The organism is Terriglobia bacterium (assembly GCA_020073085.1).
Classification (GTDB): domain Bacteria; phylum Acidobacteriota; class Terriglobia; order JAIQFV01; family JAIQFV01; genus JAIQFV01.
Window position 1 is genome coordinate 1 of the sequence record JAIQFV010000005.1, and the last position, 57,671, is coordinate 57,671.

Here is a 57,671-nt window from a genome sequence, read left to right on the forward strand (position 1 = left end):
AGAAGTTGACTGAAAATGCTGCAAAATGTGTTCACGGTTGAGCCTCCGAATGTGAATTTGCAATCTTCCGGACTGCGAATCCATCATACGTGATGGCTCAACCCCTTTCATTTTAAAAAGCTAATTTGGACAAGAGTGCGATGGAATATAAGATTGGTTAAGTTGTTCACGAGCGGCCTTAAGTTGATCGGCTTCGACCTTTGCCAGCGCCGCGTTCCTCTTATCGACCATTTCCTTCAAAGATGCGGTGTCGTTCTTGAGTTTCTCTACTTTTTCACCAAGAGCATCTGTACGGCCCGATAAACCATTAATCGCTTCCTTGCTTTCTTTGGTAGCCGCCACTGCCTGCTGTTTAACTTGAGCGTCATATCGAGACATAGCCCAGTCACCAAAACGATTGCATCCAAGATACAGAGAAAGCGCTATAAGAACTAAAACAACAAACCTTGTGTGAATCGAAAGTTTCTTAATAAAACCGCATCTTGTAACCGTGATGAAGGCAACAAACCAAGCGCCCATAAGTGAAACATAAACAATTATCCCAACCACCCCGGTTGCCACTAGCGGCACCCACAAAAAAGTAACGAGCAATGCAAATGCTGGCGCGGAGATGAGCCTATATGCAAGTTGCAGAGCCCTCCCCGCAACATCCAACGTTTTGGGGTATTTTGATTCGATCTTGGAATGTAAGTCTTTGTCTGCCTTGAGAAGCCAATCCGCAAGGCGATTACGCCAAATAGCCATAGGGCACACCTTTCCCGAAAGCTGGGAAAGATTCTATCCACGTCTATGCCTTGCGTAAAGTACATAATCGTGGGGAAGGTTTCAGGAACAGGTGTCGGGTGTCAGGTGCCGGGTGCCAGGTCGTAGGGAATAGGGGATAGGGGAAGGAAACCAGAAGCCGGAGGCCAGAAGCCGGAAACCAGAGGCCGGAAACCAGAAGCCGGAGGCCAGAAGCCGGAGACCAGAAGCCGGAGACCAGAAGCCGGAAACCAGAAGCCGGAGGCCAGAGGTCGGAAACCAGAAGCCGGAGGCCAGAAGCCGGAGGCCAGAAGCCGGAAACCAGAGGCCGGAAACCAGAAGCCGGAGGCCAGAAGCCGGAGACCAGAAGCCGGAGACCAGAAGCCGGAGACCAGAAGCCGGAGGCCAGAAGTCGGAAGTCAGACCTGAAAAAAGGGGAATTGTAGGCTTTAAACTTTGAACCTTGAACTTGGAACTTTGAACTGGTTCTCTTGGACTTTGGACCTTGGACTTTGGACTATGTTTTTAAACTTTGAACCTTGAACTTGGAACTTTGAACTGGTTCTCTTGGACTTTGGACTTTGGACCTTGGGCTTTGGACCTTGGACTGTGTTTTTAAACTTTGAACCTTGAACATGGAACTTTGAACTGGTTCTTTTGGACTTTGAACTGGTTCTTTTGGACTTTGGACTTTGGACTTTGGACTTTGGACCTTGGACCTTGGACTTTGGACCTTGGACTATGTTTTTAAACTTTGAACCTTGAACTTGGAACTTGGAACTGGGTTTTTCAGACCGTTTGGTGTGAACTCCGCGTGATCGAGATGCTCCCGTTAGTGGTGCGCAACTCAATCACAGGGCCGCCCTTTCCGAGTTTACCTTCCAGGGAATGTTTTCCCAGGACGCCCTGGGTGGTAATGGGAAAATCGGTACGGACAGAGCCATTGGTGGTATGAGCGGAGAGGTTGGCGTCGACATCGTCGGGCAGTGAAAGCTGCACCGACCCGTTGGTGGTGGACAGCCGGATGCCATCCCCCGCGTAACGCGTAAACGTGGCGGTAATCTTGCCGTTGGTGGTGGAGCCGCGCAGCGACCCGCCGATGTTTTCGGCCTTGATACTCCCGTTGGTGGTCCCCAACCGGATCTGCCCTTCGACGTCGCCGGCTTCGACATGGCCGTTGGTGCTTCTAAGATCCAACCCGATCTTCCGCGGGACGCGCAGGGTGTATTGAACTCCACCTCCAAACCCCATCCGATGCGGGTAGCGCGTCTCGATCCTCAAGTTATTTCCCGAGGTGTCGAAGACCACTTCCAGCCGGTTCAAGTTCTCTTCGGCATCGCGGTTGTCATACCCGTGCGCTGTTTTTATCGCAACAACCTCCACCTTGTCCTGGTCCCAGCCCTCCGCCGTGATTGAACCATTGGTGTTCTCGACCGTGATGCTGCCGCCCGATTTGATGTCAAACGTTTTTGAGATCTCCTGCCGCTTTTCAAACGCCCCCATTTCCGAGCAAGCGGACAAGGTCAGGCCTGCAACAAGCACCAGAGTCGCAAGGCAAAGATTCCGGCAGCGCATAAGCTTCCCCTTTCGGAACATTTTTCGGCTTTCATTCATTGGATCCGGGAGGATTCATTGACTCTCTTGATTGAACCTCCAACACGTAGACGGTCCGGCATGAATCATTCTAACCATAAGGACTTACGTGCGGGAGAGAAAAAAGTTCCCTTTTTCGAGTAACAAAGGATTGCCGCTGTCATCCGGGTTAGGTTGGGCGACGAGACGGGTCCCCCGACGCGGCAAATTTCTTCGCCCTCCCGAAGGTTGTAGCGCTATGATAGGGAAGGAGTCGGGCGATGATTCGTAAGCATTCGGGAGACACCTGGACATTTCATTCACGGGGAAGGCAATGAAAAGCGCCAACATCCAACTCGGCAGGATTTACGGCATTCAGATCGGAGTTGACTACTCGTGGTTCGTCGTTTTTGTCCTCATTACCATGTCCCTGTCGACCCAATATGCAACCCTGCATCCGAAGTGGTCCCCGACGACCCATGTTCTGGTCGGCATTGTCACCAGTCTCCTCTTTTTTGTCACCGTGCTGTTGCACGAGATGGGGCACAGTGTGGTGGCGATTCAGAAAGGGATTCCGGTCCGTTCCATCACACTGTTCATCTTCGGCGGGGTGGCGCAGATTGCCCGGGAGCCCAAGCGGGCGTTGGACGAATTCTGGATCGCGATTGCCGGCCCGGCGGTCAGTTTTGTTATTGCGGTGGCCTGTATGCTGGGCAGCGTCGCCCTCAAGCCGGTCAGCGAAGTGGCGACCGCCGTGCTGACCTGGCTCGGACAGATCAACCTCGTGCTGGCCGTTTTCAATTTGATTCCGGGATTTCCTCTCGACGGGGGTCGGATCCTCCGCGCCATCCTGTGGGGATGGAAAGGGGATTTCAAGTCGGCCACCCGGACGGCCTCCAGCGTCGGTCAATTTGTGGCCTATTCGTTTATCTTTGCCGGCGTCATCACCGCATTGCGGGGAAACTTTTTTAATGGGCTGTGGATAGGGTTTATCGGGTGGTTTCTTCTCAACGCGGCCCAGACCAGTTATCGGCATGCGGCGCTCAAGCAGTCGCTGGCCGGTTTGACGGTCAATGATGTGATGTCCACGGATTGTCCGGTGGTTTCCGGGAGCATCCCGCTGAGTGACTTTGTTCACAATGAAGTGCTGAGAACCGGCCAGCGATGCTTTTTGGTGACCCAGTTTGACAAGTTGGTGGGGATTATTACATTGCATGAAGTGAAGCAAATTGCTCAGTCGGAATGGAACTCTACCCCGGTGGCCTCGGCCATGCAGCCCCTCGACCATCTTTATATGGTCCATCCTTCAGACCCGCTGGTCGGGATCCTGGAGAAAATGACCACGGAGGGGTTCAATCAATTACCTGTGGTTGAAGAGGGGAAATTGGTGGGGATCCTCGGTCGTGACAGATTGCTGCAGTTGATTCAAACCCGCCTGGAATTGGGATGACCCCGGCCCTACGGCGCGCTGGATTCTCCCGCCGCTTTTCCATGGAGCACGTCTCGATAGCCCTCCATCAACCGCCTGGTCAGGGGACCGACCTTGCCTGTTCCGACCGGAATGTGATCAATTTCGACGACCGGCAGTACCTCCATCGTGGTGCTGGTCAGGAAAACCTCGGATGCGGCCTTGAGCTCGGAGACGGCGAGGTCCCGTTCCGCAGTCTTCACCAGACTTTTTCGGGCCAGCAAAAGAACCGCATCTCGAGTGATTCCCTTGAGGATCCGGTGATCCGCCCGCGGAGTGACGAGCTCATCGTTGAGGGCCACAAAAACATTGGTCGAAGTCCCTTCGGTCACCCAACTCTCCCGCACGAAGATGGCGTCTTCCACATGGGCTCGCCGCGCTTTTTCCCTGGCCAGCACATTGGGCAGGAGACCGGTCAGCTTGATATCGCACCGCGCCCACCTCTCGTCTTTCACGGTGATGGCTTTAATGCCGTTGGTCTGGACCGCCTCCTCGACCGGATGGAGTCGCCGTAAGACCATGATGACCGTCGGGGTGATATCCGGGGGGATGGCGTGAGAACGGGGTGCCGCCCCTCGCGTGATTTGAACATAAAGAGTTGCATCCCGTTCATGGCTTTCAGCCAGCATCCGCTCAGCGATCCTCCTGAAATCTGAATCACTCATCGACACTTCGATCTCCACGGAGTGCAAACTCCGCCTCATTCGGTCCAGGTGCTCCTGAAACCCATAAAAACGGCCTTCGACCGCCCGAACCACTTCGTAGATCCCATCGCAGAACTGGAAGCCACGGTCCTCGATCGAGACCTTCGCAGAGCCGTATTCGACAAATTGCCCATTTATCCAGACAAGTGGTTGATTCATGAGGTCAGGGTTGACCCTCCTTTCCACCTCGATCCGGGCTGACCCGATTTGTGCCGTTGGGAACGACCCTTCCCGCCAATGTGCCGCGAACGGGTAGCGAGCAGACTAACGCCAGTGACGCCGTTGTGGCAAGGAATGCTTTTCGAAGGGCACCTCTAAAGGGTCTTGACAACCTCTAGGGTATCCCTTGACGAAACCAACTAGTTGTGGTAGAGTTTTGCGACTTTTACTCCTTATCAGTCTGAACGTAATTATATTGTCAAGCTTGAAGAACAAGCTGCAATCGGTAGTCTATTTCCCGGGCGGCTGAATTCTTACCCTGGGGTTAAGTTAAAGGAATTTATCGTAGGCCGAAGGATACATCACAACAGGAGGAAAACTAATGTTTACAGTAGCTTACGTCTCAGTTTCCGGCTTCATCAACCTCGCAGTGGGTACCTTCCGACCGAGAAGGACTTAGCCTCTCTTCACGAGTTTGGAGGTGCGCCATGAAAATTAGAATCCACACCTCACAGCCAAAGAGGCTCAAGTCGATGGGAGTCAATCTCCTTCTTCCCGCTTGCGCCGTTCGACCTCGTCCTTTCTGGACGAAAAAGTTCCCTTCCCTCACCGCTCTTCTTACCCTTGCACTGGTTGCCACTCTGGCCTTGCCCCAGGTCTGTGTTGCACCGTTGCGCCTGGCCACAGCGCTTGTGGCAGGATCGCCCCAGGCCGCTCGGGCAGTCAACCTGGAGGTGCAGGTACATCGCATCTTCGAGCGTTTTCACATGCAGGTCGACGCTGCCTTGATCCATGAGATGGCCCTCGTGGGGACCTCGAACGATGTCGATCCACGCTTGATTGCCGCTGTCGTTGTCGCCGAATCAAGCGGAGACCCACTCGCCATTTCGAATCAGAATTCAATCGGGCTGATGCAGATCAATGCCAAGGTCTGGGCGAGAAAACTCAATTTTACCCGGAACAATCCCTTTGACCCTGCCACCAACCTTCGGATGGGGGTTGCGATCCTTCGAACATGTTTGGACGAATACCGGGGCCTGGATTCTGCCCTTGCTGCTTACGTGGGAGACCCTGAGTACACCAAAGAGGACACGGCGGCTTATGTTGACCGCGTCATTCGGATCTTTGAGAAGGCTTCGGGTGCCGCAGTCACCCGCAGTCCCGGCATGAGAGTGACCTCGAGGAAGGAAGCACTGCAGACAGCAGGAGGGGATCAGGTACAGCCGGGTGGTTTATAACCATTACAAAATGGAGTTGCGGTGGTGGACGAGAGCCCTTCTCGTCCACTCATCTTGTATGAAGGGGATGATGACGGAGTGGTCTAAGAGGTTGAGTTCGACCCGGTAAGGCCTCCGGCGCGATTGGAAACGAATCGTGGTCCCGCAAAGTGGAGGCCATCCTCAGTCCCGCCACAACGCGATCCCACCCCACAGGCCGGCCTCATTGCTTACTACTTTTGTGTTGGGGGGGAGCTTGACCGAAATGTGTTTTGAATTCCCGCCGCCGAGATAGAGTTTATCGTAGTTGAAAATCAACTGAAGTTCCTGGACGGCTTTCACGAGCCGTTTATTCCATTTCTTCTTTCCCGCCTTTTCAAGCGCTGCGTGGCTGAGCTTCTCCTCGTAAGTTTTCCCCTTGAGAAAGGGATGGTGTCCGAGTTCGAGATTAGGGACGAGCACTCCATCCACAAACAGGGCCGAACCGACACCGGTTCCGAGGGTGATGACCATCTCCACCCCGCGGCCCGTGATCACGCCGAAACCCTGGACGTCGGCATCATTGGAGATTCGAACCGGTCGGCGCAGCTTTTGGCGGAGTGTTTGTGCCAGATTGAAGTTCTTCCAGCGCGGCCCAAGGTTCGGAGCGGTAAACACAACCCCCTCCTTCACGACCCCCGGGAATCCCACCGACACACGGTTGAATTTCCCCTGCTTCTTAGCCAGTTTCTGGATTTCGGCCACCACGGCGGCCGGTGTGGCCGGCTGGGGGGTGGGGACCCGCGCACGTGAAGTCAGGCTCTTCCCTGCTTCATTCAGAACCTCTGCCTTAATACCGGTCCCGCCGACGTCGACCACCAGGGTTCGAAGCGGCTTCACGGCCGTCTTGGCGTGAGCGTCCTGGATTGGGACAAGGGGAGTTTCATCCGGAGCTGAGAGGGCCGCCGGGTTTTCGGGTTGTTCTTCAGCGGGGTCAACCGGACCGGCACTGAGGTCACCGGAGGGTGTCAGCACCACGGCAGCGTGATCTGCCTCGGGATCATTTTCCATCAGAATATACTCCTTCGGGTCGGACCAGCCGACGCGCGCACTCTTGTCAGTAGGAGAGAAGTTTCTTGATTCCGGCTCGCATGTCGTCAAGGGAAGGGAGGACCGCCGCCTCAAGATTAGGGGCAGCCGGTGCAAAGCAGTCCTTCGCTCCGAGTCGGATCACAGGTGCATCCAGGTGCTCGAAACAGTTCTCGGCAATTCGAGCAACCACCTCGGCGCCAAATCCCATCGTGAGCGTGTCTTCATGTCCCACAAGGACCCGGTTGGTTTTCCGGACACTGGAAAAGACGAGTTCATCATCCATCGGGACGATGGAGCGAAGATCGATCACTTCAACTGAGATGTTCTGTTCTTCCAGTTCTTTGGCGGCCTCGAGGGCCAGGTACACGGTTGATCCCCAGGTGACGATTGTGAGATCCTTCCCCTCCCGACGAATCCGGCCTTTCCCAAAAGGGATCAGGTAGTCCGCGTTGGGCTCCAGGGTCTTCGCTTGAACACGGCGGTAGAGGCCCTTGTGTTCGAGGAAGATCACGGGATCCTCAGACCGGGCCGCCGTCTTGATAAGCCCCTTGGCGTCCTCGGCACAGCTGGGGTAAACCACATACCATCCCGGCGTATGGGAATACAGGGTTTCGACGCAGGTCGAATGCCAGGGACCTCCCTTGATGTATCCGCCACAGGCGACGCGGATGACCACCGGACATTGCCATTCGTTATTGCTGCGCCAGCGAACCGTCGAAATCTCATTCCGGATTTGCATGAATGCCGGCCAGGAATAGTCGGCGAATTGAATCTCCACGATGGGTTTATAGCCATTCAAGGCCATCCCGCCTGCCACCCCGATGATGGAGGCTTCGGCCAGAGGGGCGTTTTCCACCCGTCCGGGAAAGGCGGTCGTCAAGCCACGCGTGACGCCAAACACGCCGCCCTTGGGATCGGCGATATCTTCTCCCCACATGACGATCTTGGGGTTTCGGGTCAACTCTTCGTGCAACCCCGTGTTGATTGCCGTCACCATATTCACCGGCTCGTCACTCACATAAACGGGAATTGTCTCTTCGGTCACAACAGGCTGGTCGCTGAAGATGTGTGCCATCACCCGGGACGGGTCCGGCAGGGGGGACTGGTCGGCGGCGTCGGCCTCCGCATTCACTTGTTGCTGGATTTCCGCGCGGATCGCGGTGAGTTCCTCCTCCGTCAGAATCTTATTTTTGAGGAGGTACTTTTCGGTCTGCAAAATCGGATCGCGTTCGACGAGCTGATCCAGTTCCTCGGCGCTACGGTACTTCTTCTGATCGTCCGAGGAGGAGTGAGGATCCATGCGGATGACCTGGGCTTCAATCAGCGCCGGCCCCCGGCCGGCTCGGATGCGCTCAATAACGGGCGGGACCGTCTGGTACATCGGCTCGAACCACGTGCCATCCAGATCGAACGTGGGCATTCCAAATCCCCGGGCGACGCGATGAATCTCAGAAATCGTTTGAGTGTCCTGTGGGACACTGATGGCATACCCATTGTTCTGGATCACAAACAGGACCGGGAGTCGCTCTCTCGCCGCCCAGTTCAACGCCTCGAAAAATTCGCCTTCACTGGTGGCGCCTTCCCCCGAGGAGACGTAGACGATGGCGTCTGAACCGTCCATGTGCAACGCCCTCGCCAGCCCGACGGCAGGCAAATATTGAGTTCCCGTGCAGGCGGTCTGAGAAACCAGGTGGAGGTCGCGAGAGGAAAAATGCTCCGGCATATTTCGTCCTTCGGAGCTCGGATCTCCCGCGCGTCCAAGCATTCCCAGGAAGATGTCCTTGATGGGCATCCCCAGACCGACTGCCACCGCCTTCTCCCGGTAGTAAGTGAAAAACCAGTCATGCCGGGGTTTGAGCAGCATCGTCATCCCGATCTGAACCTTTTCATGCCCTCGCGTGGACGCATGAAAGGAGACCTTGCCCTGCCGCACAAAGATCTTCACGCGCTCCTCAATGTAGTTGACGGTGATCATCTTGCGATACAGTTCGAGGACCAAGGGTCGGGGGACGATTTCCGTGCTTTTCTCGATGACTTCCATTCGACGACTCCTCCCCATCAGGAAGAAAAGATCGCGATTGGCAATTTTTTCCTCCCGTGTCTGCCCGGGATTCCGCTTTCACTTAAAGCGTCGTTTGAAACAAATCCCTTTGAGTCTTCGTTACATTCCGTAATTTCGCACAAAAAATCGTTTCTGTCGAGAGGGGGCTCGGCTCGCCCGAACCTGGCAACCATGAGAGACACTTCGAGGAGCAAAGATAAGTTGAATCTGAATTCCGAGGTTAAGGGCGGCAACTAAACGTTCGGCTCTTCGATTCAAATTGATTGGGATAGAATGTGGGAACCGAATCTTCCTCCGACATTGATCATCGCCTTCAACCTCGGAATTCGGGTTGAATCGAGGAATAGAGGGGCTACAATCCCCAAGGACGCTGCATAGATAAAGTGAGAGCGGCTGAATTCAGTCGCTGATGGAATTATTTCGAGGTTTTGTATCGGTGATAAATTTAAAGATGGGCTGCGTTCGGAATGGGAGGAAGAACGAGCCCATCTATTGAATTAAATTCCCCCAAAAGAAAAAGGTGAGAATAAGTTTTCAAAGAGGTGTTACCAGTGCCTCCTGTATATCACTAACCGGGAAAGAATGCAAGGGGGTGATTTGAACTGTTTTTATACCCCCCCCGGATCACCGTTTTTTTAACCATTTCCGGGAGGGTGTGTTATCTTGACTGGAAGACATACGGGACAAGGGGTTTTGGCCAGGCAGGGGCGGGCCGGGAGCTCGTCCATGGGCTTTGGGGAGGTAGTTCGGCCGCAGACAGCACCATGAAACAATGCAGAGGGCAGGGAATGCTGGAAGAATACACCGAAAGGTCCATGTTTTCATGAAAATGAGGCGAATGGGACGAACCGGGCTGATGGTCTCAGAGGTGTGCCTTGGAACCATGACGTTTGGCGCGCAATGTGACGAGAAGACCTCCTTTGCGATTATGGACAAGGCTCGGGATTGGGGGATTAATTTCATTGACACGGCCGATATGTACCCTCTGCCCCCCACCCTCGAAACGGCGGGGCGCACCGAGGAGATCGTTGGAAAATGGCTCAAAGGCAAGCGCCCTCAATTCGTGGTCGCCACCAAATGCCGGTTTGCCATGGGGCCGGGGCCTAACGACGTGGGGCTATCCCGTAAGCATATCTTCAATGCCATCGATGCCAGCCTGAGGCGGCTTCAATGTGATTACATCGATCTTTACCAGGTTCATGCGCCGGACCCCATGACCTCGATTGAAGAAACGCTCCGCGCTTTGGATGATCTAGTCCGCTCGGGGAAAGTCCGATACATTGGCTGTTCGAATTTCAGCGCGTGGGAACTGGCGAAGGCGCTCTGGACCAGCGAGCGGTTGAATCTGGCGCGCTTCGAATGCTTTCAACCGCGTTACAATTTGCTCTTTCGTGAGATTGAGGCCGAACTGCTGCCGATCTGCCGGGAGGAGCGACTGGGGGTGATTCCTTACAATCCCCTGGGGGGCGGGTTCCTCAGTGGAAAATACAAGAAGGGCCAGTCCCCGGTTGAGGGGACTCGTTTCACGCTGGGAAAGTCCGGCGAGATCTACCGCGAACGGTACTGGCACGACGCCCAGTTTGACTCGGTCAGCAGGCTTCAGGATTTTCTGGAGAAGAAGAACAAGCCGTTGATTCATGCGGCCCTGGCGTGGGTGCTCGCTCAGGTGGGGATTACTTCAGCCATTGTCGGTGCCACTCGCCCCGAACAACTCGACCAGTCACTCCCCGGCGTCGACCTCGACCTGGACGCCGAAGATCTCGCCGCCTGTGATGCGGTGTGGTATCAGTTGCCCCGTGTCCGTCCCGGAGCGGGGTCTGTGAAACTGACTCGATGAAACCCCGGATTCTTTGAAAGGAGCCTCCATGCGATTCAGGGCCCGTTGGATCGTTTTGATTCTGTTTGTCCTCATTCTCTTCGTCATCCCCTTTTTTGAAACCGCTGTTCGTTTGGTTACGGATTGGTGGTGGTACCAGGAACTCGGGTACGGCATTGTCTTCGAACGAGAGCTGGCCACAAGTTTGATGTTAGGGGTGGCCTTCGGCGTCATTTTCTTCTTAAGCGTCTATTTGAATGTCTGGCTGGCGCGACATCACGCGGTGGGAGAAATCGATTTGGACAACCCGATCTGGAGGAACTTCCCTTACTATGAGGCACTGAAGACGCTCCTGACCCGATTCTTGTTTGTGGTCCTGGTTTTGCTCGCAGTCTTCTTTGGAGTGTGGGGAGCGAGTGAGTGGCAGGAATACTTGAGTTTCTCCAACGCAACGAGTTTCTCCATCCCCGACCCCCTCTTTCATCGGGACATTGGATTCTATGTTTTTCGCCTGCCCTTTTACCAATTCCTTCAGGCCTTTGCCATGGCCACGCTGGTCATTGCGTTCATCGTGTCCGCCCTGATCCATCTGATCCAGGGAGAGCTTTCCGTGGTGCGCCGCGGCGTGCGCTTGGAGCAGCGGATGCGTGCGCATTTGCTCTCCCTGCTCGCTCTCATCAGCATTTTGTTCGCTGTGAGTTACCAGTTCGATGCGTGGGGCCTGCTTTATTCGGCGCGCGGCGTGGTGTTCGGGGCCAGCTACACCGATGTGCATGCCGATCTTCCCCTGATCCGTTTTCTGACAGGGGCTTCGGTGTTGACCTCCCTGCTGGCGGCCTTCCAGATCGCACGGCGGGGTTACAAGTTCCTTTTGACAGGGGTGGGGCTCATTGTAGTGGGGATGCTTGGCCTGGCCTTCTATCCTGAACTGGTGCAGAAATTCGATGTCGTGCCAAACGAGATTAACAAGGAACGGCCCTACATACAGAATGTCATTCAATACACCCGTCAGGCTTACGACATTCAAAACGTGGATGAACGCGAGTTTCCTGCCGAGGATAATCTGACGGCCAAAGATCTGAAGAAAAACGATCTCACCATCAAGAATATCCGCTTGTGGGACCATCAGCCCCTGTTGGCTACCTATGCGCAATTGCAGGAAATCCGCACTTACTACGACTTTGTGGATGTCGATAACGACCGGTACACCGTCAACGGGGAATACCGGCAGGTCATGCTCAGCCCCCGGGAACTGGCCTCTGAGAATCTCCCGAGCCGGAATTGGATCAACGAACACCTCACCTACACCCATGGGTACGGACTGTGCCTGGGTCCGGTCAATGTGGTCTCCGGCGAGGGACAGCCGGAGTTCTTTATTAAGAACATTCCTCCTGTTTCAAATATCAACATGACCGTGACCCGGCCCGAAATCTATTACGGGGAACTCTCCGGCAGTTATTGTTTCGTCAACACCACTTCTCCGGAGTTCGATTACCCGTCCGGCGAAGAGAACACGTATACGAAATATGAAGGCAAGGGCGGGATTCAAATGAACGGAATCCTGAAAAAGATACTCTTTGCCCTCCGGTTCAAGGAAATCAAGTTCCTGCTGGCCAACGACATCACCCGGGACAGCCGCCTGATGTTTTACCGTCGAGTGGTCGAGCGGGTCGAAAAGGTGATTCCCATGGCCCGTGTGGACCGCAATCCTTACATGGTGATTGATAACGGGAGGTTGTACTGGATCATCGACGCCTACACTACAACGGCACAATATCCTTATTCGGAGCCCCGGCCGGAGGTGGGAAACTATATCCGCAACTCGATCAAGGCGGTGGTCGACGCCTACAACGGCGACGTCGAACTTTATGTCAGCACACCGGACGACCCTCTGATTCAGACGCAGATGAAAATCTTTCCGGGGGTATTTCATCCCCTCAACATGATGCCCCCCTCCCTGCAGGCTCACATCCGGGTTCCCGAATATATCTTCTCCGTCCAGGCTTCGCTCTATGCGACCTACCACATGACCGATCCGCAGGTGTTTTTTAACAAGGAGGATTTGTGGAAGATCCCGCGGCGTGTCGTCGGAGGGCAGGACCAACCCATGGAGCCCTACTACACCATCATGAAACTGGCGCTACCCCGGGAGGTGAGCCAGGCGGGCACTTTCCGCGGAGAGGAGGAATTCATCCTCATGGTCCCGTTCACGCCCTCCAAGAAGGACAACATGATCGCCTGGATGGCCGCGAGGTGTGACGCGCCCAATTATGGAAAGCTAGTGGTATACAATTTCCCTAAGCAAAAACTGGTCTATGGCCCCCAGCAGATCGAGGTGCGCATCGATCAGGAAACAGAAATCTCAAAACAACTCACCCTGTGGAACCAGGGTGGCTCCACCGTCATCCGCGGGAGCCTCCTCGTCATCCCGATCGAGAAATCCCTGCTTTATATCCAGCCGCTTTATCTTTCCGCGGCACAGGGGGGGAAGATTCCCGAACTGAAACGGGTCATCGTGGCCTACGGGAACACGATTGCCATGGAAGAAAATCTGGAACTGGCCCTCGGCCGGATTTTCGGCGGCGCGCCTAAAGCGGAAGTGGCAGCGGCCGGCGCCGTGACGCCCCCTCCCGCAGCCCCGGCGCCCTCGTCCTTCAATCTGGATGCGGCCATCAAGGATGCCGCCGACGCTTACGAGCATGCACAACAGGCGTTGCGCAATGGCGATTGGACGGCCTATGGGCAGGAGATGAAGAAGCTGGAGTCAGCCTTGAAACGACTGAGCGAGAAGAAATAGTGGAACCTGCGCCTCAGTGTCCCTGCGGTTTACTGAATGTTTATTTGTGCAAGAAGACTGATCAAGGCACCATGGTTCGCTAAGTGAATTGCCTATGGATTCGCTCCAGAAGAGACTGGCTGAGGCATCTGAGCTGATAAAGTCCTCCAAGTGGCTGGTGGCCTTTACCGGCGCGGGGATCTCCACCGAGAGCGGATTGGCCGACTTCCGAAGCCCCGGCGGCGTGTGGGATCGGCATCGGGTCGTCACGTTCCAGGAGTTTTTGAGGGATCATGAGGCCCGCGTTGCATACTGGACGATGAAAAGGGAGTTTTACAATGAATTTCGGAACGCAAAGCCCAATAAAGCGCATCTCGCGTTGGCGGAACTGGAAAGAACAGGGAAGCTGAAGGCCGTCATCACCCAAAACATCGATGGGCTTCACCAGGCCGCGGGCAGTGCGCCCGGGATTGTGATCGAGCTTCATGGAACCAACCGGAAGGCCCACTGCCTCGATTGCGGCACCGAATGGCCCTTCGAGGAAGTCCAGGTCAGACTGGAGGCCGGCGACCTCGATCCGAAATGCAAGCTGTGTGACGGGCTCATCAAGCCTTCCACGATTTCCTTCGGTCAGGCCATGCCTCAGGCGGAATTGACGCGGGCCTATGAGTGTGCGTCAAAGTGCGATCGGCTGCTCATGATCGGCTCCTCTTTACAGGTGGCCCCTGCCTCTTCAATCCCTCCGTTGGCCCATGAATCGGGTGCAAAACTCATCTTCATCAACCGCACGAAAACCCCGTGGGACCAGATTGCCGCAGTCACCTTTCAAGAAAGTGCGGGGGAGGTGATGGACGCCCTGGTGGCGCGCTTCCGGGGGGACTCGCCGGGAGGAGGTCCGGCTCGTAACTGCGTCCGGTCGTAGGAAGACATTCAATTTCGGATTGCAGATTTCGGAATGCGGATTGCGCCCCGCAGGAGGCGCGGGGTTTGCGCTACGCTTCGAGATTGCGGAATGGAAGTGCGCCCCCGCGTCCTCAAGTGTGGGCGTCAGTGGGCCCCCCGCGGCGCATGGCCCCACCCGAGCGAGATGGGGCTTTCGGGTCCTTGAATGCGGGACGCGCAAGAGATCCTTATTGATGGGTGTAACTTCGAGATTCCAGCCGTTGGACCACAATCTCTCTCCCTGAAGGTGACACAACGATGTCCACTCGCGCTGCCTCGCGAGTCGGTTCAGCCACCAGCTCTAAAGCCCAGTTCAAAGTGATTAATGTGCCGGCAAAACTGTAAGGACCATCAGGGAGCACAAAGCGAAATTCGCGGCGTCCCTCCGGCTCCGGGTTTTCGAAACGAATGTTCTCCACAATCCCGGTATCGGAAGTCCCTCTTCCCTTGGTGTACCAGAAGAGACGAAGCTCGAACGTCTTCAGGGACTGGTCAAGGTACCAGGAGACCGTTCCCGCCACCTCCTCACCCGGCAGAAACCGGGTCTTGTTATCTCGCGGTTGAATTGTGAGTGTGTTCACTGGGAGGACCTCCCGGGGGAATTCATGGGCAGGACCGCGATGGGAAACTCTTCGTCAAGATCCGGCCAGCGTTCGATGTCTCCCCGCACACACAGCAACCAGACAATCTTATTATGGGCGCTTTCAAAGGAGGGGACCGTGTCTGGCGGGACCGTGATCCGGGCGGTTCCATGGGTCATGTATCCCGGGGTCTGCGTGTCGATGGCATCGATTCGGGCAAAGGCCTCCTTGTCGGTGTGGGTGGATTTGCCGCTTGGATAGGTAGCTTCCTCTCTGCCCTCGAGGTAAATGCAAAACCGCCGGATCCGGTCAGCTCGTCCGGTCACTTCCCATTCCAACTGGGCCGATCCTCCCAGCGGGATTGCGCCGGGGCTGACTGTAAGTTTCGGCCGGGGATTGAAAAGTGCCAGGAAGAAATAACCCACGCCCACGATCGTTCCCAGTCCCACGAGCACAAATGGAATCATGAAGAGCGTCAGAGACCAATCGGGTGATCCCCCACGCCATGTCTTCCATGCCTGGAAGATGAAAACCGAAATGATACCGTTCCAGAAAGCTGAGAAGAGAATGATCCCCAGCAGTTTTGCGATGGGCGATGCCTGGGGTTTGAGCGTCAAGGGTTCGGAAGAGGACGCCGGGCTGAGAGGACTGGATGCGGACGGGGTCTGAATTCGAACCTGTACAGAGCGAGACAGCCAGGGCGTCTGAGGCGAGGCAGCGTTCCTCCTGTGCATACGGCGAACCGCGCAGGTTAAGCCCACTCCGCCAATCACCAGGAAAACCAGCGGTATGAGTCCAAAATATAATTCTGAAGTAAACCCGCGCTCCAGAACGGCACTGCGAGGGTCGTCGGGGTCGACGAAACAGATGGCTTGCTGTCCCGGTCGATAGGATCGGACAATCTCCCACTTCTTCTCGAAGCCGCCGCTCGAGCCCTGGAAGAATTGGTAGCGGGTTGAAACATACTGGCGCCCCTCAACCCCGTAGGCGTACCGGATGTCCACACTGTACGTGGTGCCGCCTTTGCTGCCGCGATGGCTTGCGACCCGACTCGATATCACCACGCACGGTGTTTCAATCCAACTCTTCGCTTTCACGACGTGGAGGATGGGGCCAATCAGGAGGACATAAGCGATCCCGCCCCCCACGAGAAGAAACATCCCGAACACGAAAATCTGGATTGAAGTTCCGGGATCTCGAAGGGCCTTCTCGGAAATGGATGTTTTCGGCGATTCGATGTTAGCCATGCGTCAATCCTCAGTAGTCCCTCCATTCCGTTATTTGTGCTCTCCGGCCATTTTATCCTAATCCGGAACAGCCGGGACCTAAACCGGATTTTATTAGGAATCCAGGAACCCGGGGAATCGGTCGTCGATGGAAGGCCCGCCGCGGCGGGATCATCCCATTCTCTACCGATGAAAGGTTTTTAACTTCCTGTATTCCTGGCCTCCTAATGATAATTTCTTTTGCTCTTGTCGGCACAAATTCTATTGATAATTTTCTAATCCTGACGTTTGTGAGATTGCCAGTCAGTAGGGATTCCTTAGAAACTTGAACCTGCATTCGGAATTCTTAATGAAGGCGAAGAGGGCAGGCGGCAGGCACCTCAGGGCATATCTGGTATCCGCCTCCACTTGACAGTTTGACAAGTAGATATCATTATGATATATATCTGATATCATTTCGAGGAGGAGCTATGATTCAGGAAAAAGAGTATCGCGGGGTAACGGGATGGTTGATGCTTGCCATCCTTCTTTTGCTGCTCGGGTTCTTGATCTACGGGCTGATCGGTGAAGTGCCCAGGGGAGAAGTGGCCCTCATCCTGGCCTACACGGCCGGTTTGATCGTCGACGTCGTGCTTTTAGCCGGCCTCTTCATTGTCAACCCGAACGAGGGGAAGGTCCTTCAACTCTTCGGGAGCTACAAGGGGACCGAAAAGATCCCGGGCCTTCGATGGGCCAACCCTTTTTACAGCAAGAGGCGGATCTCGCTGCGGGTCCGGAATTTTGAAAGCGGGCACCTCAAGGTTAACGACATCGAGGGCAACCCGATTGAAATTGCCGCGGTGGTGGTGTGGAAGGTTGTGGACTCGGCTGAAGCCTGCTTCGTGGTGGACAACTACGAGAATTATGTCCAGGTGCAGAGTGAGTCGGCGTTGCGGAATCTCGCGACAGCATACGCCTATGATTCCCACGACGAGAAACTGATGTCGCTCCGCGGGCAGACCAACGCCATTGCCGAACATTTGAAGCAGGAAATCCAGGACCGCCTGACGAAGGCCGGGGTGGAAGTCATCGAGGCGCGGATCAGCCATCTGGCCTATGCGCCGGAGATTGCCGCGGCCATGTTACAGCGCCAGCAGGCGGGCGCCATCATTGCCGCCCGTCAGCGCATTGTCGAAGGCGCCGTCAGCATGGTGGAGATGGCCCTGGATATGCTGGCCAAGCAGAAGATCGTGGAACTGGATGAAGAGCGCAAGGCCGCGATGGTCAGCAATTTGCTGGTGGTGTTGTGCAGCGAGCGCGGCACCCAGCCCGTCGTGAACACCGGATCGCTCTACCATTAATCACCGTGGCCGAACGCAAATCATTTCTCTTGCGCATGGACCCGGCGGTGATGGCGGCTCTTGAGCGCTGGGCCGGCGACGAACTGCGCAGCCTCAACGGGCAGATTGAATACCTGTTGAGGCGGGCGCTTCAAAAGGGCGGCCGCCTGCCCGCTCCGGATGGACGACCCAAACGCCGTGAAGAGGGAAGACGCGGATGAGCCGTAAGACTTGAACACCCTGACGGCAGCCAGGATGATGTGAATGGCCGCCCCCGAGGATTGTACAATCTATCCAATTTGAGTATTGCTGATCTGTATTAAATCGTATATAATCGGCGATCTGATCGGTATCGAGGGCGCAGTCCTCTTTGGGAGGGGTCATGGAGCTACTTAAACTTCAAGAGGCGGCCCAGCTCTTGAGCGTCAGCTATCCCACCCTGAAGCAATGGATTTATCGACACAAGCTCAAGTCCGTCCGGACGCCCGGCGGTCATCACCGTATTCCCCGGACCGAGATCGACCGGATCACGGGGAGCCGGCCGAGCTCGAAATCCGGGGGTCGCCGGCCGACGGGATTAAACGCCATCAGCGGGCGCAATAAGCTCCTGGGAACGGTCACCGACGTGGTGTTCGACGGACTGCTCGCGCAGGTCACCATCAACGTGGGGGGACAGCAAATCACCTCCATCATTACTCGAAATGCCTGTAGAGATCTGGGGCTGAAAAAGGGCGTCCGCGCGATTGCACTCATCAAAGCCACCGAAGTCATGGTAATCCGGGCTTGAATTCATCCGTGTTCGTCACCCATCCCACTGGACCATGAAAAGTACCGGCATCAAGCGGGCGGCTTCGCTCAGTCTACTGGTGATCTTGATCGTCGCGTTTTTCTGGGTGCGGGCCACACGTCAATTCAAGCCGGGTCATCAACGAAACGCCTCCTCCCTCAGCGTCTTTGCGGCGGCGTCGCTCAATGAAGCCTTCACCCAGCTCGCTGAAGTGTTCGAGGGTCAGAATCCCGGCCTGCGTGTTGAATTGAATTTTGCAGGATCGCAGCAACTCGCCTTGCAGATCGAGCAGGGCGCCCGGGGCGATGTTTTCGCGTCCGCAGACGAACGGTGGATGGAAACCATTCGCCGCCAGGGCTTGCTGGCATCGAGCCCGCAGGTTTTTGCGCACAACACGCTCATTGTAATCATCCCCCGGTCAAATCCGGCCCGCATCGTAAATCTTCAGGACCTGGCCCGGCCCGGTGTCAAGCTGGTCCTCGCCGCTGAATCCGTTCCGGCAGGACGTTACAGCCGGGAAGTCTTGAACAGGCTTTCTTCCCCGACCGGGTTCGGCCCTGGATATGCGCCGTCCGTGTTGAAGAACCTGGTCTCGAGTGAGGAGAATGTGAAAGAGGTTCTTGGCAAGATCCAACTGGGCGAAGCCGATGCCGGGATGGTGTACTCCTCTGACGTCACTCCCGTCAATGCTGAATGGGTCCGCACGCTGGAGATTCCCAAGGGCGCCAACGTCCAGGCCAGCTACCCGATCGCCCCTCTCAAATCCGCTTCAAACCCGCGGGCGGCCGGGAAGTTTATGGAACTGGTTTTCTCTCCGCTGGGACAGTCCATACTGCGCGAGCATCACTTGATGCCGACTAGCGAACCATTGAGGAGGACCCCATGAGTCATACGTCCGATGCTTTCGCTCTTTTCCGGCCCGGGCGCAAGGGGATGGGGATTTGGAGAGTTGCGGCAGTGCTTGCCTTGGTCCTCCTCCTCGTCCTGCTCGGACTTCCTCTCCTAAGTCTTCTCTTGCAGGTGCCTCCAGGCGAACTCTTGGCTCGCATGGGCGCGCCGGTTGTGATGACGGCATTGCGGCTCAGCCTGATTACCTCGGTCATCTCGGCGTTTGCCGTCGTTGCGCTGGGGCTTCCTGTGGCCCTATTGCTCGCCGCGAGAAAATTTCCCGGCAAACGCGTTCTGGAGGTAGTCATCAACCTGCCCATGGTTTTGCCGCCGACCGTCGCCGGATTAGGGCTCTTGCTCGCCTTCGGCCGCTCCGGTCTCGTTGGGCGGGTGCTGGCCTTCGCAGGGATAAGTATTCCATTCACTACGGTGGCGGTGGTTCTAGCTCAGACCTTTGTTGCGGCGCCGTTCTTCATAAACACAGCCCGCGCGGGATTTGAGTCCATCGAACCCAGATATCTGCAGGCCGCGGCGACCTTACGGGCGTCGCCGGTGTACGCATTCTTTCACGTGGTCCTCCCCTTAAGTTTTCATTCGCTGGTGGCTGGGGCAGCCATGAGCTGGGCGCGGGCCCTGGGGGAATTCGGGGCGACCATCACTTTTGCGGGCAACATGCCGGGACGGACGCAGACCATGCCGCTCGCGGTCTATATCGCCCTTCAAACCGATGTGCAATCCGCCGTGGCGCTTTCTGTTATCCTACTGGCCGTTTCATTTGGACTCCTCTTCGTCCTCCGGACCATGGTTGTCAATCCGGGCAAGTGAGGAAGCAGTGCTGGTCGCCGAATTTTCAAAACAGCTGATCCCGTTCCAGGTCGAGGTTTCGCTCACGGCTGAACCCGGAAGCACCTTTGTATTGGTGGGGGAAAGCGGGGCGGGGAAGACCACGATCCTGAATGTCCTGGCGGGACTCGTTCAGCCGGACCGAGGTCGAATTAGACTGGAAGATCTCGACCTTTTTCACAGTGAGCGCGGGATTGCCATGCCGGCGAACGAGCGGCCCATCGGGTACGTGTTTCAAGATTATGTTTTGTTTCCTCACCTGTCTGTTTTTGAAAACGTGGCATTCGGGCTTCGGGCGCAGGGACGGGGCGAATCCCAAGTTCGCCGCGAGACCCGAGGGATCCTTGAACAGTTGGGCATTGATGACCTCGCCGCCAGAAAGCCGCGCGAGCTATCGGGCGGGCAGAGGCAGCGGACTGCGCTGGCTCGGTCGCTGGTGTTAAAGCCGCGCCTCCTGCTGCTGGACGAGCCGCTCTCCGCCATCGATCTCCAAACCCGGCGTGAGGTGAGGACCGAACTTCGCCGTATCCTTGCCAATCTTCCTTGCGTCACTTTATTCGTGACGCACAGCCCGTTTGAAGCCATGGTGTTCGGGAATCAAGTGGGGGTGGTGGACCATGGTAAACTTATCCAGGTGGGGGACCGCGATGAACTGCTCCGACGGCCACGCTCCCGCTACGTGGCGGAGATCATGGGGGTGAACCTTTTCAAGGGCCGGGTCAGCTCGCGAGACGCGACGGGTTTGGCTGAAGTTCAAACCCCCAATGGCGTTGTCCACACCCTCAGCGAGGTCCTCAGCGACGAGATCTTTATCACCGTCGATCCTCGGGAAATCACCTTGCACCCCCTCCCGCCTTCCGGCACGGCGCAGAATGTCTTTAACGGACCCATTCTCGAGATGGTCCCGGAGCCGCCGCAGGGCGAGCGTGTACGGATTGTGCTCGGCACCCAACCTCCCCTGGTCGCCGAAATTACCGCTCACTCGGTACACACCCTTGGCCTCCGGGAAGGCTTGAGCGTCTTCGCCAGTTTTAAGGCCACCGCGGCAAAATGCTACAATTGAGCGGGCTGTTTAGCTCACACTTCACCCGTTTTGGAGTGCGGTCTGCCCTGCGGACCGCTTTGTGGAGTGGCAGAACGGGAGCGGTGGCCAGGGATACGGATTGGATTTTAGAAAGCGGTCCGCGGGGCGGACCGCACTCCAAATGAGGGATCTGTGAAGGGGAAAACAGCGGATTTGCCAAGGAAAAAGAATGTGACCCAAGGCTCGAGGGCGGAAATGAGTGTTGCCCTGCGCCGGTTTCTATATGCGACGGCGGCGATTACCGGCGCGGCCGTTCTTATTATTGAGATCCTGGGAGCCAAGATCCTGGCGCCCTATGTGGGCACGTCCCACTTTGTATGGACGGCTCAGATTGCGGTTACCCTGGTGGCACTGTCGACGGGATACTACCTTGGCGGCTGGCTGGTGGATCGCTCAACCAAACTGGGGTACCTCTATAGCTGCATCTTAGCGGCTGCGGTCTATCTCTGCCTGGTGGTGGTCATCTGTGGACCGGTGGCCTACTGGTGTCTTCAATTCAAGCTGGCATTGGGGGCCCTGCTGACCTCTGCCCTGCTCTTCCTGATCCCGCTTACTTTGCTGGGAATGACTTGCCCGTTCCTTGTGCGCATTCTCGCGCAATCGCTCACCGGCGTGGGAGGGCAGGTCGGCCGCCTGTCTGCCATCAGCACCCTGGGCAGCGTGGCGGGGACCCTTTTGATCGGTTACTTGTTGATCCCGTTTTTTCCCAATTCCGTCACCTTGTTGGCGACCGCAGGGGTATTAATCGGTGTCGCCTTAGGATATTTTCTCATTTGGGGGAGACAGGAACGGATGGGAGGGCCGGTAGCCATTGCCGTTTTGATGGGAGTGACCCTCGGGGCCATTGGCATTCTCAGAGAAAATGCAAGCCACCTCCCGGGCGTGGTCGAAATCTATCGGGCCAATTCCAATTTTGGCATCCTGCAGGTTTTTGAGCAGACAGAAACCAAGGGACGAATCTATCTCAACGATTACATGTACCAGGATGGCTACGATCCGGTCCATCAAAGGAGCCTGTTTGCGTTCACCTACATGCTTTACGGTTTGGCGCGGGCCTACAACGCCCAGGTCAAGGATGTCTTGTGCATCGGCATGGGCGTTGGGATCGTGCCGATGAAATTTGCCCGCGAGGGTGTCCGGGTGGACGTCGTGGAAATCAACCCGGCCGTCGTTCCGATGTCAGTCCGGTTCTTTGACCTCGAGCCAGACAAATTCCACCTGGTCATTGCCGATGGCCGATACTTTCTGAATCGTACAACGCACCTTTATGACGCCGTCATCCTCGATGCATTTCTGGGGGATTCCTCTCCTTCTCATCTTATGACCCAGGAAGCCTTCAAAGCGGTCCGTCGCCACCTCAAACCCGGCGGCACCCTCGTGATGAATGCCTTTCACGAAGTCGGGACCGGTCAGGACTTTCAGACGGCGTCGCTCGAAAAAACCATGAAATCCGTGTTTTCCCAGGTCCGAATTCACGGAGGAGAAGGCGGGAATGTCTACTTTGTCGCTGCCGACCGGATGGAGCTTGCGTTTGCGCATCCAATGAACCTGGACGATGTGCATCCCGACGCCTTGGAGTCCGTCAAGACCGATATCAATCACACCCTCCAAACCAATTCTGCTCATGGTCGCATTCTGACCGACGACTACAATCCCGTGGAATATTTTGATGCGGTCAACCGGGAGTTAATTCGTAAGAGATATGTTCTGTCGGTGAGACCTTAAGGATTGCACCACAGGGACGCCACGGCGCTAAGAATACGGGATCGCATTCGATGCAGATGGGACGGACACCAATTGCAAAGGGTATCCAAGGTCCAAGTGAGTAAGGTGTCTGTCCCTATTCATTATTTCAAGGCGTCGGCACCCGGTTTGGCGCATTGACTGTCCTGATCACTGCTCCCTCCCGAAACACCAATGGCACCAACTATTTTGCCGTCCATGATGAGCAGGAGCCCTCCTTCAACGGGTACCGCGCCCTCCAAGCCCAGGATGCGGAGCCCGGCGCCTCCTGCAACCAACGCGTCTTGAAACGCTTTGGTCGGGCGCTTGAACAGGGCCGCTGACCGCGCCTTGCTCAAGGCCACGTTGACGCTGCCGTTCTGAGTTCCATCCATTTTTTCGAAATAGACCAGGTTGCCGGCGGGATCAACGATTGCAGCCGCCATGGCCCAGTTGTTCTTGCGTGCTTCAGCCAACGCCGCCGCCGCCGCTTTCTTGGCGTTCTCCAGGCTGAGCGGCGTGCCATAGGGAATCGATAGTTGTGCCAGTACGGCGAAAGCAGATACCGCGAACATCAGCGTGAGCATGAGCTTATAGACAAGCTGAGGTGACATGGGAACTCCTCCCCTGGTCTTCAGACCTGGTTGGGACTTCGGTTTGGCGGCCAGCCCTTTGAATTACTCCATGTTCAGGCCATCCGGGCTGGATTCGATCCCGGGACTTTGCTTCATTCTCAACGTGGGCTACAGGATGAGAATACAAGAAATCGGTCGGCTTAGATCTATTTTAAGTTCTCGTTAAACCATGCGATCGTTCGCTTCATGATATCGAGGCGATGCTTGGGCTGGGCGATCTCATGGCCCTCGTTTTTGAATACCACTAACTGGGTCTTGACCCCCAGGGTTCTCAGAGCATGCCAAAACTCGAAAGACTGGGGTGTGGGACACTCGACATCGCCATCCCCCACCAGCACCAGCGTTGGCGTCTTGACATTCTTAATGAAAGTAATGGGAGCGCTGCGAGCATAGATGGCGGGGTCGTCATAAACCGACGCGCCAAAGAATGGAATCATCCATTGATCGATTCCATTTTCTCCATAGTAGCTTTGCCAGTTCATAATCCCCGCTCCCGCCACGGCGGCGCGGAATCGGTTCGTCTGGGTGACGCCCCACATGGTCATGTACCCGCCATAGCTCCAGCCCCCAATCCCGACCCGTTCGGGATCGATGGGGAGAGTTTTTGAAACCTCCTCCGCTCCGGCCAAAATATCCCGGAAGTCCCCATACCCAAAATCCTTCACATTGGCGCCTGTAAAATCCTCCCCGGCACCATAACTCCCGCGCGGATTGGGAAACAGCACGAAATACCCTTCACTGGAGAGGGCCGTGAAATCAAAAAAGGTGTCAGGCCAAGCCAGCCGGTGCATGTTCGATGGTCCCCCATGGACATACACCACGAGAGGATACTTTCGCTGAGGGTCGTAATCCCGCGGATAGAGCAACCAGCCTTGGACGGTCATTCCATCGCTGGTCCAGTGAGTACTCTTGGCTTCCCCCCACATCGGTTTCAGGGAGTCATTGACGTGGGTGATCTGCTTCCAGGCTCCGACTTCGCCTGCCCAGACCTCGGGAGGATGCTGGAGGGAACTGCGAATCACTGCTGATGCCTTCCCATTGCGGGCCAACGACGCACTCGTCCACCAATCGGAGGATGTGATCGTTTCGGCCCCTCGCCACAGCGTTGTGATCTGGTGTGTCGAAACGTCGACGCTCGCAATGCCGGTTTCTCCATCGACGTTTTCTTCATACAGGACCTGCTTGGAAGAGGGAAGCCAATGGAGGGAGCTGGCTGATGCCTTCATTCCGGGCGTGAGATTGACTAGACTACCCCCTTCCGCCGGAATCACGAAAACATCGCCTCCCGTTATACCCTGATCGCTCATCAATCCCCCGATAAAGGCGATGGCCTTTCCGTCCGGTGACCACCGTGGTACCGCAACCTGCAAAGGGGGCTTGAGAATTGACTTTGTCTCCCCGTTGGCCGCGGCGATCGTATAGACTTGCGCTATCCACCAGTTATTGTCTCCATCGCCATGAGCAGCCGCCGTGACGAAGTTCTTTCCGTCCGGTGACCAATCGTATTCATACACGTACAGGTCAGGAGGCGAAATTTGCCGGAACCGGGCGGAGCCGACTTCCACTGTCGCAATGCGTTGCTCGAAGATCTGATCCTCAATCACCCCTGAAACGGGTGGCTTGGCTTCTAACGGACCAGCCGACCGCGGCAGGTTTTCAGTAAAGAGGACGGCTATGGCCTTTCCGTCAGGCGACCAATGGGGGTCAACAAGCAGTCCTTTCACATGAGTCAATTGCCGAGCGGCTCCCCCTTCAGTCGGAACAACGTAGAGCTGAAATTGCCCCTTTCGTTCTTGATCTGATAGAAAGGCCAGCCGGTGGCCATCCGGCGACCAAGCCAGATCGTGTTCGCTATGAGGCATCGCGGGGTTTCCAGCTGTGATACGCCGTGGGGCCTCAGGTGAACTGAGGGCAGAAACATATATCGCCGTGTTCTCCGAAGGTTCGTGGTCTTTTCCGTGAAGTTTCTCGACCCATCCGAGGTACGCTCCATCAGGTGAAATCACAACTTCCTTGAAGGTCCTGACCTTGAACAAGGAATCCATTAGCCCGTCAATGGAAGACGCTTGGGGGTGGCGGGTTTGCGAAAGGACAGGCATCCCCAGGAACACGAACACCAAACAAGACAAGATCCCCCGAATTCTAAGTCCTCTTAACATATATACTCTCCCTCGAAATGTCCTGCGCGATGCTCTTGAGCGATTGATTGGAGCGACTGCAGAGTACAGATAAGATTCATGATTCCGGGCCACTGAGAAGCCTTGGTAAGGGCCATCCAACTTGAATCCCAAAATTCAACTGGAAGACAAATCGAGTTGAACACGGTCTCGATTCAAGGAGATGCGCCATGAATCCTTGAGTCTCGCTGTCAGATTTTTGAGCCCTTGACTAACACGGATTTATGGCGCGACCGGCACTCGACTCCTACACCCTGTGGTTGGGTAGGTTCATACCGGCCAATTGTTTAACGAAGGCTCCGAGTATACCTCGCGAAAAAAGGGGAGGCAAGCTTCGTGAGGAGAATTATTCGAAAAGTGCTTCATTTATTCTTCCATAAATCAGGCAGAAGAATGCCCAAGCGCGGTAATTGAGATGAAGCGTGAAGTTTATGTGGCGAGGGCAAGTCCTAATCTTGATAGGGGGGACGCGAAGAAAGTTCGGTCATTTCAGACGATTCGTACAATTCCCTGTCACCTTGTATTATTATGAATCACTCTGCCATCCTGGGTATTTTCGGCGTGGCGTGCTAATCAATTCAAAATCAATTATATAGATAATCTTATTCATGCTGGCCAACAACGTGCTCAGTCATAGGTGTCTCGGGTCTATGAAATGCAAGAGAAGCAGGAATAGAGCGGGAACGAAAACGGATTCATACAGTGAAAGTCTCCGGGCCTAAATGATTAGAGCGGATCGGTAATTCCGAAGGGCAAAAACGGAGGTAGTCATGAACATCAGCGAGATTTCCGAAGAAACGATCGAAAGATTCCTGCTCGAAGAGCTATCCGAAACAGAGAATGAGCAGGTTATGTGGCGCACGATTTCCAACCGGGACTTTCTGGAACGACTAAGCGCCAAAGAAGACGATATGATTAAGAGCTATCTGGTCGGAGATCTCACAGCCCAGGAAGAAGTCCGATTCGAAAAGATTTACCTTTACCATCCCCGTCGCCGGGAGCGGCTCGAGTTCCTTCAGACAGAGTTGAGAGCCTATGAAGCAGGCATGGAAAAAGAGCTGGCGGCTGAACAGCCCGCGCGCGATGTAGAGATGGTTCTGGTTCCAGTAAAACCCAAAAGAAAGATTCAACTGAAAACGAAAAGGTTGAATTAAGGATTCATTCAAAGAGGTCTGTCAACTCCTGATATGGGCAAACTCGGGCACGGTCGCAAGACGGTGCCCATTTTTTTGAACTTCAAGGAGTGATATGGTCTTCTGAGTATCGGAAGGCGATACTCTCCGCTCCCCCGAATGACCTCTGCTTCCTATTTTCCATTTGAAGACTTGTCTATAATGGGCCGGGTTCGAACGTCCGATGTCCCATGGTCTTATCTTCCCTCCAATTCCATGCCTTTTATGGGTACGTCCCAATGGGCCTCGAGGATCGCAAACCGCCTTTGCTCCTCCCGGGTATAGGTATCCTGGTCCGGGAACAGCTGCCTTTTCAATGCGTCTTCGTCAAACGGCTCATTGGCCATCGCAGCATTCTTGAAAACGATGGTTACGCGGTAATCCCAGCGCCCGTCCTCAGTGGCGTGATAACGCGGTTGGTCCATGGAGACTTTGAGTAGCCGTCCCATGACCACTTGCTTCATAAGGACCGGGTAGTGGTTCTTCTTGAAGAGCTGAAGAAATTCGTCTGCATATCCCCACTTGGCCTTGTAATAATACTCGACGACGAACGGTCTGTCAGCGCTCGAAGAGGGGGTTTGGGCCAGAGCGACCAGCGCGCTTATCCCCATCAGAAAGACTGTAATCACGACTCGCACCATATCGATTCCTCCTCACCCTTCAGGCAGAAAATGAAGGTTGTGCCCGAGTTTTTCGGAACAAGATTACCGTGAGAAGGAATTGAGGCCAAGCGGAAAAACGAGTGATCGAAATCCTGAGGGAATGCCTTCAACGCGATTGAGGGGTGAGCATTGTCCATCAAACAAGATAAATTCCAACAGACATCGACAGATGCCAATGCTTCCAGCATGGCCGGCGCTTTCTTTTCTTCATCGGGGCGTGGATCGCCTTGACAAACCCGTGAAGACGGCGTAGATTCTCGTTTTCCGAACATGGTTTTCATGTCATTGAACATGCCCACCGCGCCGTTCGTGAATACTCCTGTTGTCGGGGAGCGTGGGTGCAAGTGTATGTGCGCCGTTCACTGGAGCGGTTGGGGAGGTGCGGTAACGTAATAAATCGCAGCCTACTCAAGGAGATTTCAAGGCCGCTCCGGATGAGCGGCCTTTTTTTATGGAGAATAATGATGACCAAACTCAAACGGCCCATTGCCATCTATCACGAACATCCCGATTGGTTTCGACCCCTTTTTGAGGAATTCGACCGCCGGGGAACTCCGTATATCCGGATAGACGCTCGCCAGCACCAGTTCGACGTTGCTTCGCGGGACGGCGAGTACTCATTGTTTTTCAATCGGATGAGTCCTTCGGCCTACACCCGGGGGAACGGTCACGGGATTTTTTACACCCTCAATTTCCTCGCTCACCTCGAACGGTTAGGGGTCAGGGTGGTGAACGGCTACAGGGCCTTTACCGTGGAGACCTCTAAGGCGCAACAACTTTCCCTGCTCGAATCGCTGGGTCTTACTTATCCGCGAGCGCGGGTGATCAATCATCCAGCCGAAGCGGCGCAAGCTGCCGAGGGCCTGCGTTTCCCGGTGGTGGTGAAGCCCAACCTGGGCGGAAGCGGTGCCGGCATTGTCCGTTTTGACCGCTTCGAGGACCTCTCCCGCGCGGCGGTGGAAGGTCGGCTGGCATTGGGACTCGATCAGACCGCCCTGGTGCAGGAATATATTCCAGCGCGAGGAGGGTTCATTACCCGGGTTGAGGTTCTGGGGGGGAAGTATCTCTATGCCATTAAGGTTTACTTCACCGGTGACAGTTTCAACCTCTGCCCCGCCGACATCTGCCAGACGACGGAGGGGGTGGAACTCGCGCGCTCCGCGTGTCCGGTGGATGCCCCCAAGAACAAGATGAAGGTGGAAGCGGTCACGCCGCCGCGGGAGGTGATCGAAGCCGTGGAGCGGATCATGCAAACCGCCGGGATAGAGGTGGGGGGCGTCGAATATATCGTCGACGACCGCGACGGGAAGCTGCTCTATTACGACATCAACGCCCTGTCAAACTTCGTTGCCGATGGACCGCACGTTGTTGGATTCAATCCATACGCGCGCCTGGCCGACTTCTTGGAAACGGAGGCCCGCTGATGCGTTACGGATATTGGCTTCCAGTGTTTGGCGGTTGGCTGCGGAACGTCGAGGACGAGGGGATGGAACCGACGTGGGAGTACAACAGCCGGCTGGCGAGGCGCAGCGAGGAGATCGGGTTCGACCTCACCTTGATCGCTGAACTGAATCTGAATGATATTAAGGGGATTCACGCTCCTGCCCTCGACGCCTGGTCGACGGCGGCCGCGCTGGCCGCGGTGACCCGGAGGCTGGAATTGATGGTCGCGGTCCGCCCCACTTTCCATCTGCCCGCGCTGCTGGCCAAGCAGGCGGCAAACATCGACCGCATCAGCGGCGGCCGCCTTTCACTCAATGTGGTCTCTTCATGGTGGGCGGATGAAGCGAGACAGTACGGGGTTCACTTTGAGCAGCATGATGATCGCTATGCGCGAACCGCGGAGTGGCTTCAAGTGTTGAACGGCGTATGGAGCCGTGACCATTTTTCATTCACGGGCAAATACTATCGGGTCGAGGACACGGTGTTGCAGCCCAAGCCCGTTTCACGCCCACGCCCCACCCTCTATGCGGGCGGCGAGTCTGAAGCCGCAAAGGAGCTGATCGCCGGGGAGTGCGATGCCTACGTCATGCACGGGGATCCCCCGGAGCGGATCGCACACAAGATCGCCGACCTTTCGTCGCGCCGCATGCGAATGAATTTGCCTCGTATGAAGTTCGGGGTGGCCGCCTATGCCATCGTGCGGGATACGGAAGAGGAAGCGCGGCAGGAACTGCGTCGGATCACTGACGTGAAGCAGAGTGCTGCCGGGTATGGGAACTACCAAGAGTGGCTGGCAGGGACCCAACTGGAGCAGAAGGTTTCTTTGGAGGATTATTCGGTGTCGAACCGGGGCCTGCGGTCGGGTTTGGTGGGGACGGCCGAGCAAGTCCGGATGAGAATCGCGGAGTTCGAGGCAGCGGGCGTGGATCTGTTGCTGCTGCAATTCAGCCCGCAACTGGAAGAGATGGAACGCTTCGCCGAGACCGTCATTTCTCGTGGAAGTTCCTTAAGCCATGAGAGGGCGACCCTTGATAACACATGGCAGGCAAGCATGGGGAGCTAATACGGGAAATAGCATGCCAAATGGACAGGGGATCAGGAAGGCAAGTCGCCCTCCAGGACCATCTCTGGATCTCAAGCGGGGGCAACCGAGCTAAAGACTGAACAATCCGCTAATGCTTTTCTGTTGCTTCAGCCATCAGCCCTTCCAGCCACACGTCTTGATCCATGATGCGAGTTTTCCATCTCGGCCGCAGTCGGTCGAGCAAAAAGGCCTGCGCCATGCCCGAGTAATAAAAACGGATATCTCCTTGCCGGGCGGACTGCATCCGCATGTTCATGAGTTCTTTCGACCATTGACCGGGAAAAGTCTTGTACTTCTGAAAATCGGGATCGACAGACAATTCCGGCAGCGGTACGTAATCCCGGTTCAAAGACGCCTCGCGCCAGACCGCCAATTCGATGTACTTGGCAAGGCCCTCCAACCACTCCATGTGGCGCTCATAGTTCATCATCGAGACGTCCAACCCGTGCCGCTGGCGCCTTTCGCGTCGCGCGGCCAGGAACTCTCGGGCCAGGCTGGCCTCTTCCTCGTCCGAACTTGCATTCACCGCCCGGGCCAAGAGCGTCAGCTCCAATTTCCATGATTTCTGCAACTCGGAATTCTCCCACGGATAGTTCGTCTCAACCCGATACGCCTTCCTCGCCTCGGCAAAACGGTCCGGAGCCATCCCTGCCTGGAAGGCGTGAAAGGATTCGTGCAGCAGGATCGCAATATGGAAGTCAGAGCTATTGAGGTTGAACAGTCGCATGGGCAGACGGTAAGGAAACACCGGCTTCAGGAATCCCGGGATGTGATCCCGCAAGTTGTTCGCAAAGGATATCTGCATCCACTCCTTGGTGGGCAGGCTCGCTGCCCAGCGATTGCCGATCGGTACGGCAAAGGCCACGCTCTCCGGATTGTGAATTCGATAATAGGGATTTCCCAGGAAAGTGTCCCCGGAAACCTGTTCCCAGCCGGGAGGTGGATTGGGATCACCCACGAGGAAACCATATTGCTCGTTGCGGGAGAGAAAGGGGATCTCCGCCCGGCCCCAATCCGGCCAGAGAGATTCGCCGACAGTCTGTTTCAGGTGGAGCGCCTCCGCAAGAAATGACTTCTCCTGTGGGTCGAGGCGATCAATGAACCTGGAGTGAGCAGGAAGCCCCCGATTGCTCAGGAACGACACGCCCGCGGCAGCGAGAATCAGGATGAACAGAATGAGTATGCCAGTCCTTAGTATCCGTCGGATCTTGCCCAAGATGTCCCTCCCTGCGGTATCCATGAAAGGCCACAAAGGATTACTGACTACCTCTGAGCCAGTGCCGACATAAACCCCCCGGATCCCAGCAAGGATTGGCCTCCATCACAAACGTACACGGCCCCGGTGATGTAAGCGGCAGCGTCGGAGCACAGAAACAAGGCCAGATCGGCAATTTCGTCTTTGGTTCCAAAGCGCTGAAGGGGGATCGTTCGACTGAGCTTCTGTTTGATTTCTTCCGTGGGACTCAACCGGCGCATCCCTTCGGTATCGGCAATGGGTCCCGGGGCGATCGAGTTGACGCGCACCCCCGCTTTTCCCCACTCAATCGCCAGCGTCCGGGTCAGCATGTCCACTCCCGCCTTGGCGGCGCAGACATGCGATTGCATGGCAACAGGAATGAACGCATGGGTGGCGGAAATGCTGACGATCGAGGCGCCGGGTTTCCTCAAATGCTCATACGCGGCGCGGCAGGTGTTGAATGTTCCAAGCAGGTCGATGTCAATCACCGATTTGAAGCCGTTGGAAGACATGCCGAGGGACAGGGCAGGAAAATTCCCCGCCGCGCCACAGAGCAGGATATCAATTTCGCCAAAGTCGTCACGGGCTTTTTTCAGCGCGGATTCGAGGGCCGGGTAATCGCGCACGTCGGCGGCATACCCCGACGCGATTCCTCCCTGGGCTTTAATGGAGGCAGAAGCCTGATCGAGTTTGTCCCGGGTACGTCCCAGCAGGGCGACCTTGGCGCCGTGTTCCGCAAATCGTTCCGCAATGCGGAGGTTGATGCCGCTGCCTCCGCCGGTTACAAATGCCACCTTGCCTTTCAGTAGATGATCTCGAAAAGTACTGGCCATGGGGAGTGCTCCTGAGGGGCTTGAGATTTGATTCGGCAGAAGGCGGTTCGACAAGGGGCTATGCTAACATGATTAATACTCAAGAAAGGGTGGAATTACACCGGGGAGACGCAGAGGGGTTACCTACGCATTGTCGCGGTCGGTCCGATGGCTGAGACCGTCGTGTCCTAAGGCGTGGCAATGCCAGGCGGCTAATTCTGAATTTCTCTGCGGACTCCGCGCCTCCGCGTTGAGATCATTTGCTCTCTTCTTTTCGGTCTACGACCGTGATCCGGACCTCGCTGCCATTGGTCCGGATCTCGGGTACGTACATCGCGTACCCGAGCGTCGGCAAGGCATGGAATTTTCCCGGCGCCTCTGCCCGCAAATCGTACCGGATCTCCCAGATCCCCTGGGGCAGCTTGTCAATGAACAGTGCTACCTTGCGATCGCGCAGCTCCTGATACACCCAGCGCGACCGGCCGGTATAAGAAGATTCAGATTGAAGAGATGAACCCTCTCCGACTTTGGACTTTGGACCTTGGACTTTGGACTGTTCTTCTAGGGCGCCGGCCTTCAACTCCTTCGCATATATCGGCTCCCCACTTCGAACTTGAACGGCCTCCAGACCCGCGGGCTTGAGGTCTTCAAAGACAAGATACTCATAGTTGTTCTTCGCTTCAATGGTTAGGACGGTCTGCACCCGATCGCCGCTGGTGACCGATTCCCCGTCATTGAGGGGTTGCCGGTCGTACACATAGCCTTTCAAGAGCGTGGGATGTCCCACCAGTTTGTAATATTGGCGGCGAACAAAGATTTCGTTGCCGGCGGCGGGAATGGGCTCTTCGAGGCTGAAATAGCGGGTCTGAACGGAAAAATAGAGGGGGCTGTTTCCGCTCTTCCGCTTGATGCGAATTTCGTTGGCCCCGTCGACAAGGTCCTTTGCATCCACCGGGAATTGAGACGGGGCGGTCAGGGCGTCGTCCGGGGTGATTTGTTTGGTGGCGATCATGTGACCGTTAACGGAAAGCTCGTATTCGACTTCGGGATGCAGCTCCCCGCTGGATCTCAAATAATCGGTGAGTGAAAGAATCGTGATGGCGGTGTCGCGTGTGCTATTCCACTGCGCGCCCCTGCGATTCTTGATCAGCCAGTTGGTCACCGGCTCCACGAGCTTGTTCTGCGGATCGATGGCCAGCAGCGCTCGCAAGGCGAAAGAGGTGGCTTCGACGCCCCCGTCGGACCACCGCCAGTAAATCCCATCCTCTCCCCAATGGGCCGTGGGGATGACGCCTTTTTCAGAGTCCTGGCCGCCTTTTTGGATGATGGAAAGATCCGGCCGGGTATCAATCTTGACGCCATTCTCAAGGTTGCGGATTAACGTTTTAGCTTGATCTGTGTAACCCAGATGGTTGGCGCTCAGGGCCAACAACGACCGGGTGTAGGCGTTGAGCGGGTCGCGGTTCTTCCAGAGATTGTCGAAGGCCTTGGAAACCGGAGAGGCGATCTTGGAGAGTTTCATGGAATGATAGTAGGTCGATACCGCATGCAGCATCCACGCCTGGAGATCATAGTTGTTTTCCTGCTCGACGAGGGTTTTCTGCAAATAGTCGACGCCACGATCCAGCACCTCCGGTTTTAACTTAATGCCGGCGTCGCGGGCGAGGGTCAGGCCCCACACGATATAGGCGGTCATAAATGGATCGGTGTCGCCGTCCTTCCACCAACCCCAGCCGCCATCCGAGTGCTGAAAATCATAGAGACGCTTCAAGCTTTGCTGGGTGACGTCATCCAGAAGCTGGAGGTCATTCGAGCCGCGGGGGTGAGTCTGTGCGGCAAATTCCTGCTCGACCCCTCCGAACACTTTACCCATGACCAATTCAGGCCGCAGTCCCAGATCCTTCAAGGTCTTTGCCACGACCACGGCGGGAAGGAACCGGCTCATGGTTTGTTCCGTACAGCCGTACGGATAGTCGATGAGGTAGGGAAGGGCATCGAGCATGGTAACCGCCATGCTGGGGGCCACCTGAACGGTCATCACTGTGGATTCCGGTTTGCGGTCTTTGGGTACGTCGAGCTTGACGGTGATCTCATCCCCGCGCATCTTGCCGGACTTCGCAATGAATTTCTCAATGCCGTGCTCATAAATAGGGAAGGATTTTTCCATTGCATCGGCATAAGCCCCGCCGCGTCCCGTGACTTTGAGCTTGGCTTCACCGGGCTTTTGGACGGACACAATCCAGTCGGCCCTCGCCTCGCCGTTGGCAGGAATTTGAACCGGTGCCTGCTCACCCTTGACGGGAGAACCCTTGACGACGATGCCTGTCACGACAAGGCCCTGGGCATCGAGAGATGGGGTGACCGTCATAGGTTTATCGGTATTGTTATTCATCACAGCAGAGATGGTGACCTGATCACCCACAAGGAAGAACCGAGGTGCCTGCAAGCGCACAATCAAGGGCTGCTGCGTTCTAGTCGTCGACGAGGCAATGCCGAACTGGTTCGCCTCGCTCTCGACGCGCGCAGTGGCCTTCCAGGCGGTTAAGGAATCAGGGAACTTCACTTTGACGGTCGCCTTGCCATCTTTGTCGGTCACCACGTCGGGTTGCCAAAAGACCGTGGCCCGGAAATCAGTCCGGACTTGGACGGCGGGTTCCACTCCGGGCGTACCAGGCGGGGGAGGCGGTGGGGGTGGTGGCGCAGCAGAAGGTGTTTTTAGAGCCCCTTCAGCCAATTGGACAAGGTTTGTAACTTTAGAAGCAGCCCCCATGGATTCGAAGACCATGACTTTGTCTCCGGCCTGCATCCTTCCATTCTTCGAAACCAACCCGCCAATGACTCCGCCAAGCCTCCCACCGCCAACGCCGCCTCCCATCCCGGTACCGAATTCAGCTTTAAATTTGTCGAGTCTATCCTCCGCCAGCTGGCGCTCATCCACCAGTTCTTTGTCGGGGCCTTCGACCAGCTTCGTAAAGCTTTTTTGGTTAAACGTGCTTTCATTTTGAATACGGTTGTATCGTTTGGTCCCGTAGAAGAACTGGCGCGGATCTCCCGCATAATCCTGTTGAATGTAGTAAACCGATTCATCGACCAGCCCCAACCCCACCTCGGCAGCGATGGGTTTCCCATCAAAAGTCCGGGTGGTGACGACGAGGGTGCCTTCCTCGCGCGGCTGGTACTGCTCGCGATCGGCCTTCACGTCGACGGTGAGAAACTGTTGCACCGGCGGGATGACGATCTGTTTGGTGTCGAGAGAAATTTCTCCTTCATTCACCATCGTGGCGCTGAGGAAGATATTCGGCACGTGCCTTTCTTCGATGGGGATTTCGAGAAGTTTTGCCGTCCCGGTCACATGGACCAACTGGTAGCTGTACAGATCATCTCCTTCAATACTGAAAAGAACATAGCGGTTATTGGTGGGCACATTCAACAGAATGGGCGCCCTCTGTCCAACCTGAAAGGTATCTTTATCTGCAATGATCTCGACCCCGCCGTGGCGATAGCCGAGCTCCGTGGTCGAGTCCTTGCACACCCACACCGTGGTTTGGGCCTTAATCGGAGACCCGTCTTTATCCCTGCTGCTCCAGGCGATCTGATAGTAGCCGTCGCGGGCTGGCGTAAACGTGAGTTCCGCCTTGCCCTCCGCATCTGTCTTAACAGTCTGTTTCAGGATGTCCTCATGCTGGTAGCCGCGAAACTTCAGCCGCCACGACCTGCCGCCCGAGCCGGGCGGGGGAGGGAAGAAAGGCCACTTCCGGCGCTGAATAGTCAACTCGTCCCCTTTGACTTCCTTTCCCGTGGGATCAATCCAGATTTCGTACCAGTAATCCCTCGTAACTTTCACCGTGCCTTCGACCTCGACTGGCTGCTCATTAGCGTCGAGGGCCTTCACATCGACGGTGACTTTGTCCTGCGGGCGATAGAGGTTGTGTTGGGCATGGGGATACACGTAGTACCGCTGCCGGGTAACGCGGACCGTGCCGCTACCTTCGATTTCGCGGCGGGAGGCGTCGGTGACGCGCGCTTCGATGAAATATTCATAATCCTGCTGGTCCCCGCGCGGTGTGTCAAAGGTGAGTGAGGCCTTGCCAGAGGCATCGGTCTTGATGGTCTCGCGCTTGATCACCTGACCTTGCCGGCCTCCATAGTACTGGGATCGTCCGGTCATATCCTCGTAATACCAGGGAAAATCGTGGGGGGGATTCCACCCGTGGTAAAACAGGTTCTGGTGGACGAGCACTTCAACCGAGGCATCGCTGACCGGGCCGCCGAAGTAATAATCCGCCTGGATGTTGACTTCGACCGACTCACCGATACGGAATGATTTCTTCTTCCCGTTCTCTTCCGGTGTTTGGACGCTGACCTTGAATTCCGGGAGCTTATATTCCTCCAGCCGGAACAGGTTGGCCGATCCGACCTGGTGCCTTCGCCCTTCGTCCCAGAAGGTCACACGGTAAACGCCCAAAGGCATGGCCTCGGTCAGCTCCAGCGATCCCCAGGCGCTCCCGAAGGTATTGAGGGTGATTTTGCCTTCCTTCACCTTGGCCCCGCGGGCGTCAGTGATCTGGAATTCAAGGGTTTGGTTGGCGGGCGTCGAATAGACAGAGCCGTTGTAACGGCGTGCGATGAGTTTCCAATGAGCATCTTCTTTGGGACGGTATGCAGGGCGGTCGGTAAACACATAGACCCGCCAGGGTTGGTCCTGCCGCCCGTAAGAATAGGAATTGCCCAGGCTGAAGGCCTGCCGGTCACTGATGATGGCGCTGACGAAGAGTTGGAGATTGTCGTGATTCCTCGTCATATCAAAGACCGCAATCCCATCGGCATTCGTTGGTTTAGCGAATTTCTTGCTGATCCACATGCGGTTTTGATAATCGTACGAGTTTTCCCACAGGGTCACGTTGGCTTCCGCGATGGGAGCGCCGTCGAGTGCGCTGCAGAAATAGACGAGCGCTTGCTTGCCGGTCGTCTTCAACACCAGGGAAGTGTCCGTGACTAGAATCAAGTCGCGGACACTCATCGCCCCTCCTGCCGCCTTAAGAATGTAAGCTCCCACTGGGAGTTTGGTTTCCAGACGGACCAGCTCAGAGCCAGGTCGATAGTCTCCCTTGTCCCGGGTCTCTTTGGACCATGATTTCAGGGGCTGATGCGCGTCCAGGTTGATCGACTCAATCCATCCTCGGACCCACTGGCCGCTGACCATCTCAACATCGCGCGTAAGATCCACTTTATAAAGTTTGAATTCAATCGTTTTGACATTGCGCCAGTTCAGGTTGAACTGGATCTCTGAGCCGGGAAGGAAGAAATTTGAAACAAAAACGCCAACACTTGGGTTCGTGATACTTTTAATCTGCTGCGTCGCTGGCTCGAAGTAACGCGATTCGCCCTTCTGGTATTCACTGACGAGCCGCCGGTACAATTCCAATGCTCGGACATAGTCTGGTTCGTTTCTTTCCTGGCCCTCTTCATCTACTGCGACGCGGCCGTTGTTTTCGAGCCACTGGGCGTATTGAAACAGCGCATCGTCATACCAATCGTTGGATCTTCCTGCTTGAATAGCCCCCTCAAATTCTTCAGGAATCCGGCGCCGCTGATTCGTGTCGGCGGCCTGCGAGCGAAGCGTCATGGCCAGCAGATAGTGCGCCTGAGCCTTGTCATCCGCGGTCTTGGCGATCTTGAGGGCATTTTCCAGGACATCAAGGGGCACGTTTAGACCGTAATTGCCATACGAATAGTAACGGCCGACTAAGGAGGGCCGTGTCATTTTCCAGACCAATTTCAGATAGCGATTTCGCGCGGTCTCAATGTCCGCGGAGCCTGCCCACCAGTCCAACGCCTGCTGATAGTGCGGCCAGGCCTGTCCCCAGTCGGATAGGTTAGGTCGAGTCCACCAGAAATCCCCCAGGGATTCCTGCACTTCGGCCCACACCAAGTCCCGATCCTCGGGGCGTTGAATGTCGCGCACGAGCACTTCAAGTTGATGACGTGCTTGATCGAGCTTGGTCGTGTCGGCGGTTTGGGTGGCCGCCTGCGAGCGCCATAGCGTGTCCGCCAGGCGGAAGTCGACCCATCGCTTCTGGGACGAAGAGAGATATGACGCACTCGCCTGAACATAGCGCTCATAGGCCCGCGCGTATGAGCCCTCAGCGTATGAGGATTCGGCGTCACTTTTCAGCTTTTCGTAGTCGGGGGTCTGAGCGTAGAGCGAAATCAGGCCAAGAGTCAGCGCAAACAGCAGAACGAATGTCGTGAAGGGTTTCATCGCGGCCTCGCAAGTGGCAGAAAAGGGGAGTTCTTAAATCAGAATTCACGGACCTTATGGGTACAGAACATGGGCCCCGGTGCCTCTGCCCGGTCTACCGATTTTTGGAAAGACGGGTAATTCTTTCTAAATACCGTCAACACTGCCTACTGTCTCTTTAGATGCATTTGCGCCCCAAAAGTTCCCGAACAAAATAAAAGGGCTAGAGTAAGCCCTTCTCTCGCTCGAGATCACCTCAAACTTTTTGATGTTGGACCCTTTTGAGCTCCTCCATGAAGGAGTTGATCTCGCGCTGGCGGTCAAACTTCTGTTTGCTTTGGGATGACAAATACCGTTGGCCCTTAATATTGGAGTTTTGAAGACTGTCAGCAGAAGCACGAAGCTGCCTTGAGATTGATTCCGACAACGATGTGAGATCTGAGATTTCAGTTTTGAGATGGGTGAAGGCTGCAAGGCGGTCCATTAAGCAGAGCATAGACCGGACCTCGCCAGCGGAGCCGCGGGCAACATAAAGAAATGTTAAAAGCTCCTGAGTCGTCCCTCGCTCGAATCCTTCTGCAATGTTATTCGAAACGGACAGGGCCGCTCGCTCAATTTGGCTCCTCAAGTCTCCATACGGCTTCTGGTGATCGACTTCAAATATCAGGAAAGCCTTCTTGGCCAAATTAATTGCCGATTCCCACACGGGTAGGCCTTCAAACCGCTTGTATTTCATGATGATTCCTTGGAGTCCTTCTGCGGGGGAGGAGTTGGACTTCTGTTGTTCCTTCGCTTGCGATTTGATTATCGAACATGAATTGCTAATTGCCAAACAAATGTCTCTTGAACCAAGCCACCGTCCGTTGAATGACCTCGTTCTCCCAAGTAATCGAGGTATAGGTATGGTTGGCGCCTCCAATAATGACCTTTTCTTTGACAGCTGCCCCTGCCGAACTGAGAAATTCCTCCGCATCGGAGAGAGGAACCACCTCGTCCTTTCCAGGCTGAAGGATGAGGGTGGGTCCTTTGAAGGCGGTGAGGGCGGCGAGAGGATTGACCTTGAGCATATCTTCAAGGAACCGGGTTGATACCTCGCGGGCGTCATACTCCAAGTTGCCCTGCGCGCTGGGGATCGCTTTCCCTGATCTCACAATCGCCCTGCGAAGGCGTTCCGTGTGAGCCACCGCGCTCCACAAGACCAACGCCCGGGCCTGCACCGGGCTGGCTATGCTTGCGGCGACGGTCCCTCCGAGCGAGAGGCCGGCCAGCCCGATGCGGTCAGTGGCGATCCCTTTTTGCGCTCGAAGGAACGTCACTGCGTCCTCGGCATCAGCGATCTCGCCCTGCAAGGTCATGTCTCTGAATGTTCCTTCGGATTCTCCCGACCCGTAAAAGTCAAACCGCAGGGCAGCCATGCCTGCCTGTTGGAGGGCCCGGGCGCACTTGACAAAGATCCAGTGAGACTCGATACGGTCTCCCGTGAATCCATGAAAGAACACGACACCGGGAACAGGTCCGATGCTCTTCACATCGGGCCAATGAATCATTCCGCGTAACCACTTTCCATCGCGATTCTTGAATTGCACCACGGTTTCCATGGGAGGGCGGTTCCTTTCGCTCTGTTTCATATCGGCCTTCGGTTTATTGGGTGTGGCGGTCTTGTGCAGCTGAGCATGAACGGGGTGCGCTATCATCCAGGCAAACAGAAGGAATAAAGAAGAAGGCCCTTTTATCCGCATTTGACTTCTCCACTCAGGCATCGGTCGTCGGATTTCTTTAGCGGCAGCATCATACGGGTTCGAGGCAGGTTTGAGCCGGACCAGGAATTGCGAAAGACCACAGGTCGGCGAATCGCCTCGGGCTTTTTCCGATCCGTTATTAAACTATTGTGCCTGCCCGCTTTTCCGAAGAGGAGGCAGGGTATCCTTTCCCGTTATCAGGCGCGCAGCCCGATTCTGCGTGAAATAATTCCAGGCCCACTGTACGAAGACGAGGAGCCGGTTCTCGAATTCCACAATATACATGAGGTGAACGAAGAGCCAGGTCAGCCACGCAAAGTATCCGGAAAAACGGACGCGGCCAAAATCGGCGACGGCTGCTGCCCGGCCAATCGTGGCCAAACTGCCCTTGTCCCTGTAAACAAAGGGGGGCATCGTCTTGCCTTGGAGTCGGCGCGCGATCACCTTGGCCACGTAACGCCCCTGCTGCATCGCAACGGGTGCAACCCCGGGCAACGGTTTTCCGGTTTGATGACTGAAGTTGGCGAGGTCCCCGATGACAAAGATTTCCGGATGACCTTTTATGGTGAGGTCGGGTTCGACCACCACCCGACCCACCCTGTCAAGTGAGGCACTCGTGGCTGATGCGATCTTGCGGCCCAGGGGGGATGCGGCGACGCCTGCGGCCCAGAGGACAGTGCGTGTGGGGATCTTTCTTTCCTCGTTGCCGCACCGAATCTGGACCGAATCCTCATCAATTCCTGTGACGACGGCGTTGGTTTGAACCGTCACGCCCAAACCCGCCAGGGAGCGCACGGCATCCGAGGACAGACCGGCCGGATAAGTGGGCAGGATGCGGTCATTCCCCTCGAGCAGGAGGATCCGCGCATCAGCGGGATTAATGGATCGGAATTCATGCTTGAGTGTATCGTTGGCGATTTCTCCCAGGGCGCCCGCCAGTTCGACGCCGGTGGGCCCACCCCCCACGACGACAAACGTCAGGCGGGACCGGATTTTTTCCGGATCTGACTCTCGCTCGGCTTCTTCAAACGCCAACAGGATGCGTTTCCGGATCTCTGTGGCGTCCTCGATCGTCTTCAAGGCCGGCGCGACAGCCTCCCATTGCGGGTTGCCGAAGTAATGATGTTGGGCGCCGGTTGCAACAACGAGGGTGTCGTAAGGAACATCTCCCTTGCGAAGCAGGACGCGATGCCCGGCGGCATCGACGTCGATCACTTCATCCAGTAACACACGCACATTTCTCTGACGCTTGAGGATGCCGCGCAACGGTGTCGCAATGTTCGCAGGGGACAGTCCTCCGGTCGCCACTTGATACAGGAGCGGTTGAAACAGGTGGAAGTTGCGCCGGTCAATCAACGTGACTTGCACGGATGCGCGCTTCAGCGATTGCGCGGCAAGGAGGCCGCCAAACCCACCCCCGATGAGGACAACGTGATGTAGATTCTCCATCGGACTTCATCCTAGTCCCAGAACCCCGAGCGTGTATGGACGGGTGGGGGAGAAGAGTCTCCCCCCCCGCCTTGAATTGGGCATGCCCAACTCTAACATGAAGGCTGGAGATTATCGAAGCGGATCGGCGGATGCAATGAGTGTCAGAGGGACAAAACGGGGAAGAAACATCTTAAAATTCAAAGAGCGGTCCAAGGGACAGAACAGCCCTGGACCGCTCTCGAAGGATTCTCAGTTGCCCGGTACGATCCCTGTTATTAATTCAGCACGATCCGGATACCGGGAGAATCCAACTTTCCGTCGTTCAGAATAAAATCCGCGATGTTGATCATCGTCAACAGCTTCATCTTCTTGTCGCTGATTTGATCGGCACGGGAGATCGCCTCATCAATGTTCAGCTTGGAAAGGCTGGTGATGAGCTGTTGAATCAATTGATTGGACCGGCGAAACTCCGGGGACAGCCGGCTCGCGAAGGGCTGCGTCGAGGGGGAGTTTGACTCTTGTTCGATGACTTTATCCACCAAAGGGAAGGCTTCGGTCAAGAGGGCCTTGGCGCGATCCCGGTCAAAATTGAAATAGCCATCCGCCAAATAGCCGTACAAGGAGGCGCGGTCGTACGGGTCGGTAATCTTTTCAGCGGCGGTGTATGCATCCCCAAGCAAGCTCTTTCCTTTTTCGGGATCGGTTTTGTAGATCACTCCGGCAACCCGGGCCAGGGCTTTGGCGCGATCAGTCGGAGATTCCAGCTGAGTGATCGTATTCATCGCTGCCTGAGGATTATTTTGGGCTATTTGGACAGCCTTCTCGGTCTGCATCTGGGACTGAAGCTGTGATGCGATCCGATTGGCGTCCACGGGGGCCTGCCCGGAATTCCCGCCGACTCGTACAACCGTCACTCTCTGGTCGGAGGTCGAAGCCGGGGCTCCAGCACTGGGATTCTTGTCTCCCGTCGAGGGGGTTCCAGCCAGGACCGTCTTTTGAACCTGCCCGCCCTCTTCCCCCTGGGCCAGCGCGTTGCCGACAGCGTCGCCAGGCGGGTCCGCATCGTTGCCGATCGGGAAAATTCCATTGGGGTTCTTGGAGATTTGCGCCCGGTATTTCGAATACTGTTCTTCCAGGGCCTTCGCCCGCTCGGGGTCCAGGCGTCGCATCATCGCGACCGCTTGAACGGCAGCATACTCACGGATACTACTAATGCTCGTCTTGCCCTGTTCATTGACGCTGGTAAAGGTAAAAGAGACCGTGTCTTCCTGCTGTTTCTTCTCGAGACCGTCAATGGCCTGGATGATGAGATCGAGGGCCTTGGCCGACAGGCTTCGATTCAGGTCAAACAGCCGTCCCGTCAAGTCGACAAAGCTCTGCACCTGGAGAAGATCCTGGCCGGGTTTTTCAAATTGATGGATGGCTTCCAGGAACAACTGCTCCGATCGGTCGGGGCGGGATTTCCTCAGAGCGGTGGCGACGGGCGCCAGAAAGCCGGGTTCGAAATTTCCTTCCGTCACCTGCTGCTCCACAATTTCGAAAGCCCGGTCAGGGGATTTGCTGGCCATCTGGGCAGCCACGAAGCTTAAGGCGTTGTTTCGCAGGTTCATCATGGGCCGGGGCTGATCACCGGTCGGATAGACGCGGTCCATTCGCAAGGCCATCTGAAGTGCCTTTTCGAGATCGAGAGAGGACACCATCGACACAATCTGGAATTGCCGGGTGAGTTTCCTCCGCACCGCATCCTCCGTCTGAACTTCAAGCGTGGAATCAAACGCCTGTTGGAAGACGTAGAGGGCACGGTCCTTGCTGATCTTGCGCATGGATTGAGCGATGCGAGTCAAAGCCTCCCCCTTGGTCTCCGGGTCAGCTCCGAGGGCCTCCTGATAGGTTCTGTTCAAAAGCTCCTCCGCCCTTTTCTTGGCTGCTTCCGCGGATTCGGTCTTTGCGGTTGAAGGACGGGTTCCTCCCTTGCCGGCGGTTGTCGTGGGAGAGCTTTGCGAGGCCGCCTCTCCTTTTCCTTGGACTAGTGGCGGTGTCTTCTTTTGTTGCTGCTGTGGTTCAGTCTTCTCCGAAGGGCTCTGAGAGAAGGACATGGCAGGGAAGCACATCAGGGCGGCGACGCCGCTCGAAATCACTGATGTCATTAAAAGTCTTCTTAGGGACGGCATAGGATCCTCTCCTTAACGTAGGTATGCTGCCGATTGGACGCAAGAAGAGAGGAGAAAGTCTTGGAAATCTTTAATTACCTCTGGATCTCCTTCCACTCCGGGATTCTTCCCGGGGTCCAGGGAGCCCCTGCGGCTTCCATCGCCTTTTCCAATTTGGCCACGTCCAATTCGATCAGCGTCCGCAGCTTCGCCAGTTCCGCGGCAAACTCTTCGCCCGCGATGTGATAACCATCGATCTGCGTCTGGGTGGGCCGCGAAGTGGACATTCGCTGGTCGCCCACAATCCCGCTGACGCGCTCGGAAATTGACGGGGGAACGTTTTCATTCCGAGCCGCGAGGATCGTGTCGCCCCGCAAGGACCGCAGAATCAACTCGAGCCGCGAGTCGATGGAATTGGCGTCCTCAATCATGGACTTTGTGTCGGCGGGGGTATTCTGCAATGCGCGCTTGATCGCGGTGAGACGCGATTTCAGATTGTTGGAGGCTTCAATCGACCCCGAAACGGCGCGCTGGAGGTTTGCCACCTTCCTCTGAAACTCAACCAGAGCAGCTCGATCCGCGGGAATCATCGCCTCCGTTCCTGGAACAATCACTTTGAAACTCTGAGGGCCGGCCAAAGTTGAGAAAACGCCATTGACCCGTTGGGCCAATGAGACCTGGTATTCACCGGGCATCACCAGAGGTCCTGCGGGGCCTCCGCCGAAGAGTTCCTCCTCAGCGCTGGGCCTCTGCTCTCGCGGCGGCGTGGGCGCGGGATAGCGCAAGTCCCAGGTCACGCGGTGGAATCCGGCGGTAACGGGTCCCGTAAGGGTACGAACTGCCTTTCCGGAGGCGTCCATCACCGTCAGAATGACACGCGGAGGCTCCTCAAGCTCTTCGGCTCGAAGCTCGTCCGGTGAAGGGTAGGGGACGGTTGAACCCTTCTTCATTGCTGACTTTTCGGCCGCCTGGCGCTTCTCCTTTGTGGATTTCAGAGAGTCCTTCAAGTAATAAGTAAGCGTGGCTCCGAAAAGCGGGTTGTCGGCCGTGTAGAAGGATTCGCCTTGAAATGATTTTCCCCGGCCGCCGAGAGGCTGTGAGGGGATGTACATCAAGGTCTCCTTTACTGGGAACAAGGATGCATTCTGTTTTACCGTTTCCAGCTTGAGCCCGCGCAGGGGGGTGAGGTCATCAAGAATGTAGAAGCCCCGGCCGAAGGTCGCCACCACCAGGTCGCCCTCCCGTTTTTGGATCACCAGGTCGCGGACCGCAATGACGGGCAACCCTCCTTTCAACTGAATCCATTTCTGTCCTCCATCGATGGTGAAGAACAGGCCGAACTCAGTGCCCGCGAATAAGAGGTTGGGATTCGCCGTATCCTCCGCAATGGCCAGCACAGGTCCATTCGCGGGCAGATTGCCGCTGATGGAAGTCCAACTTTTCCCGGTGTCAGTGCTCTTCAGGACATACGGGGCAAAGTCATTGTTCTTGTGATTCTCAAACGCGGCGTAAACGGTATTCACGTCGTGTTGTGAGGCCAGCAGGCGGCTGACGTAGGTCATGTCCGGAACACCGGGGAATTTCTCGATCTTTCTCCAATTGGAGCCTCCGTCCTCGGAGACCTGAACCAGACCGTCGTCAGTGCCGACATAAAGCAGACCTTCCTTCTTGGGTGACTCTGCGAGGGCAACAATGTTGCCGTAGAAGGACGTGGAAGCGTTCTTCGCGACCGCATCCGGCCCCCACACCTTCCCCATTACCGGCAACTTGTTTCGATCGATCTGACGGGTCAGGTCCGGACTCACGGCCTTCCAGGTATCCCCGCGGTCGTCACTGCGGAAGAGCTTGTTCGCGGCAAAATAAACACGGGTATGGGAGTGGGGGCTGACAATCAGGGGGGAATCCCAGTTCCATCTCAGCGAGGGCTCCCCCTTCCCGGGTTGTGGTTGAATCCCCATCCGCTCCCCGGTGCGTTTATTGAAGCGGGCCAGACCGCCATATTGCGACTCGGCATAGATGGTGTTGGGGTCCTCGGGATCGACCTGGGAGCGGAAGCCGTCACCTCCCTGCGTGACGAACCAATCGGCATTGGTAATGCCCGACGCGCTGAAGGTGCGGGAGGGTCCGCCCAACGAGTAATTGTCCTGCGTTCCGCCATAGACATTGTAGAATGGGGTGGCATTGTCCACCGCGACGTCATAAAACTGGGTGATGGGGAGATTGTTCTTGAACGCCCACGTGGCGCCGCGGTCAAAGCTTTCGTAGATCCCGCCATCGCAACCCACCAGGTAGTAATCGGTATCATCCGGATCAATCCACATCACGTGGCTGTCGACGTGTTTCGCCCGCTCTCCCAGTCGCCGGAGGGTTTTTCCGCCGTCATCAGAAACCATGATGAAGACGTTCATCAGGTAGATGCGATCCGTGTTCTCCGGGTCCACGTAAATCTGGCTGTAATACATGGCGGTGCTGTCGTAATCATTCCGTTTTTCCCAGGTTGCGCCTTGGTCCTCGGACCGGTAAATACCACCCTTCTTGTTGGCGGCTTCGATGATGGCGTAGAGGACATCCGGATGGGTTCGTGAAAGGGCGAGTCCAATGCGACCCATTTCTTCGGTCGGCAATCCGGATTTCAATTTAGTCCAGTTGGCCCCTGCGTCCGCGGATCGGTAGATGGCACTCTCGGGCCCCCCGTCAATCATTGTGAACACATGGCGCCGGCGCTGGTAGGCCGCCGCGAAGAGGATGTCCGGATTTCTTGGATCCATGACGATGTCAGTGACGCCGGTATTCTCGCTGATGGAGAGGATGTTTTTCCAGGTCTTGCCGCCGTCGATAGTCTTGAAGAGTCCCCGGTCGCCTCCCGGGCCCCACAGGGGTCCCTGGGCGGCCACGTACACGGTATCCGTATTGCGCGGATCGATGACGATGCGCCCGATGTGCTCGGATTTCTTCAACCCCACATTTTTCCAACTTCGCCCGCCATCCTCGGAACGATAAACACCATCCCCGTATCCCACGCTCCGCTGGCTGTTGCTTTCTCCAGTGCCTACCCACACCATGGAAGGGTTTTTCGGGTCGAGCACAACAGTGCCGATGGAATAGGAGCCCTGGCCATCGAAGACCGGGGTCCACGTCGTTCCCGCATTCACGGTCTTCCAGACTCCCCCGGAAGCGGAGGCGACAAAGTAATGGGAGCGATTGCTCCCGTCGACCGCAAAATCAACCACCCGGCCCGACGTTGTCGCCGGACCAATCGACCGGAGCTTTAAACCACTGAAGGTTGTCGCCGAGAACGGATCAGACGGCTTGCCCTCCTCGGACGCGCCCGGCTCGGTGACAGGTTTCTCTTGCTGAGCAAAAGCCACGAGGCTTGTGACAAGAACCATAAGACCCAGGATGAGCAGCAAACGATGTGACATTCTCACGTTCCTATCCTCCTTGATTTGGGACGTTGCATTCCAGGGATCGAATCAATGAACATACGCATCTCACCAACAGCGCGCCGGAAGATGGCAGGGGTTCCCCAACGGAACCCGGGAACCACGATGGATCAGAAGAACGGAATGGGCGTGACGGTCCTTGCGATTGAGGCTCCCTCTTCGCCGGGCGGAACCCGTCGCCGGTGGAACAGCGAGGAGGACGCTCTTTTTGCTTTAGGATCTGGCCCGGGGCTGCAGTCATTTGCAAAATCAGAGAATTAGTCGATAATGCTCAACCGGAAGTGGATTGGGTCTGGTGATCCGCCTGGTCTTCAAAACCAGTGGGACGCTGTCTTACAGCAGGGTTCGGTGGGTTCGATTCCCACACACTTCCGCCATTTAGAGCAAATTCCAAATTCCAGAATCCAAATTCCAAATAAAAACCAAGGTTCAAATTCCAAACAATCTACGAGCCCTCCTTTGGTTCGAAGGATCATTTTGCCCTTCGGAGAGGGGTGTGCTTGGACGAGAATGGATAAAGAGACCCAGGAGCTCAGCAAGCAAGGTGCAAGGTTCATTCAGATCTTGATGAACAGGCGCAAAAAGTGATACGTGGTGGCAGCGATCAGAGCCGAGGCTGGGATAGTCAGCAGCCATGCCCAGACGATTCGCGTAGCGACACCCCACCGTACGGCCGAGAGTCTCTGTGTCGCGCCCACACCCATGATGGCCCCCGTGATGGTATGCGTTGTGGAGACGGGGATCCCGAGGTAGGAGTTTCCGAACAAAGTCAGGGCAGCGGCGGTTTCCGCACAGAACCCGCCGACGGGTTTCAGCTTGGTGATCTTGGAACCCATCGTCTTCACAATGCGCCATCCTCCGGAGAGCGTTCCCAGGGCAATCGCGGCATGGCAAGCGAGAATCATCCACAGGGTGACGTGAACATCGCTCGGGGCATTTCCGATGGACCGCTGGTACGTGAACACAAGGATGGCGATGATGCCCATGGTCTTTTGCGCGTCGTTCCCTCCATGCCCAAGACTGTAAAGCCCCGCCGAGACCAACTGCAATTTTCGAAAATACTTGTCAACGCGGCCGGGGATGGACCGGTGCAAGATCCACGCCATGCCGACCATCAACAGGAATCCCACCACTAAACCAATCACGGGGGAGATGAACATCGAAACGATGGTCTTGGTCCATCCGTGATAGATGATGGCTCTAAAGCCGACCTGCGAGATCGCGGCGCCCGCATATCCCCCGATCAAGGCATGGGAGGAACTGGTGGGCAGGCCGTAATACCAGGTGATGATGTCCCAGGCGATGGCCCCCACCAATCCGGCCAACAGCACGTACTCATTGACCGCATCGGGAACAATGAGCCCCTTCCCGATGGTTTTCGCGACATTCAGAGGAAAGAAAAAGGCGGCAATGAAATTGAAGAAGGCGGCCCACAACACCGCCAGCCCGGGGGTCAAAACGCGCGTGGACACCACGGTCGCGATGGAATTGGCGGCATCATGAAAGCCGTTGAAGAAGTCGAAGATGAGCGCGACGACAATGATCCCGATGACGAGCAGGAGCATGGGGTTAAGCATTCTTTACGACCACGCCTTCGATGACATTGGCGACATCCTCGCAGCGGTCGATGGCCCCTTCCAGGACTTCGTAGATCTCCTTCCACTTGATGATATAAATGGGATCGTTGTGATCGTCAAAGAGCCGCGCAATGGCGATGCGGCTGATCCGGTCGCCCTCGTTCTCCAGACGATTGATCTCGATGCAGTGTTCAATGATGTGGTCATGCTTCTCGAGAACAGCAAGCGCCTGGACAAGGACGTGGGTGGCCGTGTGAATGAGTTCCGCCAGCCGCACCGAATCCTCAGTGGGCTTTTCAATCTTATATATGAGCATGCGGCTGGAGACCGCATCGATCATATCCAGCACATCATCGAGCTTGCTCGCCAGTTCGTGAATGTCCTCGCGGTCAATGGGGGTAATAAAGGTTTTGTTCAGTCGCGTGAACAAGTCGTGGGTCATCTGGTCGCCGAGGTGTTCGATGTCCTTGATGGATCGGACCCGTTCGGCCACGTTGTCGTACCGGACCAAAAGCTCCACGAGCTGTTGCGAGGCCCGCTCAATGTTTTTCGCCATATCCACGAACAATTCGAAAAACTTGGCCTCACGGGGTAGGATTCTTAACATGCAACTCCCTCTTTTCAGGTTTAGACAGGATGAGCACTACACGCCGACAGGAGAAAAATTCCATCCACTATCTCAAAAAACTCAGGCGTTGACAAGCGGGAAGAGGCCGGCAATCCGCGGAGACCTTGAGGGCAGGATAGGGAGCAAAGTCATGCCGGGCCAACGATCTCTCAGAGACGCAGGCACAGGCTACAAACACCGGGTCTCGGCCCCCCGCGACGGGCCTTTCAGCGAACCGAGGAACCGGTCAAAGCCACCACTTGCGTCTCAGCATGGTAGGAACTGCGGACGAGAGGACCGGCTTCGACGTGCGGAATCCCCATCGACTCGCCCAGAAATTTCAGCTCGCGGAATTCCTCCGGTGGATAGAACCTTTGCACCGGAGCGTGCTCCCGGGTGGGCTGGAGATACTGTCCCAGGGTCAGAATGTTCACCTGGATGGACTGAAGGGCCTTCATGACCTCGATCAGTTCTTCCCGGGATTCCCCGAGCCCCACCATGACGCTGGATTTCGTCAGCGACTGAGGTGAGAGGCGCTTGGCCTCTGCCAGTAGTTGGGTGGACCAGGCAAACCGGGCCCCGGGTCGAATGGTCCGGTAGAGTCGCGGCACCGTCTCGACATTGTGTGCAAACACATCGGGGCTGGCTTCAAGCACCGTACGCAGGGAATCGACAGAGCCATGAAAGTCGGGGGTCAAGACTTCGATTCGGGTTTCAGGCTGGCTCGCTCGAATCCGCCGGATCGTTTCCGCAAAAATAAAGGCGCCTTGATCCGGCAGGTCATCCCGGTCAACGGAGGTGATGACTGCATGCCGGATATTTAAGGTCTTGACAGCCTCCGCAACCCGGCGGGGTTCATCCAAATCGTACTCCTTCGGCAATCCGGTCTTCACCGCGCAGAAGCGGCAAGCGCGGGTGCACACTTCCCCCAGAATCATGAACGTGGCAGTCCGCTTTCCCCAACATTCCGAGATGTTGGGACAGCGCGCCTCTTCACACACGGTGTGGAGGTTCTTTTCCCGTGCCAGCCGTTTGATCTCAAAGTAGCCCTTACTGTTCGGGAGGCGGACCTTGAGCCAGGCAGGACGGTGGGGCTTGTTTTCAGATTCAGAGGATAGAGGCATGAGAGTTTCGTTTCATGCGGCATCGCCAATCCACGGCCGGTTTTAGAGCAGACTGCTCAAACGGTATTCTACAACGATCTTCGGCCAGGGGGTGCACTAAAGACTCTTCCAGTTTTCCAGCCGTTTCTTGAGGGCGGCCATGAACTGGTCCGCCACGGCGCCATCGACCACGCGGTGGTCAAAAGAGAGGCTGAGGATGACCATGGAGCGGATGGCAATGGCGTCGTCTTCGATCACCACCGGTCTCCTGGTGATCGATCCGACCCCGAGGATAGCCACCTGCGGCTGATTGATGATGGGGGTGCCGAACAGGCTTCCGAAGATCCCCGGATTGGTGATTGTAAACGTCCCGTTCTGAACCTCTTCCGGCTTGAGCTTCTTGGTTCGCGCACGCTCCGCCAGATCCGCCAGCGTCTTGGCCACGCCCACAAAGCTCTTATCTTCGGCATTCTTGATGACCGGTACGATCAGTCCCCAGTCGAGGGCGACGGCAATCCCCACGTTGATGTCCTTCTTGTAAACAATGTTGCTCCCCTCAACCGAGGAATTCAGGATGGGGAATTCTCTCAACGTATCGGTCACCGCTTTCGCCAGAAACGCGGTAAACGTGAGCTTCACCCCGTTAGTGCGCTGGAAGTTCTCTTGCTCCCGTTCGCGGAGTTTCACGATGTTGGTGACGTCGACTTCGAACACGGTGTTCACATGGGCCGAGGTGCGCTTGCTCGTCACCATGTGTTCGGAGATCTGCTTGCGCATGGGCGACATCGGTTCAATCGTGACACGGCTGCCGGGAGGAAACGGCGCGGTGGGGGCAGGGGGTGGAGGGGCTTGGGCCTGTGGCACTCCGGTTGGCCGGGCGGCTGCAGGGGGTGGAACCGCTGGTTTCACCGGGGGAGTCAATGGAGCAGGGGGCGGCGCTGCTCGAGGAACGATTTTCACGCCCGCGCTCGACAGGTAGTTCTCAATGTCCTGCTTCGTGATGCGATTTCCCAGTCCCGTTCCCTGAATCTTACCGAGATCGATCTGGTACTCTCTTGCCATTTTTCGGACGAGGGGGGACGACCGGATGTCTCCCAGCCCCGTGGTCGGGGGCTCGGCTTCCTTCGCCAGCGCAGGTGGAGCAGGGGCCGGAGGGCTCGCGGGAGGCTTCGAAAGCGGAGGCGGCGTCGGCACAGTCTCCGGGGCGGGAGCCGATGCCGAAGCCGTCCCTTCACCATCCAACTCCGCGACGACAGTATTCACCTGAACGGTTTGTCCCTCGGGGACCAGGATTTTCGTCAGAATGCCTGCGGCCGGTGAGGGAATCTCAGAATCGACCTTATCGGTTGAAATTTCAAAGAGCGGCTCGTCGCGCTTCACCGCCTCGCCCACTTTCTTGAGCCATCGGGTGACGGTCCCTTCAAAAATCGACTCTCCCATCTGCGGCATGATGACATTGGTGGCCATGAAAAAACTCCTCTTTCTCCCAGGGTACCGAACCCAACGGTGAGGCCTTTTGGAAGGCCGATACGCCCTCCCATTCAATACGCAGCGAGCCTTCGAGCTGCGTCCACGACCTGTCCCACACCGGGTAGGTAAGCTTCCTCCAACGGAGGAGAATAGGGAACAGGCGAATCGGGGGCGGTGATGCGAACGAGCGGACCATCGAGGTATTCAAATGCCTTCTCTGAGATGATGGATGCCAATTCAGCTCCCAGTCCCAAGGTCCGGGTGTCTTCGTGCAAGAGGATAATCTTGTTCGTCTTCCTCACAGAGTTCAAGATGCAATCTTCGTCGAGGGGGGACAATGTGCGCAAGTCGATGACTTCGACATCAATCTCCTCTTGCTCAAGCTGTCGGGAAGCTTCCAGTGCCACATAGAGCATGGCGCCATACGTGAAGATCGAAAGATGTTTCCCTTCCCGGGCGACCCGCGCCTTTCCCAGAGGAACCACATAGTCTCCCTCCGGGATCTCCTCCTTAATCCGCCGGTAGAGGAATTTATGCTCAAAAAAAATGACGGGATTGTTGTCCCGGATGGCCGCCTTGATCAATCCCTTGGCGTCGTAGGCGGTTGCCGGCTGCACCACTTTCAGGCCGGGGGTATGGACAAAGAAGGCTTCCGGATTTTGTGAATGATAGGGTCCGCCATGGACGCCACCGCCCGAAGGGCCGCGAATGACGAGGGGTACGGCCTGTCCCCACCGAAAATGCATCTTGGCGGCATAGTTCACAATTTGGTTAAAGGCGCATGAAATGAAATCCATGAACTGCATTTCCAGGACCGGCCGCATTCCCATGACGGCGGCTCCAATCCCGGCTCCCACGATGGCCTCTTCGGAAATGGGGGTGTCAATGACGCGCTTCTCACCAAAATGATCGAGCATTCCTGCCGTCACCTTGAATGCCCCTCCATAACTGCCGATGTCCTCCCCCATAAGAAAAACACTGGGATCGCGTTCCATTTCCTCCCACAAACCCTGACGAATTGCTTCCAGATAGGTCGTCGTTGCCAAGCCAGTACCTCGAATCTAAAAGGAAAAAAGTCCAAGAAGGACTGTTAGCTTCACTCACGCACCCTCAGGGTCCCGCGCGGTTGTCTCACCACCACGGGCTCGGCTTCGGGTGGGCCCGGAGCCGTCCGGCTCGTCCCGGGGCGGCAGTCAAACCTCCGCCTTGAAGGCATGGGGAACCGGATCCGGTTTGATGATCCAGAATGCTACGGTCTCTCCTCGTCGTTCTCACTATCTTCCGTCAGATCTGATTCCATCTCGATCTGGGCTTCGACCTCTTCCAGCTGTCGGGCCAGGTCGTCGCGATGTACCATCTCTTCCAAGGCCAGCCGGTCGTAGATATCCTTTTCGTACTTCCTCTTTGTCGCCTTGGATGCCGCCACGTAGAAATCATGAGACGCTTTTTCCCTCTCGACCGCCTGTTTCAGGATCTCAGCTTGTGCCTTGAGTTCAAGAACCTTCGGGGAATCCATAGTGTCAGCCTCTAATCCGCATACACCCCCGGCAACGCCGTCCCGCGCGGGGCGGGTTCTGGTAAGGGACTGGATTCTGCAAATGCCACTTCGGCGTCCAACTCGCGAGTGATTCGGTCGATGATAGTTTGTTGTTCAGCCCGGGTCATAATGCCGTTATCGAAGAGGTATCGTTCAAAGCGGAGAATAGGATCTTTCTTCTTCCAGAACTCAAGAAGCTCCGACGGGACATACTTGGCATCGTCGTGTTCAGCGTGTCCTCTCATGCGGAAGGTCATGCATTCGATCAGGGCAGGGCCTCCACCCTCCCGCGCCCGCTCGACCGCGGCCTTTGTCGTGCTGTAAACCTCCAGCACATCATTTCCATCGATGGTGGCGCCCAGAATTCCATAAGCCTGGGCAAAGTCAGAGATTCGAGTGTTCTTCATCTGACTGGTTACAGGAGTCGAGTAGGCGAACTGGTTGTTCTCAACAATGACGACAAGAGGAAGGTTCTTCACCGCAGCGAAGTTCAAGCCTTCGTGGAAGTCCCCCACCCGCGTCCCGCCGTCCCCGATATAAGTCAGGGCAACCCGATTTTCACCCCGCAGGGTGGAGCTCAGGGCGATTCCCGCCATGACGGGAATGAGAGCGCCCAACATGGAAATGCAGGCCATGACGCCCCGGTTGAGGTCCCCGAAATGAAGGTTGCAGTCCCTCCCTCCAGTGGGTCCCGAGGAACGGGCCATATATTGACAGAAGAGATCCCTGGGTTTGAATCCGCGCACCAGGGTAGAACCCAGGTTCCGAATCATGGGGCCAAGCACATCCTGCTTCTCCAGCGCGTAGGCTGTAGCCACCGAGATTCCTTCCTGTCCGAGACTGGAATAAAGTCCTCCTACGACTTTACCCTGGCGGTATAGGTTCGCCAGCCTTTCATCGACGCTGCGGTTGAGCCGCAGGAAATAATAAAGCTCATGAAGCCTATCGTTCGGAAGGATCTGCTTCCCGATTGAATCCGTTTTGGATTTCAATACCCTTTTTGACCGTGGATAGGCCGCTTTTCGAGATCCTGTTTCAGAGCGTTTTCGAGAAATAGCCCTCTCCCATCAGCTGTGATGTTGCTCTCTATCAGTTGCTCATGACGAAGCGGTCGCTTGAAATGAATTATAACAAGCTTTCCATCAAATATGAATCGGCAAGTCAAAGGCTGCGTGCGCTGCTTCCCCCACCGCTTCGGAAACCGTGGGGTGCGCATGGATGGTTTGGGCCAGATCCTCGGCGGTGGCTTCCAGATTGATGGCCACGCAGGCCTCCGCAATGAGATCCGTGGCGTGCGGGCCGATGATTTGCACTCCCAGAATTTCGCCAAATTTTTGGTCCGAGACGATCTTCACAAAACCTTCCGACTCCCCCAAAATGCCGGCCTTGCCGTTGGCCTGGAAAGGGAACCGGCCGATCTTCGGATGGTAGCCTCGGGCGGCGGCTTCCTTTTCCGTCAGGCCCACGCTGGCCACCTCCGGGTCACAATAGGTGCAGTTGGGGCACAGGTCATAATTGAGAGGGCGGGGATGACGTCCCGCGATATGTTCCACCGCCACATGGGCTTCAGCAAAGGCCAGGTGTGCCAGTTGCTGCCGGGGAATGATGTCCCCAATCGCATAGACGGTGGGGAGGCTGGTTTGCATGAAGTCGTTCACCGGGACAAGGCCGCGCTCGGTTTGAATGCCGAGCTTTTCAAGCCCAATGCCCGCGGTGTTCGGGGAGCGTCCGACCGCAATCAATATTTTCTCGGCATGGATCGACGAGGACTTTCCGTCCACGCTGTTTTTGACTGTGGCGCACACGCCGTCCTTCTTGACATCCAGTTTCTCGAGCGCGGTCTTGGTCATGACCACGATCCCCTGCTTTCGAAAACTCCTTTCCAGTTCGGCGGAAACCTCTTGATCCTCGAGCGGCAGCATCTGTGGCAACATTTCGACCAGCGTGATCTTGCTCCCAAACCGAGCGTAGATCGAGCCGAACTCCACGCCCACGGCGCCGCACCCGATGATAAGCAGGGAATTAGGAACCGTGTCGAGCTCCAAGGCTTCGTTGTTGGTGATGACATGCTTGCCATCGACCTTGATGTTCGGGAAGGTCTTCGGCTCCGATCCGGTCGCCAGAATGATGCGCCGGCCTTCCAGGGTCTTCTCTTCACCCGAGTCGGACCGGACGCGGACGGAAGTGGGGGACTCGAGGGTCCCGAACCCGCGGAAAGTCTCGACCTTATTTTTTCGCAGAAGAAATTCCACGCCCTTGGCGTTCTTCAGGACAATTTTGTTCTTCCGCTGCTGGACCACCTTCAAATCGAGGGTCAAGTCTTTGTACGTGATCCCGAATTCCTTGGCTCGGAGAAATTGCTGGTAGAGCTTGGCGTTGAAGAGCAGGGCCTTGGTGGGGATGCACCCGCGCAAAAGGCAGGTGCCCCCGAATCGATCATCCTTCTCGACGAGCGCGACCTTCAAGCCTAACTGTCCGGCGCGAATGCCGGCCACGTAGCCGCCCGGGCCACTTCCAATGATGATGACGTCGTACACGCTGAGAGTCCTCCGGCAGAATTAGGGTGTGCCTCTAATTCCTGTTCTTGGAAATGTGAAGACTGAATCGCCCGCGATTATAGCACAAGGCGGCGCTACTGGAGCTTGTCCGCCAGGGCCGCTTTGACTTCCTCGCTGGCATTAAAGATTCCGCGCACCCGCACCGATTCGATGACCTCGCAGGCCAGGGCGGGGGGGATGTCCTTCGAGAGATTCAGCGCCCCCATGACGGTCAACTTCAGCTTCTTGTGCTTGGCCTTGAGCCTTTCGAACCTGGCACGATCATAAACCACCACCCCGACGAGAAACGAATACAGGGAGACCGCCTGTTGAACCTCGTCCGTGTGTTTTTCGAGCTGTGACCGGATCGCCGTGCGGATGAAATCGGTACGATTGGAATAGTGCCCCTGTTCCACCAGCAAGTCAATCTTGCCGAGGTCCACCGGGCTCATGTTAATAGTGATCTTTTCGCTGTCCGCCATATCATCTCCTTGCCATCCATATGGATGGTATATGGAATATTATCAGGAGGTCTTGGGGCATGTCAAGAAAAAAACATCCATCAGCCATCTATATGGATGTTATTCGGATGCTTCATCCGGTGAAGTTGCGGGGGTTCCTTTCGCCCAGCGTTAACCGGTTTTAGGGCCGACGGCACCCACCCCGCGATGGCCCCTGGAGTTGGGAATAGGCTGCCGGCCATGGGTCCCCAGGTGGGCTCAACGGGTGGGCCGGCGTTGGGCTGTGAGACGCGGTGCCGCCGGCGCCAGATGCGACCTGTCTCCATTTTATGCCGCGACAACCTCCCAGGCTCCGGGGGGTACAAGGGGTGGAGATGTGCTGAAAGACCACAAGGGTTTGACACGCCAAAATCCATCTGTTTAAATAGGCCCCGATAGATCCGATGCCGTGCACGCCGCCAACCGAGAAGAGGGCGAATAAAGCCGTCTTATCCTTCATATGAGAGATTTGTTGGACCTGATCTTTGAGGCTGTGCTCAACGCGGTTCTTGAGGTTCAGGAATATACCCTTCACTGCTATCGCGCCTTCACCAACCTGTTCCACCGCCCGCATTATTTGCAGGAAACCCTGGTCCAGATGGACATTATCGGGGTCGGGTCGCTGACCATCATCTGTCTGACAGGATTCTTTACCGGGGCGGTGTTGGCCATGCAATCGGCCAAGAGCCTGCAATCCTTCGGGGCGGTCGGTTTGACAGGCCAGCTGGTCGCCGTCTCCCTGGTGAGAGAGTTGGGGCCGGTCCTGAGCGCGCTGATGATGGCGGGCCGCAACAGTTCAGGGATGGCCTCGGAGATTGGATCCATGGTCGTCAGCGACCAGATCCTTGCGATGCGGGCCCTCGGCACCGATCCCAGCAAGAAGCTTGTGACCCCGCGCCTGGTGGCTACCGTGACCATGCTGCCGCTGTTGACGGCGGTCTGTGATTTTATTGGAATATTTGGCGGCTATATTGTGTCCCGGTTCTTGCTCCACATCTCGTCGGCGCTCTATTGGTCCACGGTTTATCATAATTTGACTTACAACGATCTGCTGGAAGGCCTGTTGAAACCTTTTGTGTTTGGAGCGATTGTTGCAACGGTCGGTTGCTACTGTGGAATCCGGACTTACGGAGGCA

At 56.2% G+C, this 57,671-nt stretch carries 45 protein-coding genes and 1 tRNA gene (1 of these 46 running past the window's edge); 18 read left to right on the forward strand and 28 right to left on the reverse strand.

All coding sequences use genetic code 11. The annotated features are described in order from the left end of the window. Positions 1-120: 120 nt before the first annotated feature. On the reverse strand, positions 121-744 hold the full coding sequence (locus LAO21_06790; GenBank protein MBZ5552409.1) for a hypothetical protein: 624 nt from the start codon (positions 742-744) through the stop codon (positions 121-123). A 786-nt stretch (positions 745-1,530) separates the two neighbouring features. Beyond that, positions 1,531-2,316, reverse strand: a complete 786-nt coding sequence (locus tag LAO21_06795; GenBank protein ID MBZ5552410.1) for a DUF4097 domain-containing protein — start codon at positions 2,314-2,316, stop codon at positions 1,531-1,533. Positions 2,317-2,647: 331 nt separating this feature from the next. Between LAO21_06795 and LAO21_06800 the strand changes: the two genes are divergently transcribed. Then, a complete protein-coding gene (locus tag LAO21_06800; GenBank protein MBZ5552411.1) occupies positions 2,648-3,763 on the forward strand; it encodes a site-2 protease family protein in 1,116 nt (371 codons plus the stop codon). An 8-nt stretch (positions 3,764-3,771) separates the two neighbouring features. On the opposite strand, the gene LAO21_06805 is transcribed toward LAO21_06800, so the two are convergent. Beyond that, complete coding sequence (locus tag LAO21_06805; protein ID MBZ5552412.1) at positions 3,772-4,644, reverse strand: aminotransferase class IV; 873 nt, start codon at positions 4,642-4,644, stop codon at positions 3,772-3,774. 488 nt (positions 4,645-5,132) lie between these two features. On the opposite strand from LAO21_06805, the gene LAO21_06810 reads away from it, so the two are divergent. Continuing rightward, entirely contained in the window at positions 5,133-5,882 is a 750-nt protein-coding gene (locus tag LAO21_06810) for a transglycosylase SLT domain-containing protein (GenBank protein MBZ5552413.1), read from the forward strand. A gap of 162 nt (positions 5,883-6,044) precedes the next feature. Here the strand turns inward: LAO21_06810 and LAO21_06815 are convergent, their stop codons facing one another. After that, entirely contained in the window at positions 6,045-6,911 is an 867-nt protein-coding gene (locus LAO21_06815) for an ROK family protein (protein MBZ5552414.1), read from the reverse strand. Between the two features lie 46 nt (positions 6,912-6,957). Next, positions 6,958-8,973, reverse strand: coding sequence for a dehydrogenase E1 component subunit alpha/beta (locus tag LAO21_06820; GenBank protein ID MBZ5552415.1), 2,016 nt, complete (start codon positions 8,971-8,973; stop codon positions 6,958-6,960). A gap of 844 nt (positions 8,974-9,817) precedes the next feature. Here LAO21_06820 and LAO21_06825 point away from each other — a divergent pair. From LAO21_06825 to LAO21_06835, 3 genes are all read left to right on the forward strand, one after another. Further along, entirely contained in the window at positions 9,818-10,831 is a 1,014-nt protein-coding gene (locus LAO21_06825; GenBank protein MBZ5552416.1) for an aldo/keto reductase, read from the forward strand. Positions 10,832-10,859: 28 nt separating this feature from the next. Beyond that, the gene (locus tag LAO21_06830) at positions 10,860-13,607 is read left to right on the forward strand and encodes a UPF0182 family protein (protein ID MBZ5552417.1); all 2,748 of its coding nucleotides are present in this window, start codon (positions 10,860-10,862) and stop codon (positions 13,605-13,607) included. Positions 13,608-13,701: 94 nt separating this feature from the next. Next, entirely contained in the window at positions 13,702-14,508 is an 807-nt protein-coding gene (locus tag LAO21_06835; GenBank protein ID MBZ5552418.1) for an NAD-dependent deacylase, read from the forward strand. A gap of 208 nt (positions 14,509-14,716) precedes the next feature. On the opposite strand, the gene LAO21_06840 is transcribed toward LAO21_06835, so the two are convergent. Together LAO21_06840 and LAO21_06845 are read right to left on the reverse strand one after the other, a co-directional pair. Next, positions 14,717-15,109, reverse strand: a complete 393-nt coding sequence (locus LAO21_06840) for a hypothetical protein (GenBank protein ID MBZ5552419.1) — start codon at positions 15,107-15,109, stop codon at positions 14,717-14,719. Beyond that, entirely contained in the window at positions 15,106-16,356 is a 1,251-nt protein-coding gene (locus LAO21_06845) for a DUF3592 domain-containing protein (protein MBZ5552420.1), read from the reverse strand. Before LAO21_06845 ends, LAO21_06840 begins: the two co-directional genes overlap by 4 nt. A 449-nt stretch (positions 16,357-16,805) precedes the next feature. On the opposite strand from LAO21_06845, the gene LAO21_06850 reads away from it, so the two are divergent. The 7 genes from LAO21_06850 to LAO21_06880 all read left to right on the forward strand — a co-directional run bounded on the left by LAO21_06850 (position 16,806) and on the right by LAO21_06880 (position 22,981). Next, on the forward strand, positions 16,806-17,675 hold the full coding sequence (locus LAO21_06850) for an SPFH domain-containing protein (protein ID MBZ5552421.1): 870 nt from the start codon (positions 16,806-16,808) through the stop codon (positions 17,673-17,675). A 5-nt stretch (positions 17,676-17,680) separates the two neighbouring features. Continuing rightward, complete coding sequence (locus LAO21_06855) at positions 17,681-17,875, forward strand: Arc family DNA binding domain-containing protein (GenBank protein MBZ5552422.1); 195 nt, start codon at positions 17,681-17,683, stop codon at positions 17,873-17,875. Positions 17,876-18,036: 161 nt separating this feature from the next. Then, a complete protein-coding gene (locus tag LAO21_06860; GenBank protein ID MBZ5552423.1) occupies positions 18,037-18,441 on the forward strand; it encodes a helix-turn-helix transcriptional regulator in 405 nt (134 codons plus the stop codon). 34 nt (positions 18,442-18,475) lie between these two features. Continuing rightward, positions 18,476-19,327, forward strand: a complete 852-nt coding sequence (gene modA, locus LAO21_06865; protein MBZ5552424.1) for a molybdate ABC transporter substrate-binding protein — start codon at positions 18,476-18,478, stop codon at positions 19,325-19,327. After that, the gene (locus tag LAO21_06870; protein MBZ5552425.1) at positions 19,324-20,154 is read left to right on the forward strand and encodes an ABC transporter permease; all 831 of its coding nucleotides are present in this window, start codon (positions 19,324-19,326) and stop codon (positions 20,152-20,154) included. Before modA ends, LAO21_06870 begins: the two co-directional genes overlap by 4 nt. After that, positions 20,135-21,235: an ABC transporter ATP-binding protein gene (locus LAO21_06875; protein MBZ5552426.1), complete on the forward strand. Its 1,101-nt coding sequence runs from the start codon at positions 20,135-20,137 to the stop codon at positions 21,233-21,235. Before LAO21_06870 ends, LAO21_06875 begins: the two co-directional genes overlap by 20 nt. 216 nt (positions 21,236-21,451) lie before the next feature. Beyond that, positions 21,452-22,981, forward strand: a complete 1,530-nt coding sequence (locus LAO21_06880; protein ID MBZ5552427.1) for a fused MFS/spermidine synthase — start codon at positions 21,452-21,454, stop codon at positions 22,979-22,981. Between the two features lie 122 nt (positions 22,982-23,103). Here LAO21_06880 and LAO21_06885 read toward each other — a convergent pair whose 3' ends face one another. Together LAO21_06885 and LAO21_06890 are read right to left on the reverse strand one after the other, a co-directional pair. Further along, entirely contained in the window at positions 23,104-23,565 is a 462-nt protein-coding gene (locus tag LAO21_06885) for a heme-binding protein (GenBank protein ID MBZ5552428.1), read from the reverse strand. 194 nt (positions 23,566-23,759) lie between these two features. Further along, complete coding sequence (locus LAO21_06890; GenBank protein MBZ5552429.1) at positions 23,760-25,475, reverse strand: S9 family peptidase; 1,716 nt, start codon at positions 25,473-25,475, stop codon at positions 23,760-23,762. Positions 25,476-26,560: 1,085 nt separating this feature from the next. On the opposite strand from LAO21_06890, the gene LAO21_06895 reads away from it, so the two are divergent. Then, positions 26,561-26,944, forward strand: coding sequence for a hypothetical protein (locus tag LAO21_06895; GenBank protein MBZ5552430.1), 384 nt, complete (start codon positions 26,561-26,563; stop codon positions 26,942-26,944). Between the two features lie 215 nt (positions 26,945-27,159). Here the strand turns inward: LAO21_06895 and LAO21_06900 are convergent, their stop codons facing one another. Together LAO21_06900 and LAO21_06905 are read right to left on the reverse strand one after the other, a co-directional pair. Beyond that, complete coding sequence (locus LAO21_06900; GenBank protein ID MBZ5552431.1) at positions 27,160-27,573, reverse strand: hypothetical protein; 414 nt, start codon at positions 27,571-27,573, stop codon at positions 27,160-27,162. 14 nt (positions 27,574-27,587) lie between these two features. Further along, complete coding sequence (locus LAO21_06905) at positions 27,588-27,905, reverse strand: hypothetical protein (protein MBZ5552432.1); 318 nt, start codon at positions 27,903-27,905, stop codon at positions 27,588-27,590. Positions 27,906-28,088: 183 nt separating this feature from the next. Between LAO21_06905 and LAO21_06910 the strand changes: the two genes are divergently transcribed. Continuing rightward, the gene (locus tag LAO21_06910; protein MBZ5552433.1) at positions 28,089-29,048 is read left to right on the forward strand and encodes a hypothetical protein; all 960 of its coding nucleotides are present in this window, start codon (positions 28,089-28,091) and stop codon (positions 29,046-29,048) included. Then, entirely contained in the window at positions 29,048-30,130 is a 1,083-nt protein-coding gene (locus LAO21_06915) for an LLM class flavin-dependent oxidoreductase (GenBank protein ID MBZ5552434.1), read from the forward strand. Before LAO21_06910 ends, LAO21_06915 begins: the two co-directional genes overlap by 1 nt. 109 nt (positions 30,131-30,239) lie before the next feature. Here LAO21_06915 and LAO21_06920 read toward each other — a convergent pair whose 3' ends face one another. From LAO21_06920 to LAO21_06955, 8 genes are all read right to left on the reverse strand, one after another. Continuing rightward, a complete protein-coding gene (locus LAO21_06920) occupies positions 30,240-31,367 on the reverse strand; it encodes a hypothetical protein (protein MBZ5552435.1) in 1,128 nt (375 codons plus the stop codon). 47 nt (positions 31,368-31,414) lie between these two features. After that, positions 31,415-32,221, reverse strand: a complete 807-nt coding sequence (locus LAO21_06925; GenBank protein MBZ5552436.1) for an SDR family oxidoreductase — start codon at positions 32,219-32,221, stop codon at positions 31,415-31,417. A gap of 235 nt (positions 32,222-32,456) precedes the next feature. Next, complete coding sequence (locus LAO21_06930; GenBank protein MBZ5552437.1) at positions 32,457-38,462, reverse strand: alpha-2-macroglobulin; 6,006 nt, start codon at positions 38,460-38,462, stop codon at positions 32,457-32,459. A 235-nt stretch (positions 38,463-38,697) separates the two neighbouring features. Then, entirely contained in the window at positions 38,698-39,177 is a 480-nt protein-coding gene (locus LAO21_06935) for a four helix bundle protein (GenBank protein MBZ5552438.1), read from the reverse strand. A gap of 85 nt (positions 39,178-39,262) precedes the next feature. Next, positions 39,263-40,069, reverse strand: a complete 807-nt coding sequence (locus tag LAO21_06940; protein MBZ5552439.1) for an alpha/beta hydrolase — start codon at positions 40,067-40,069, stop codon at positions 39,263-39,265. Between the two features lie 255 nt (positions 40,070-40,324). Continuing rightward, positions 40,325-41,629: an NAD(P)/FAD-dependent oxidoreductase gene (locus LAO21_06945; protein MBZ5552440.1), complete on the reverse strand. Its 1,305-nt coding sequence runs from the start codon at positions 41,627-41,629 to the stop codon at positions 40,325-40,327. 257 nt (positions 41,630-41,886) lie between these two features. Beyond that, positions 41,887-43,758, reverse strand: coding sequence for a hypothetical protein (locus LAO21_06950; protein MBZ5552441.1), 1,872 nt, complete (start codon positions 43,756-43,758; stop codon positions 41,887-41,889). 98 nt (positions 43,759-43,856) lie between these two features. Then, entirely contained in the window at positions 43,857-47,183 is a 3,327-nt protein-coding gene (locus LAO21_06955) for a glycosyl hydrolase (GenBank protein ID MBZ5552442.1), read from the reverse strand. A 54-nt stretch (positions 47,184-47,237) separates the two neighbouring features. Between LAO21_06955 and LAO21_06960 the strand changes: the two genes are divergently transcribed. After that, positions 47,238-47,465 carry a hypothetical protein gene (locus tag LAO21_06960; protein ID MBZ5552443.1) on the forward strand — a complete coding sequence of 76 codons (228 nt, stop codon included), beginning with the start codon at positions 47,238-47,240 and terminating at the stop codon, positions 47,463-47,465. A gap of 16 nt (positions 47,466-47,481) precedes the next feature. After that, positions 47,482-47,581, forward strand: a tRNA-Sec gene (locus LAO21_06965). 180 nt (positions 47,582-47,761) lie between these two features. Here LAO21_06965 and LAO21_06970 read toward each other — a convergent pair. From LAO21_06970 to LAO21_07010, 9 genes are all read right to left on the reverse strand, one after another. Next, positions 47,762-48,781, reverse strand: a complete 1,020-nt coding sequence (locus LAO21_06970; GenBank protein ID MBZ5552444.1) for an inorganic phosphate transporter — start codon at positions 48,779-48,781, stop codon at positions 47,762-47,764. Further along, positions 48,774-49,388, reverse strand: a complete 615-nt coding sequence (locus LAO21_06975; protein ID MBZ5552445.1) for a DUF47 family protein — start codon at positions 49,386-49,388, stop codon at positions 48,774-48,776. The genes LAO21_06970 and LAO21_06975 overlap by 8 nt, the downstream gene beginning before the upstream one ends. A 227-nt stretch (positions 49,389-49,615) precedes the next feature. Continuing rightward, on the reverse strand, positions 49,616-50,512 hold the full coding sequence (gene lipA, locus LAO21_06980; protein ID MBZ5552446.1) for a lipoyl synthase: 897 nt from the start codon (positions 50,510-50,512) through the stop codon (positions 49,616-49,618). 96 nt (positions 50,513-50,608) lie between these two features. Continuing rightward, positions 50,609-51,958 (reverse strand): 2-oxo acid dehydrogenase subunit E2, encoded by a 1,350-nt coding sequence (locus tag LAO21_06985; protein MBZ5552447.1) that lies wholly within the window; start codon positions 51,956-51,958, stop codon positions 50,609-50,611. A gap of 74 nt (positions 51,959-52,032) precedes the next feature. Next, positions 52,033-53,007 (reverse strand): alpha-ketoacid dehydrogenase subunit beta, encoded by a 975-nt coding sequence (locus tag LAO21_06990; protein MBZ5552448.1) that lies wholly within the window; start codon positions 53,005-53,007, stop codon positions 52,033-52,035. A 203-nt stretch (positions 53,008-53,210) separates the two neighbouring features. Beyond that, positions 53,211-53,477, reverse strand: coding sequence for a hypothetical protein (locus tag LAO21_06995; GenBank protein ID MBZ5552449.1), 267 nt, complete (start codon positions 53,475-53,477; stop codon positions 53,211-53,213). An 11-nt stretch (positions 53,478-53,488) separates the two neighbouring features. After that, positions 53,489-54,469, reverse strand: coding sequence for a thiamine pyrophosphate-dependent dehydrogenase E1 component subunit alpha (locus tag LAO21_07000; protein ID MBZ5552450.1), 981 nt, complete (start codon positions 54,467-54,469; stop codon positions 53,489-53,491). Positions 54,470-54,640: 171 nt separating this feature from the next. After that, positions 54,641-56,035 (reverse strand): dihydrolipoyl dehydrogenase, encoded by a 1,395-nt coding sequence (lpdA, locus tag LAO21_07005; protein ID MBZ5552451.1) that lies wholly within the window; start codon positions 56,033-56,035, stop codon positions 54,641-54,643. Positions 56,036-56,130: 95 nt separating this feature from the next. Then, positions 56,131-56,517 (reverse strand): CopG family transcriptional regulator, encoded by a 387-nt coding sequence (locus LAO21_07010; protein MBZ5552452.1) that lies wholly within the window; start codon positions 56,515-56,517, stop codon positions 56,131-56,133. A gap of 478 nt (positions 56,518-56,995) precedes the next feature. On the opposite strand from LAO21_07010, the gene LAO21_07015 reads away from it, so the two are divergent. Next, positions 56,996-57,671, forward strand: the 5' portion of a protein-coding gene (locus tag LAO21_07015; protein ID MBZ5552453.1) for an ABC transporter permease. It continues 107 nt past the right edge of the window; the window shows 676 of its 783 coding nt (coding positions 1-676); the start codon lies at positions 56,996-56,998; its stop codon lies off the right edge, out of view.

Excerpts from the sequence above, each read along its gene's own strand:
- LAO21_06790 (MBZ5552409.1), bottom strand. The coding sequence starts at position 744 with ATGGCTATTTGGCGTAATCGCCTTGCGGATTGGCTTCTCAAGGCAGAC.
- LAO21_06795 (MBZ5552410.1), bottom strand. The coding sequence starts at position 2,316 with ATGCGCTGCCGGAATCTTTGCCTTGCGACTCTGGTGCTTGTTGCAGGC.
- LAO21_06800 (MBZ5552411.1), top strand. The coding sequence starts at position 2,648 with ATGAAAAGCGCCAACATCCAACTCGGCAGGATTTACGGCATTCAGATC.
- LAO21_06805 (MBZ5552412.1), bottom strand. The coding sequence starts at position 4,644 with ATGAATCAACCACTTGTCTGGATAAATGGGCAATTTGTCGAATACGGC.
- LAO21_06810 (MBZ5552413.1), top strand. The coding sequence starts at position 5,133 with ATGAAAATTAGAATCCACACCTCACAGCCAAAGAGGCTCAAGTCGATG.
- LAO21_06815 (MBZ5552414.1), bottom strand. The coding sequence starts at position 6,911 with ATGGAAAATGATCCCGAGGCAGATCACGCTGCCGTGGTGCTGACACCC.
- LAO21_06820 (MBZ5552415.1), bottom strand. The coding sequence starts at position 8,973 with ATGGAAGTCATCGAGAAAAGCACGGAAATCGTCCCCCGACCCTTGGTC.
- LAO21_06825 (MBZ5552416.1), top strand. The coding sequence starts at position 9,818 with ATGAAAATGAGGCGAATGGGACGAACCGGGCTGATGGTCTCAGAGGTG.
- LAO21_06830 (MBZ5552417.1), top strand. The coding sequence starts at position 10,860 with ATGCGATTCAGGGCCCGTTGGATCGTTTTGATTCTGTTTGTCCTCATT.
- LAO21_06835 (MBZ5552418.1), top strand. The coding sequence starts at position 13,702 with ATGGATTCGCTCCAGAAGAGACTGGCTGAGGCATCTGAGCTGATAAAG.
- LAO21_06845 (MBZ5552420.1), bottom strand. The coding sequence starts at position 16,356 with ATGGCTAACATCGAATCGCCGAAAACATCCATTTCCGAGAAGGCCCTT.
- LAO21_06850 (MBZ5552421.1), top strand. The coding sequence starts at position 16,806 with ATGATTCAGGAAAAAGAGTATCGCGGGGTAACGGGATGGTTGATGCTT.
- LAO21_06860 (MBZ5552423.1), top strand. The coding sequence starts at position 18,037 with ATGGAGCTACTTAAACTTCAAGAGGCGGCCCAGCTCTTGAGCGTCAGC.
- modA (MBZ5552424.1), top strand. The coding sequence starts at position 18,476 with ATGAAAAGTACCGGCATCAAGCGGGCGGCTTCGCTCAGTCTACTGGTG.
- LAO21_06870 (MBZ5552425.1), top strand. The coding sequence starts at position 19,324 with ATGAGTCATACGTCCGATGCTTTCGCTCTTTTCCGGCCCGGGCGCAAG.
- LAO21_06880 (MBZ5552427.1), top strand. The coding sequence starts at position 21,452 with ATGAGTGTTGCCCTGCGCCGGTTTCTATATGCGACGGCGGCGATTACC.
- LAO21_06885 (MBZ5552428.1), bottom strand. The coding sequence starts at position 23,565 with ATGCTCACGCTGATGTTCGCGGTATCTGCTTTCGCCGTACTGGCACAA.
- LAO21_06890 (MBZ5552429.1), bottom strand. The coding sequence starts at position 25,475 with ATGCCTCATAGCGAACACGATCTGGCTTGGTCGCCGGATGGCCACCGG.
- LAO21_06895 (MBZ5552430.1), top strand. The coding sequence starts at position 26,561 with ATGAACATCAGCGAGATTTCCGAAGAAACGATCGAAAGATTCCTGCTC.
- LAO21_06900 (MBZ5552431.1), bottom strand. The coding sequence starts at position 27,573 with ATGGGGATAAGCGCGCTGGTCGCTCTGGCCCAAACCCCCTCTTCGAGC.
- LAO21_06905 (MBZ5552432.1), bottom strand. The coding sequence starts at position 27,905 with ATGAAAACCATGTTCGGAAAACGAGAATCTACGCCGTCTTCACGGGTT.
- LAO21_06910 (MBZ5552433.1), top strand. The coding sequence starts at position 28,089 with ATGACCAAACTCAAACGGCCCATTGCCATCTATCACGAACATCCCGAT.
- LAO21_06915 (MBZ5552434.1), top strand. The coding sequence starts at position 29,048 with ATGCGTTACGGATATTGGCTTCCAGTGTTTGGCGGTTGGCTGCGGAAC.
- LAO21_06925 (MBZ5552436.1), bottom strand. The coding sequence starts at position 32,221 with ATGGCCAGTACTTTTCGAGATCATCTACTGAAAGGCAAGGTGGCATTT.
- LAO21_06930 (MBZ5552437.1), bottom strand. The coding sequence starts at position 38,462 with ATGAAACCCTTCACGACATTCGTTCTGCTGTTTGCGCTGACTCTTGGC.
- LAO21_06935 (MBZ5552438.1), bottom strand. The coding sequence starts at position 39,177 with ATGAAATACAAGCGGTTTGAAGGCCTACCCGTGTGGGAATCGGCAATT.
- LAO21_06940 (MBZ5552439.1), bottom strand. The coding sequence starts at position 40,069 with ATGAAACAGAGCGAAAGGAACCGCCCTCCCATGGAAACCGTGGTGCAA.
- LAO21_06945 (MBZ5552440.1), bottom strand. The coding sequence starts at position 41,629 with ATGGAGAATCTACATCACGTTGTCCTCATCGGGGGTGGGTTTGGCGGC.
- LAO21_06950 (MBZ5552441.1), bottom strand. The coding sequence starts at position 43,758 with ATGACATCAGTGATTTCGAGCGGCGTCGCCGCCCTGATGTGCTTCCCT.
- LAO21_06955 (MBZ5552442.1), bottom strand. The coding sequence starts at position 47,183 with ATGTCACATCGTTTGCTGCTCATCCTGGGTCTTATGGTTCTTGTCACA.
- LAO21_06960 (MBZ5552443.1), top strand. The coding sequence starts at position 47,238 with ATGAACATACGCATCTCACCAACAGCGCGCCGGAAGATGGCAGGGGTT.
- LAO21_06970 (MBZ5552444.1), bottom strand. The coding sequence starts at position 48,781 with ATGCTTAACCCCATGCTCCTGCTCGTCATCGGGATCATTGTCGTCGCG.
- LAO21_06975 (MBZ5552445.1), bottom strand. The coding sequence starts at position 49,388 with ATGTTAAGAATCCTACCCCGTGAGGCCAAGTTTTTCGAATTGTTCGTG.
- lipA (MBZ5552446.1), bottom strand. The coding sequence starts at position 50,512 with ATGCCTCTATCCTCTGAATCTGAAAACAAGCCCCACCGTCCTGCCTGG.
- LAO21_06985 (MBZ5552447.1), bottom strand. The coding sequence starts at position 51,958 with ATGGCCACCAATGTCATCATGCCGCAGATGGGAGAGTCGATTTTTGAA.
- LAO21_06995 (MBZ5552449.1), bottom strand. The coding sequence starts at position 53,477 with ATGGATTCCCCGAAGGTTCTTGAACTCAAGGCACAAGCTGAGATCCTG.
- LAO21_07010 (MBZ5552452.1), bottom strand. The coding sequence starts at position 56,517 with ATGGCGGACAGCGAAAAGATCACTATTAACATGAGCCCGGTGGACCTC.